Here is a 56357-nt window from a genome sequence, read left to right as displayed (position 1 = left end):
CCGCCGTGCCGAGTTGCACCCCACCGAGGCAATCGCTGAACAAGAGAAGTCCGACATGCAGGACGCGGAGCGGGTTCATGGCTGACACACTGCTGAATATTGAGGGCATACACAAACGTTTTGGCGGCTTGCATGCGCTGAACGATGTAGGTCTGACCATCAACAAGGGCGAAATCTACGGTCTGATCGGCCCCAATGGCGCCGGCAAGACCACGCTGTTCAACGTGCTGACGGGTTTGTACCAACCCGATGAAGGCAAGTTTGTCTTTAACGGCATCAACCTGTTCCGGCAAAAACCGTATGTGGTGGTGGAAAGCGGTATTGCCCGCACCTTCCAGAACATTCGCCTGTTTGCCAATATGACCGCGCTGGAAAACGTCATGGTCGGCCAGCATGTGCGCACCCGCGCCGGGGTGCTGGGTGCGGTGTTCCGTGGCCCGAAAACCCGGGCAGAAGAAGCGGCCATTCGTGCACGGGCGCTGGAATTGCTGGCCTATGTGGGCATTGAAAAACATGCAGAGGAAGCCGCGCGCAATCTCTCTTATGGGGATCAGCGCCGGCTGGAAATTGCCCGCGCCCTGGGCACCAACCCCACCCTGCTGGCGCTGGATGAACCCGCCGCCGGCATGAACCCCAAAGAAACAGTGGCGCTTAAGGCCCTGCTGGAAAAAATCCGCGGCGATGGCGTGACCGTGTTGCTGATCGAACATGATGTCAAACTGATGATGGGGCTGTGCGATCGCATTGCCGTGCTCGATTACGGCAAGAAAATTGCCGAAGGCGTGCCGGCACAGATCAAGAACGACCCGCGCGTCATTGAAGCTTATCTTGGAGTTGCCCCGGAATGAGTACACCGCTGTTGCAAGTGAAAGACCTGAAAGTGGCTTATGGCGGCATCCAGGCGGTGAAAGGGATTGATCTGCAAATCAACCAGGGCGAACTGGTGGCGCTGATTGGTGCCAACGGCGCAGGCAAAACCACCACCCTCAAGACCCTGGTGGGCATGATCAAACCCGTCGGGGGGGAAATCCTGTATGACGGCCAACCCACGGCCAGGCTGCCCTCTTATGCCTACGTGAAACACGGTCTGGCGATGGTGCCGGAAGGCCGCGGCATATTCTCTCGCCTGACGGTAGAAGAAAATCTGCAAATGGGCGCGTACACGCGGGATGACAAAGCCGATATCGCCATTGATATGGAACGCGTCTACCAGTTGTTTCCACGCCTGAAAGAGCGCCAGAAGCAACTGGCGGGGACGCTGTCTGGCGGCGAGCAACAGATGGTGGCCATGGGTCGTGCCATCATGAGCCGCCCGCGCTTGTTGTTGCTGGATGAGCCCTCCATGGGTCTGGCGCCCATCATCGTGCAGAAGATTTTTGAAATCATCCGCATGATTGCGGCCGAGGGCGTCACCATGTTGCTGGTGGAACAAAACGCCCGGCTGGCTCTGCAAACAGCCAACCGCGGTTATGTGATGGAGTCTGGCAAGATTACGCTGGCCGATACGGCAACCAATTTGCTGGCCAATGAGAGCATCCAGCATGCGTATCTGGGTGAGTGAGATATGCAGTGGGTAAGCCCAGACCTGTACGGCACAAGCACTATTTCACGCCCACCACCACTTCGTCATTCCGGCCTTGAGCCGGAATCCAGCCCGCCCGCCGCAGGCGGGCTTTCACTGGCAAACCACAGTCAGTGCCTGCAGCAACTATATTTACATCTGGATTCCCGCCGAATGACGAGTCTGGAGTCTCCCCTCCTCACTCCTCACATCACCAAACACCCCCCACACAAAAGCAGGCACAATCCGGCACACCTTTCCCTGAACGTCGACTTGCATGATCGCCCCTTCATTTCTGGTCAAAAACAGCCTTGCTGCGCTGATGCTGCCGCCAGGTTTCAATCTATTGCTCGGCTTGCTGGTGCTGGTTTTGTGGTCTCGCCGGCCGCGTTTTGCGCGCGGTTTGCTGGCGGCCAACCTGGCGACGCTCTGGGTTTTCTCCACCCCAGTGGTCAGCACAGCGTTGATTGGCTCGCTGGAGCCACCGCCCGTCTCCGCTGCGGCGCTGGCACAAGTGGATGCCATCGTGTGCCTGGGCGGCGGCACCTTGTTTGGCGCGCTGCAAAACCCGGATGAACGGGACGTCAACGGCACCACGGCTGAACGTGTGCGTTATGCTGCACGCCTGACGCGCAGTACCGGCAAACCGCTGGCCGTGACCGGGGGTGCTGCTTATCAAGAGGCCACCAGTGAAGGCGAGCTGATGGCACGCGTGCTGCAGCAAGACTACGGCATCCGCCCCGCCTGGGTAGAAAGCAAAGCCATAGACACCCGTGATAACGCCACATTCCTGGCCCGCAGCATGCTGCCGCAATATCGGCGCATTGCGCTCGTCTCTAGCGCCTGGCATTTGCCACGTGCCGCACTGGTGTTCCGCAAGGCCGGGTTTGTGGTGACGCTGGCGCCTACGTCTTATCAATCCCGCCCGCCGTTTAGTCTGCTGCAGTTGCTGCCCGATGCCCAATCACTCAGCACCAGCTATTGGGCTTTGCATGAGTGGCTTGGCGCGTTGTGGTATCAGCGCTGAACGGCCTGGTCGCCCCAGTTTTTGCCTTGAAAGCACGCCCTGGCAATTGCCTGGCCGCGCACTAAAATAAAGCGCAACAACTTCGGCAGCATCATGCTGGCTTGCGCCCGGACCACCCGGCGTCAGCGGTTTGCTTGCCAGAAGTCCTCCGTACAGAGGGGATCTTTGATGCGCCAGACTACGCCACCGAAGGGGGATGCCCCGATCAGGCGGTTCATCCTCATGACCGGGCTGCTGAGCCCGCTCGGTCACGCCCAGATCACCCTGCCCTCCAGCACGGGCGTCACGGTGACTTTAAATAGCGCGTATCCGGGCGAAGCCAGCTTCACCCTGCCTGCGGGTAGCCAGATCAGTAATGCCGGCACGGCAGTCACTGGCGACAATACGCAGGATTGGCAATTTACCAATTACGGCACGGTGCAAAACAGCGCCACCGTCGCGGCCTCTGCACTCAAACTGGGTAGCCTTGACGTGGTTACCACCGGGATTGCCAGCCGGGTCGATAACTACGGCACGATTGTGTCGAATGCCAGCACCAGCGGCGGTCCTTCCGGGGTGCAATTCACCCATGGTGGCATCGTTTACAACTATGCCGGTGCGCTGATTTCCGGCCCGGACGGGGTCCACACCGATACCGCATCAGTTGCGGTTTATAACGATGGGGAAATCCACTCGACGGTCTCCTCGGCCATTTATACCGGGCGGGGCGCGTTGATCGAAAACCATGCCACCGGTGTCATTAGTGGCTACCGGGGTATTGTTTCCAATGGCGCTTACCCCGTCGACATCAAAAACGAGGGGACCATCTCCACCAGTAACAATGCCCTCTGGTTCTTTGGCGGTGGCGTGTATTCACTGCTCAATACGGCAAGCGGAGTCATTCGCGGCGGCAATCCCACCAATGCCACGGCGCTGTTTACCTCCGGGGCGCAAAGCCAGATCATCAACTACGGGTTAATCCAGAACCCGAGCAGCGGTTCTGCCATTGATTCCAGCGCGGATCAGAATATTTTCATCAACGCCGGGCGGGTTCTCGCCGGCGGCACCGCCATGGTGTTGTCGGGGGATGGCAATACCGTTTACAACCTGGGCCTGTTGTCCGGCAGTACCGCCATACAACTCACCGGCAATAACAACACCATCGTGCTGGGTTCTCATGTGGCTTTGCCTACGCTGGGGGTAGATGTGTACGGGCCGGGATCGAACCTGGTGGGTGACCTGACCAGCACAGGCGCCGATAGCTCAGTGCGGCTGACGGATAGCGGCAGTGAAGATGTGGCCATCACCGGCTTTGAACACTTGATCATGGCAGGTACAGACTGGACGCTCTCTGGCCGGATCGTCATGAGTGACACCGCCCCGGATGCGTTACATATCCAAAGCGGCACGCTGCTGCTCACCGGCACCTGGCAAGGCTCTGGCACGCAGATCGACCCGGGCGGCACGTTGCTGGTGGGCAATGCGACCACACCGGGCGCCACGCTGAACAGCCCGTTGGGCATCCGTAATGCGGGCACTCTGGGTGGCTATGGCCAGCTGATGGGTGACATCACCAACCAGGGGCAGATCAAGGTGGCGGACGCGGCAGCGACCCTGGGCACGCAGGGTAATGGCACGTTAACCGTGATCGGTGCGCTTACCAATGACGGCACGATTGATCTGCGCGGCCAGACACCAGGGAACCAGTTGCGTCTTGCGGGCAATTTGAACGGCCATGGCAATGTGTTGCTCAATACGGCCTTGGGCAATGACCGTTCGCTCACTGACCAACTGGTCATGGATGCCAGTCACGGTGCGGCCACCGCCAGCGGGCAGACGGCGCTGCAGATCACCAATAGAGGTGGTGCCGGGGACGTCACCGAGCGCGGCATTCTGGTGGTGGCACTGCAAAATGGCGCATCCACGGCGCCGGATTCATTTGTGCTGGCGGGCCGTGCGGTCGCCGGGCTGTACGAATATGCGCTGGTGCGCGATCCGCAGGACCAGCAATGGTATTTGCAATCAACCTATACCCCACCACCAACGCCGCCCGCACCGCCCACGCCGATCCCCCGCTATCGACCGGAAATCGGCGCGTATATTGGCAATGCCTACGCCGCGACCACCCTGTTCAATCATGACCTGCAGGATCGGCAAGCCGGTTGCAACAACACCGTGGTCGATGCCAGCCTTGAACCTTGCGCGGGCTGGGTGCGGCTGGCGGGCTCAGTGCTCGATGGCAGCGCGGTGCAGAACCAGGTCAACTTGCGTAGCCATCTGTGGTTGATCCAGGCGGGGACCGACATTGCCCGCTGGCCCGCCAATGCGGACGGACAGTTCCACCTGGGCATCATGGCCGGCTTTGGCCAGGTCAACACCTGGTCACAGGCCGATCACAATCCCAACCACGCCGCCGGCAGTGTCGATAGCTATACAGCCGGGCTTTATGGCACCTGGTTTGCTGACGATAGCCAACGCCTGGGGGCTTATCGATAGCTGGCTGCTCTATGGCTGGCAACGCAATCAAGTCAGCTCAGATGATCTGGCTACCCAGAACTATCATTCCAACACCTTTGCCGCCGCTGTCGAGACCGGTTACACCATCAGCGCCTCGCCCGTGAGTCTGACGCCGTTCGCCCAGTTCATCTGGAATCGCTACCTGGACAGCGTGACCTATGAGCAAGACACGCAGACCGCCGTCGAAACCGCCAATCCCCAAGGTTACGCCAGCCGTCTTGGCCTGCGCCTGAGTGCGAACAACCCGACCGGGCTTGCCCCGTTTGTGTCGATCGATTGGCAGCACGACTGGGGCGAAACAACCCTGACCATGAACAGCCGGACTGTCACGCTGGACCGCGCGGCAAACCGGCTGGGTCTGAAGGCGGGCGCGCAATACACACCAAGTGCGGATTGGCGCTTGCACCTTCAGCTAAGTACCCTGAGCGACAAGCAATTTTCTGCCGAGCTGGGTCTGCGCCACCGTTTCTGATTTTGGAGTTACCACGTCACTCAAGCGGCAGCCCGCGCCGCCGCCAGTGTCTGCCGGATGCCCTCGGCATAAGTGGTTTTATGAACGCTGCCCAGCAAACGCTGCAACGCGCTGTCATCCATGATGACGGGGTCCGTTTGCAGGTAATGCATCTCCACCAGTTCACGCAGCATGGGGTTGAACAGCCCCAGCAACCGCAAACCCGCTTTGCCCAGTACGCGCGTGCGCATACGGCTGCCGGCCTCGGCAAAAATCTGTTCAGCCATGGTTTTCTGGCTGATCACCCCTGCCCCGGCCAGATGCCACACCCGCCCCCATGCGCCAGGGTTTGCAGCCAGGCGCAACACCACCGCGCCGACATCCGGCACGTAGACAAACTCATGCGGCGTGTCGATCGGGCCGATCATGTCGGCTGCTTTGCCCGCCAGCGCCGCTTTGAACACGCCATCCAGCAAGCTTTTCTCCACGCCCGGGCCGTAAAAGTCCGGCAGGCGCAGCACCGTGCCCTGAATACGCCCGGCGGCATGCGCGGCCAGCAACAAGTTTTCTTGCTCCAGTCGACGCTGCCCCTTGAAGGTATGCGGCTGCCGCGGATGGTCTTCGGTGACGCGCTCTTGCTGTGGGCGGCCGTAGGAGTACACCGTGCCGATCAGGACAAACCGTTTTACGCCTGCGGCAATGGCCGCTTCCAGCGTGCGTTTCATCAACACCGGGTGCAGTTCAAACTGCCAGTACGGTACACCGACCGTGTAAATCAGCGTATCCACGCCTTGCAGGGCAGTTGCAATGGAAGCCGCGTCTTCGGGGTTCCATGTCACGCATTCGACCAGCGGGTCTGCCCCAAATTGCGTTTGCAATGCGCTGTGCGAACGCGCGATGGCCCGCCACGGCTGGCCGGCCTGGGCCAGTACCGCGCCGATGCTGTTACCAATGGCGCCAGTAGCGCCTACCAATGCAATTTTTGCCATGCCCGACTCTCCTGTGAACACATTAATATTTACTGAACAGTGTTAACTAAACAGTGTTCATAATATATTGACGCTTCATTTCGTCAAGCTCTAAACTGAAGTCATGGCTATTTCAGACCGAAAAGAACGACAGAAGGCGCAATTGCGCGAACTCATCCTGGAGGCTGCCCGCGAGATCGTGGTGCGGGAGGGTTTTGCTGCGCTATCGATGCGCAAGATTGCGGAAGCTATTGAATATTCGCCTGCCACCCTCTATCTGCATTTTGAGAATCGTGACGCCATCGCCCGCGCCATTTGCGCTGCCGGCTACGCTGACTTTGCGCGAGAACTGGTGCCAGCCATGGAAAGCGAGCCGGATCCGGTGACGCGGCTAGAGATCATGGCGCAGTCTTATGTCGCATTCGGGCTGACTCATCCGGAAACCTACCGGCTGATTTTTATGGTCAGCCCGGAATACGCCAGTGCCTTGTCAGAAGGAAATGACGAAGAGCGCGCGGGTGAAAAAGCTTTTTTTGAATTGGTCGGCGCATTCACGCAATTGCGTGCGACCGGGCGTCTGCACGGTGACCAGACCGATCTGCAACTGGCAGAAATGCTCTGGGCCAGCCTGCATGGCATCGTCAGCCTGAAACTCACCTGCCCGCTGTTTATCAGCCAGAGCGCAGAAGAGATGGCGCAACAGCTGCTGCACACGCAGCTATATGGCTTGTTGCAGACGCCTGAATGAAACCGCAATACCCGCCGCGCCCGCCGCGCGGCCCCATGAGGAGTTAGTCGTGCACTTTGAACACCTGGTCCAGATCAATGACCCGCTGAACCCGCTACTGCAAGCCTTGACCGTAGAACAGGTCTGGCATGCCCTGCTCTGGCGCGCAGAAAAACCGCAGGACTTCCAGGAAGACATCACTGACGTGGTCATTCACGAACGCGGCGAGGACTTTCTGGTGCGCTCGTTCCGCCTGGGCAAGCTACATGTGCGCGACCATATTGAGTGGGAACACGGCCGCAGCATTGAATTTCGCACCCAGCCCAACGATGAGCACTCCGGCGGCAACCTGACCATCACCATCGAAACCCCGGATGAAACCCAGTTGTTTGTGCGCTTTACCTACAACACCCCGCTGCCGGAAACCGTCGCCCCGGGCAGCGATGATGCCAGCGATGCCTATTTTGCCTCGTACGTAAAATCGGCTTATCACGCAGCAGATGTGGATACCGTCCGGCGGATTCGGGAACTGGCCGCCACTGGCCTGTTGAGTCATTGAGTTAACGCAATATCCTTGCTATCAGGGCCGGGCGTAATACCCGGCCCTTTTTCTATCGAGTTCACCACCACCATGCGTCAAGGCGCCATTCAAGCCGCGCTGGCCTACCTGATCTGGGGGCTATTGCCGATTTACCTGAAATCACTCCATGGCGTCGCGCCGCTGGAAATCTTGCTGTGCCGCATGGTCTGGGCGCTGTTTTTTCTGCTTGGCGTGCTGCTGTTGCGGCGCCACTGGACATGGTTGGGCCGGGCCCTGCGTCAGCCACGGCTGATTGGCATTTTCATGCTGAGTGCCCTGCTGCTATCGAGCAACTGGTTCTTGTATATCTGGGCGGTGACCCATAACCAGGTGATCGATGCGAGTCTGGGTTATTTCATCAACCCGCTGGTCAGCGTGTTGCTGGGCGTACTGTTTTTGCACGAACGCCTGCGCGCGGGTCAGTGGGCAGCCATTGCCGTCGCCGCTGCCGGCGTGGTGTGGCTGACCGTGCAGGCCGGCCATTTGCCGTGGATCGCGCTGGGCCTGGCCGGGTCGTTTGGCGTGTACGGCCTGCTGCGCAAAACTGCCCCGCTGGGCGCGCTGGAAGGATTGACGCTGGAAACCCTGGTGTTGTTTCCGTTTGCGCTGATCTGGCTGGGCGTGCTGGCCAGCCGGGGCGAAAGTGCCCTTATCGGCGGGGAGGCGTCGCTACAGGGTTTGCTGGTACTGGCCGGCCCGATTACCGCCATTCCGCTCCTGTTGTTTGCAGCGGGCGCGCGCAAGATTCCCCTGTCTTTGCTGGGCTTGTTGCAATACATCGGCCCGACCGTCCAGCTGCTGCTGGGTGCCCTGCTCTGGCACGAACCCTTTTCCGGCCCACGCCTGCTGGGGTTCGGGGTGATCTGGCTGGCGTTGCTGCTGTATACGGCAGAAGGGTTTTATGTGGCGCGGAAGGCGTGAGGCGTGTAAGGCCAGACCTGTACGACACAACCACTGTTTCATGCCCACCACCACTTCGTCATTCCGGCGAACGCCGGAATCCAGGTGTAAACCTCTGTGCCGCAGGCACTGAACATGGTTTACCAGGGAAAGCCCACCAGCGGCGAGCGGGCTGGATTCCGGCGCAAGGGGGCGCCGAGGACCGGAATGACGAGTCTGGGGTAGGCCAGTCTACCCTTCCTCACACCTCACCCTTTCAGCCCCGCGTCTTCCCGCGCCAGGCTGGCAATGGCAGACCAGTCTGCCCCGTCCAGCCCTTGTGCCATGCCGCGCACAAAGCGGTCCCGCACCACGCTGGCAAACGGCAGGGGTACGTGGTGTGCTTCTGCTGCCTGCAGCACAAGGCGGTTGTCTTTCGCCCCCAGCGGCAAGGCAAAGCCGGGGTTCTTGTAACCACCGCTGGTAATGAGCTTGCCGTAGATCTGGTAGACCGGCGCGCCGAAGATGGTGCCCGTCAGCACCTCCATCAGTTTTTCAGGGTCAACGCCCGCCTTCTCCGCCAGCGCGGCACCTTCACCCAAGCCCTCGATCACGCAACTGATCAGGAAGTTGCCAATCAGCTTCACCACCGCCGCTTGCTGCGGTTGTTCTCCCACCTCAAACAATTTTTGACCCACCGCTTCCAACGCGGGCCGAACCCTGGCAATGTGTTCGGGCTGACCGGCGGCAACGACAAACAACTTGCCAGCTGCTGCTGCGTCCGGCCGGCCAAACACGGGTGCGGAGATCAGCGCGGAACCGTGACGCGCATGGGCAGCGACAAGTGACTCCACCAGCGCCTGGCTCACCGTGCTCATGCTGATATGGACAGCATTTTGCGCCAGGCCAGCCAGCAGGCCGTCCTCACCCAGTGTCACCGCTTGCAGCGCATGATCGTCCGCCACCATGGTGATCACCGCGTCTTGCCCTTGCGCCAGCGCGCGCGGGGTGGCAGCCCAGGCCGCGCCTTCGGCCAGCAGGCCATCTGCCTTGTCTTTGCTGCGGTTGTACACCGTGAGCGTGTGCCCGGCCACGATCAGGTTATGACCAATGCCGACGCCCATGCTGCCAAGGCCAATCAAACCGATTTTCATGGGTCTATCTCCGTCAATTCACAGCGGTTTACGCGGGGTCGAGCCCTTGGGCGCGGCACGCAGATATTGTTCTGGCCAGGTCGTGGTGGTGTGCAAGGCGGTGGCGGCATGCAACGGCCAGTACGGATCACGCAAGAGTTCACGGGCCAGTAGCACCAGATCAGCCTGGCCGGTACGCACAATGTGATCTGCCTGCGCGGGCTCGACAATCATGCCCACCGCACCAGTCGCAATGGCAGCCTCGCGGCGGATCTGGTCGGCAAAACGGGTTTGATAGCCAGGGCCGACCGGAATCGGCGCCACCGGGACAGACCCCCCGCTGGAGACATCAATCAGGTCTGCGCCAGCCTCTTTGAGCCAGCGCGAGATCACCACACTTTCTTCCGCAGTCCAGCCGCCCTCTACCCAGTCGGTCGCGGAGATACGCACAAACAGAGGCAGATCGTCCGGCAAGGCGGCCCGCACGGTGCGGGTCACTTGCAGTAACAAGCGGGCGCGGTTTTCCAGGCTGCCGCCGTACTGATCGGTGCGCTGGTTGGACAGCGGCGAGAGGAACTGATGCAACAGATAACCGTGGGCCGCATGCACCTCTACCACCTTGAAACCGGCGGCAACAGCACGATGGGTGGCAGCGGCAAAGGCCTCAACCACGCGGTCGATCCCGGCCTGATCCAGCGCAACAGGTTGCGGGTATTCCGGCGAGAACGGCACGGCAGAGGGGGCGACCACTTGCCAGCCACCTTCAGCCGGGCTGACTGCGCCATTGCCACACCATGGCGAGAAGGTGCTGGCCTTGCGGCCGGCGTGCGCCAGCTGGATACCCGGCACACTGCCCTGCTCACTGATAAAGCGGTTGATGCGGGCCAACGGTGCAATCTGTTCGTCGTTCCACAACCCCAGATCTTCCGGGCTGATGCGGCCTTCCGGCAGCACCGCCGTGGCTTCCTGAATGATCAAGCCAGCGCCGCCGACTGCGCGGCCACCCAAATGAACCAGATGCCAGTCATTGGCAAGGCCGTCTTGCGCGGAGTATTCGCACATGGGCGACACCGCAATACGATTGGGCAGGGTGATACCGCGTAGCTGGAACGGGGCAAACAGGTGGCTCATGGCGTTCTCCGGTCAGGGGTGGGAGGTAAAGGCGTTACGGCAGTCTACCAATAGACCAATCGGTCTAGTCAAGTTTTTTCCGCACTGCCGCAAAGGCGGCAAAACCGTCTGTGGCTGTGTACAGGCCAGATGTAGATATTGCACAGGCCCGTATTTATGCCAGTAGCAACTTGCGCCAGCGCAAAGGTCCGCCGTCAGCTGAACAGTACATTTTTGATTCTTTGATAATTCAGGAGTGTGACATGCCGCCAGAAACCACAACCCTGCCCCTTGATGATCCTGATTACGACGGTGTGCCCGAATACCTGATCACAGTTTACGACTGGGCCTACGTCAACCCGCGCCAGGTCAAGCGTCTGGATCACAACTGGGTGGTCAAAACCTTGTTGTTTGGTAACGATCAGCGGCTGATGCGCGCCTACCTTGATGAGATCAAACCGGGCGACAGTGTCTGGCAAGTGGCGCATGTGTATGGCGATCTGGTGCAGCGGGCAGCACAAAAAGTCGGGCCGACCGGGGTGTTCCACTTGTCTGACATCACTCCCGCCCAGGTACGGCATGGCAATGCCAAACTCTCTGGCGTGCCGTGGGCCAGCGTGTTCCGGGCGGACGCGGCCAGTTTTGCCAGCCACATCACGTACAATGTGATCTGCAGCTTTTTTCTGCTGCATGAGGTGCCGGAATCCAAAAAACAGGCCATTGTCGATCACATGCTGTCCCGCGTACCGCCGGGCGGAAAAGCCGTGTTTGTGGACTACCACCGCCCCAAACCCTGGCAACCCATCGGCTGGCTATTACGCCTGGTCAATGCATGGCTGGAGCCCTTTGCCCACGCGCTCTGGCAAAAGAGTATTCCTGAATACGCCCGCCACAGCGGGGACTTTTGCTGGACCCGCCGCACCTTCTTTGGCGGCGTTTATCAATGCACCATCGCCACCCGCCCACGCCAGTAATCTGCTGGTGATTCCCGCGCCGTCGCAAGTTGCCTTGTTAAAGGGCTCGACTCGCGGCGGCGCTTGCGTATAATGTGCTTTCGCGTAGTTTGCTGTCCGGCCTTGCAGCCACAGCCTGTGCCTTCGCACATCCGCCCTGCCGAGTGACACTCGCCTGACCGGCAACCGCTCCAGGAATCCACGGAACTACGCAGAGCGCATCCAGTCTTCGCTGTTCCCACACACGACATTCCTGTATCCGCCTCCGGACTGGAGCAGCTTTTCGCTGCATTGGCCGATACACGCTCTGGAGTTAATTAATGACTTTTTCCGCTTTAGGACTTGCGGACGAACTTGTGCGTGCCGTAGCCGATCTTGGTTATACGGACCCGACCCCGATTCAGACTCAGGCAATCCCCGCTATTCTGGCAGGCCAGGATGTAATGGCTGGTGCCCAGACTGGCACGGGTAAAACGGCGGGCTTTACGCTGCCGATCCTGCAAAAGCTGTTGGCCAGCCCGATCAAGGTCAAGCGCGGTGAACACGCACCGATCCGCGCGCTGGTACTGACTCCGACCCGGGAGCTGGCAGCCCAGGTTGAAGAAAGTGTCCAGGAATACGGCAAATACGCCGGGCAAAAATCGCTGGCCATGTTTGGCGGCGTGAGCATCAACCCGCAGATCAAGGCGCTGAAAGGCCGCGTGGATATCCTGGTGTCGACACCAGGTCGTCTGCTGGATCATGCCTCCCAGGGCACGATTGATCTGTCGAAGATTGAGATTCTGGTACTGGATGAAGCCGACCGCATGCTGGACATGGGTTTTATCCACGACATCAAGAAAGTGCTGGCCCTGTTGCCAGCGCAACGGCAGAACCTGCTGTTCTCTGCCACGTACTCTGACGAGATCAAGCAACTGGCCGACGGCCTGCTGAACAGCCCGGTGCTGATCGAAGTCGCCCGCCGTAATGCCACCGTCGAAGCCATCACCCAGAAGATCGTGCTGGTGGATCGCGAGAACAAACGGCATTTGCTGGCGCACCTGATCAAGGAACACAAGTGGTTCCAGGTGCTGGTGTTCACCCGCACCAAGCACGGCGCCAACCGTCTGGCAGAACAGCTGAGCAAGGAAGAAATTCCGGCCTTGGCCATTCACGGCAACAAGAGCCAGTCGGCCCGCACCCGCGCGCTGACCGAGTTCAAGTCCGGCACCTTGCAAGTGCTGGTGGCGACCGACATTGCCGCCCGTGGCATCGACATTGAAGAACTGCCGCACGTGATCAACTTTGAGCTGCCGATGGTGGCCGAAGATTACGTACACCGCATTGGCCGTACCGGCCGGGCCGGCGCCGAAGGCGAAGCGCTCTCCCTGGTGTGCGTGGACGAAATGCGCTTGTTGTCCGATATCGAAAAACTGATCAAGCGTGCCCTGCCGCGCGAGATCATTGCCGGGTTCGAGCCTGATCCCAATGCCAAGCCAGAGCCGATTGAGTCTGGCCGCCGTGGTCGTCAGCAACAACAGCAAGGCCGTGGTGCCCGCAATCAGCAGCCACGCCGTGACCGTCCGCAACGCGCCCCTGCCGAAGCCAGTGAAGGTGCAAGCGAAGGTCGTGCCGAAGCCGCCGCACCGCGCGAAGGCGGCGACAACCGCCGTCGTCAGAACCCGCGCAACAACCGCAAGCCGCGTCAGGAAGGCCAGAACGGTGGCCAGAATGGCCAGCGCGCTGAACGCACTGAAGGCCAGCGCAGTGAGGGTGCACGCGCCGAGGGGCAACCGCGTCGTCAAGGCCAGGGCCAGGGGCGCAACGGCCAACCGCGTGAGGGCGATCGTGGCAATGGCCAGCAGCAAGGTCGGCGCAATGACCGTCAGCAACAAGGTCAAGGGCGTAGCAATGGCGGTGGTCAGCGCGGTGAAAGCAACCGCAGCACTGGCGGTAACGCGGGCAACCGCAGCACCAGCCAGGCCCAGAAAGGTGACAAGAGCAACCGCGACGCCATTATGCGCGGCGATGCCCAGCCCACCTCTAACGAGAACACCCCTGTGTCCGCCTGGTTTGACCAGCCGCGACGCACGCATGGGCGTCATCGTTAATCGGTAGTAGCAACATGCGGCACCCCAGGGTGCCCGCACAGAAAACCCGGCTCTGGCCGGGTTTTTTTATGCCCGGTGGCCTCGGCGGCACAGGCATTGCCAGACAATCAGGTAATGCGTGGTATGGCGTCGTGCAGCAATTGGCCTTTGCAACGGTGGATTGCTACGCGCATCCACCCTGCGAACTGAACCGGGGCAGTCCATACACACCACATCGTCATTCCGGTCCTCGGCGGCCCCCTTGCGCCGGAATCCAGGTGCAAACATCGGTGCCGCAGGCACTGAACATGGTTTGCCGGTGAAGGCCCGCCTGCGGCGGGCGGACTGGATTCCTGCTTTCGCAGGAATGACGAGTCAGGGGTATGCCAGTCTCCCCCTCCTCACTCCTCACTCCCCGCAACCGTTTTGTCCGCCTCCATCTGGCGGTTTCGTCCATCTCCTTGTTGCACTGCAATCAACCAATACCAGCGTTCGCGGGCATTGGGGCTTGCGCCATCCCGGTGCGCAGGTGTCCTGTTTTGTGCATTGATTCAGCAGAAAATTACATTCGCATAAGGATTGCCCTGGCGCACGATTGCCCAAGCTTTTCCACCGTGAAAGGCTGATCCGGCCACACCAGGCGCGTAACGTCACGCCCCAAAAAAGTGCCGGTAAATAAACCACTGAAAATGAAGGAGTTGATGATGAATAAGTCGGGCACGCGTGTTTTGGCCACCCTGATGGTGGCAGCTGGCGTCATGCTCTGTAGCACGTTCTCGCATGCTGCAGACAAGCTGGTGTTGGGTTTTGCGCAAGTGGGTGCAGAAAGTGAATGGCGTACCGCCAATACCGAGTCGATCAAGAGCAGCGCCAAAGAAGCCGGCGTAGATCTGAAGTTCTCGGACGCACAACAAAAGCAGGAAAACCAGATCAAGGCTATCCGGTCTTATATTGCGCAGAAAGTGGATGTGATTGCGTTCTCGCCCGTGGTGGAGTCGGGCTGGGAGCCAGTGCTGCGCGAAGCCAAAGCGGCTAAAATTCCGGTGATCTTGACCGACCGCGCCATCAAGGTGTCGGATGACTCTCTCTATACCGCCTTCATTGGTTCGGACTTCCTGGAAGAAGGCCGCCGCGGTGGTCGCTGGCTGGAAGACCATTACAAGGGTGCACAAGGCCCGATCAACATTGCTGAACTGCAAGGCACTGTGGGCTCTGCGCCGGCGATTGACCGTCACAACGGTCTGATCGAAGTGATCAAGAGCGATGACCGCTTCAAGATCATTGCCAGCCAGAGTGGCGACTTCACCCGCGCCGGTGGCAAGCAGGTGATGGAAGCCATGCTCAAGTCTTATGGCAAGCAAATCCAGGTGGTGTATTCGCACAATGACGATATGGCCATTGGTGCAATCCAGGCCATTGAAGAAGCGGGTCTGAAGCCGGGCAAGGACATCGTCATTGTGTCGTTTGATGCGACCAAGGGCGGCTTCCAGGCCATGATGGCCGGCAAGATGAACGTGTCCGTGGAATGCAGCCCGCTGCTGGGGCCGCAACTGATGGAAACCGCCAAGCTGGTGGCTGCCGGCAAATCGGTTCCCAAGCGCATCGTGACCAAAGAAACCGTGTTCCCGATGGAAACCGCAGCCGCGGCCTTCCCGTCGCGCAAATATTGATCGCGTAGTTCGCACAACGCTGATTGTCCGGGGACGGTGAAAACCGTCCCCGACATCCGTTTATTCCTTCAGTTTGTGCCACAAGGACTGCACGATGAATGCTGCCGCCTCCGACCTGCCCCACCAGCATACTGGTGAGGCGATCTTGCACATGACGGGAATCGAGAAACGTTTTCCCGGTGTGCATGCACTCAAACACGTTGAGTTTCGCCTGTTTCCCGGCGAAATCCATACCCTGATGGGCCAGAACGGCGCGGGTAAATCCACGCTGATCAAGGTCTTGACCGGCGTACACCCGGCCGATGCCGGCCAGATCATGTTTGCCGGCCAGACTGTCAAACTCGATTCACCCGAGGCCGCCGAAGCCGCCGGTATCCGTACCGTTTACCAGGAGGTCAACCTCTGCCCCAACCTTTCTGTGGCAGAGAACATCTATATCGGCCGTTTCCCCCGCAAGGCCGGTCGCATCGACTGGTCCACGCTGCACGAGAATGCCCGCACCTTGCTGGCCACGCTCTCGCTCGACCTGGACGTCACCCGTGCGCTGGATGCCTACCCGATTGCCATCCAGCAAATGGTGGCGATTGCCCGTGCGCTAAGCGTGGATGCCCAGGTGCTGATTCTGGATGAACCCACCTCCAGCCTGGATGAAGATGAAGTCCAGAAACTGTTCACCCTGCTGCGCCAGTTGAAAGCGCGCGGCATGGCGATCCTGTTTGTGACGCATTTTCTGGAGCAAACCTACGCGGTATCTGACCGCATTACCGTGTTGCGCAACGGCGAACGCGAAGGCGAATACCTGGCGCGTGATCTGCCACGACTGACGTTGATCCACAAAATGGTTGGCCGCGAGATCGACCCGGATCAACTGGCCAAACCGCAATGGGCGGATGCCAAACCAGGCGACACCTTTATCGGCGCACAAGGCATCAGCCGGCGCGGCAGCATGCAGGCGCTGGATCTGGATATCCGCGCGGGCGAAGTCCTCGGTCTCGGCGGCTTGTTGGGCTCCGGCCGGACTGAAACGGCGCGCCTGCTGTTTGGCGTAGATAAATGTGAGTCCGGAGAAATGAAAGTGGCGGGTCAGAACACCCGGTTTACCTCCCCTCGTGACGCCATCAAGGCCGGCATTGGCTATTGCCCGGAAGACCGCAAATCCGAGGGGATCATTGCCGATTTGTCGGTGCGCGAGAACATTATTCTGGCGCTGCAAGCGCGCCAGGGGTTGTTCCGCTATCTGCCGCGCAAACGCCAGGACGCCATCGCCAACGATTACATCCAGCATCTGGGCATCAAAACGCCCCATGCGGAGCAACCGATTGGCCTGTTGTCTGGCGGCAATCAGCAAAAAGCCTTGCTGGCGCGCTGGCTGGCGACCGATCCGAAAATGCTGATCCTGGATGAACCCACGCGCGGTATTGATATGGCCGCCAAGCTGGAGATCATGGATCAGGTCCTGGCGCTGTGCCGCAAAGGCCTGGCGATCTTGTTCATTTCTTCCGAGATGAGCGAAGTGGTGCGCGTCAGCCACCGCATTGCCGTACTGCGCGACCGCCACAAGGTGGGCGAGCTGCCGGCAGGCCAGACCAATGAACACGCGGTCTTTCACATGATTGCCGGAGGCGAACAATGAATACGGCCACCCCTGAGGCCACCGGCTGGACCAAGACGCTGGTACGGCACCCGCTGTTTTTGCCGGTGCTGACGCTGCTTGTGCTGTTGCTGGTTAACCGTGCGTTCAATGCGCACTTTTTTCATATTGAAAACAAAGACGGCCACCTGTTTGGCAGCCTGATCGACATCCTGAACCGCGCTTCGCCGCTGGCCCTGGTGGCCTTGGGTATGACGCCAGTGATTGCCACACGCGGGGTAGATGTCTCGGTCGGCGCAGTGGTGGCCATCAGTGCCGCTACGGCGGCGGTGCTGATTGGCGGGCAGATGCAGATCGTCAATGGCGTAGAGGTTTACGTCAGCAACGTGCCCCTGCCCTTTGCCATTGCCGGCGCCTTGCTGGTCGGTTTGCTGTGCGGGCTGTGGAATGGCGCGCTGGTGGCATATGTCGGTATGCAACCCATCATCGCCACCTTGATCCTGATGGTGGCCGGACGTGGCATTGCCCAGTTGCTGACCGCCGGACAGATCATCACCATTTACTACCAGCCGTATTTCTTTCTGGGTGCCGGTTTCCTGGGCGGTTTGCCCTTTGCCTTGTATATCGTCGCGGCGGTGGGCATTGTGTTGTGGTTCTTTACCCAACGCACAGCGCTGGGCCTGTTTGTGACCGCCATTGGTATCAACCCCACGGCGTCTTACTTTGCCGGGATCAAGGCCCGCGCCATCATGCTGTGCGTGTACGGGTTCTCTGGCTTGATGGCGGGTGCAGCCGGCTTGATCATCAGCTCCAACGTCAAAAGTGCGGATGGCAACAACGCCGGCTTGTTGATGGAGCTGGATGCCATTCTGGCCGTGACCCTGGGCGGCACCTCGCTGGCCGGCGGGCGGTTTAGCCTGGTCGGTTCATTGATTGGCGCGCTGATCATCCAGACGCTGACCTACACCACGTACTCCATCGGCGTACCGCCGGAAGCCAACCTCGTGGTCAAAGCCGTGGTGGTGTTCATTGTCTGTGTGGTGCAGTCCGAGCCCATGCGTAAATTGATCCTGCGCGATCCATCCTTGCAGGGAGTCACCCGATGAACAAACCCTCTTTGACGACGCGCCTGACCGATCCACGCACCCTGCCGCTGTTGATTACGCTGGGGCTGTTTTTGCTGATGTTTGGCTATGGCTCGGTCGCGTATCGCGGTTTTTTCTCTGCCCAGGTGTTCTGTAACCTGTTCATCGACAACGCTTTTTTGTTGATTGTGGCCATCGGCATGACCTTTGTGGTGATCTCTGGCGGCATTGATCTGTCGGTGGGCGGGCTGGTGGCGGTGACGACCATGATCTCCGCCACGCTGGTGCAGTCTCATCACTGGCCCATCTGGGTGGTCACTCCGCTGGTACTGTTACTGGGCGCGCTGTTTGGCGGCTTCCAGGGCGTGCTGATCCAGTATTTCCGGTTACAGCCGTTTATTGTCACGCTGGGAGGTTTGTTCCTCACGCGCGGGCTGTGTTTTCTGATCAACATTGAGTCCATCACCATTGCCGATCCGGCGTACACGGCGGTGTCGGAATTCCGTTTGCATCTGCCGGGGGCGGATATCTCGGCCAACGTGCTGATTGCGGCGGCGGTGTTTATCGGCGCGGTGTGGCTGGCCCAATACAGCGAGTTTGGCCGCGTGGTGTACGCCATTGGCGGCAGTGAACGCTCTGCCGTGTTAATGGGCTTGCCGGTGGCACGGACCAAAGTCATGGTGTACATGCTCTCTGGCTTCTGCGCCGCGCTGGGCGGGGTGACGTTTACCTTCTACATGCTGTCCGGCTACGGCCTGCATGCCCAGGGGATGGAACTGGATGCCATTGCGGCCACGGTCATTGGTGGCACGCTACTTACCGGTGGCGTGGGGTATGTGACCGGCACGCTGTTTGGCGTGCTGATCCTGGGCGTGATCCAGACCCTGATTACCTTTGACGGCACACTCAGCTCCTGGTGGACGCGCATTGTCATCGGTGCATTGCTGTGTGTGTTCTGCGTGCTGCAACGGCTGCTGGATAGCCATGCCAGCAAACGCCGCACCAGCCGGGCGGCGGTGGGCAAAACGGTGGCGCCTGCGGTGGCGGCTGGCGATGCAACACCGGCGGAGATGGTGGCGCAGCAGCATTGAGGTGTGAGGTGTGAGGTGTGAGGTGTGAGGTGTGAGGTGTGAGGTGTGAGGTGTGCCAGATTATGCGTGCCACCTCGCCTCGCACACCACCACATCGTCATTCCGGCCTTGAGCCGGAATCCAGGTGTAAACGTTTGTGCCGAAGGCACTGCAAATGGTTTTGTCATGGTTTGCCAGAGTAAGCCCACCTGCGGCGGGCGTCCCTCCTGGATTCCGGCGCAAGGGGGCCGCCTAGGACCGGAATGATGAGTCTTTGGCACGCCAGTCTCTCACTCCTCACTCCCCCTCAATTCGTCAGCAACTTCAGCGACAACACCGTCTCCGCCGTATACGCCGTGCCATCCATGTAGTTGTCCCCCACAATCCGCTCCAGCGAGATTGAGGGCATGACGGTGGGCCGGGTGCCGTCCTTGTTGGGTGCCAGCGAGTAATCCACCCCAAAGCGCGTCAGGTGGGATGAGCGCCGGTACAAGCCGGCGGTGGTGACCAGATCCCGGCCAGTGAGGTAGGAGGCGTGAAATTTCAAGCGCCATAGATAGCCACCGGGATAGTAATCGCCAGTCATGCCCAGATAGCCGCCGGTTGCAGTACCCGGACTTTGGCCCGCCTCTACCCGCGCCAGGTGGTCCACATACACGCCACCCAAGGGATAGACAAACCAGGATGAGCCTGCGGAGTCATAAGGTTTGCCAACCACCAGCATGCCCGGCAGGATCAGCCGGGTATCAAACGCCAACCCTTGGGAGAGCGTGTCGTTCTGCGCGTCTTCCTTGACGTTGACGTTAACGGAACTGCCCAGCGCAAAGCCATCTTTTTTGGCATCAAACAATGTCCCCGCCGCACCCAGTTGCGCCCCGCGCGAGTTGTAGGGGTTGTCGCTGGCGGTATTCATGTTCATCCAGAGGGCCGAATACCAGCGCCAGCCCCAATCGGTCAGCGTGTCAGGCAAGAAGCGTTTGCCCATGCGCCACGTCAGACCAGCCTGCACCAGCGATGAGGAGTTATCAGAGCCATGCGTAATGGCCAGCACCGCCGGGTTGGTCGCATTGGGGCCAGGGCCGTCGCGCAGGGCGAAGTCGTTCCAGAAATGATGAGGGGGCGCAGCAACCGCAGAGGCGACCTGTGGCGAGGGTTTAGCTGTGGCAACCGCACTGGCGCTTTGCGCGGCCGGTTTGGCTGTGGCCACCTCACTGGCGGTGGCGGGTTGAGTGGCTTGCGCGGCATTGGCCAGATCGCCCGCTTCTTCCGGGGCGGTTTCCGGGCTGCCAAACAACTCGTCATAACAGGCAAGACGGGCCTTGTTGTTGACAATGCTCTGGCAGGGCGAAGCCCATGCCGGCGAACAACTCAACGTGAAAATCGCAAGGGCCGCAACAACAAACAAAGTCCGCATGGGCTGGGCAGCCTGTGCCGGTGCCAGAAAAGCACAAGCAGTCTGGCCGGAGAGTGGACATGGCCCTCAATTCTGGCAAAAAAAACGCCGGCAGTTTGTCAGAAAAGCGCTGACATGCTGTGGGAAAACGGCTCAGGCCGACTCGCGGATCACCAACCGGCCAGCAAAACGTTGCTGGTACAAGCGGCCACCCAGTTCGGCCGGGTCTAGCTGGATAAAGTGCATGGCCGCCTGGCTGATGCGCTCAATATCCTGATGCACCGTGGTCAGTTGCGGGTCCATGTATTCGCAAATATCCAGGTTGTCATGCCCGGCCAGCAGCATGTCTTTGCCGGGGTGACGGCCAAACTTGCGCAGGGCTTTGGCGGCACCGAACGCCATCCGGTCGGTGGTACACATGATGGCACCCGCACCGGATTCCCGCAGACCGCCCTGCCCGCACCAGTTCAATAGTTGCTCATAGGCAAACGCTTCAAACTGCCAGGTGGGGGTGTCCACGGCAACAGGGATAACTTCCGGGGTTTCGCCGGCCGCTTTCATGGCCGCGATATACCCCGCCATGCGTTCCGGGCGGGATGGATTGGCAATGCGCGGCGTACCCAGATAGGCCGGACGCACATTGCGGCTTAACAGGTAGTTCACCATCAGCCCGATACTCTGATGATTATCGTTCATGACGAAATGGCAGTTCTCGTCCATGAAACTATCCAGAAAGACAATGCGCATTTCTTTTTGCAGGCTGGCCAGCAAAGCGCGGTTGTCGTTGGACTCAATGGGCGTGAGGATGATGCCGTGCACCTTCATGGCCCGCAGCGCCATCAAGGCAGCGGCTTCCCGCCGGGTGTCATTGTTGGATGCCTGGATGACGATCTGCAAACCGAGCGCGGCGGCTTCACGCTCCATCAATTGCAGCACCTTGCCAAAGAACGGTTCGGCAATAAACGGCAACACCACCCCGACCAGGTTGGAACGCCCGGTCACCAGACTGACCGCGTGCAGGTCTGGCACATAGTTGAGTGCCCGACAGGCGCGTTCGATTTTCTCGCGGGTGTCGGGCTTGAGTGTTGCGCTGCCGTTGAAAAATTTACTCACCGTCGTGCGGGATAAACCGGCCGCCGCAGCGACGTCGTTCATGGTCACGACCCCCGAAAAACCATCAGGACTGGCAACGATTTCATTCTCTGGCACGGGTAGGCATCCCTGGGCTGTTTATTGTGTAGATTCAATGTGTACGCGTGTAAAACCCAGTGTACACAATTTGCGCAAATGCCGCCGCTACACCCGTCAGAACGACCGTTTGAATTGCCGCAGCGCACCATGATGGTGTAATAAAAACACCTTATGCCACTGGTCGGCGCGTTATTGGTGCGCCCTCGCATTCAAAATTTTACACGTGTACATTTATTGACAGCGGGTTATCCCACAAGACACCGCAACAAGCCGCAGCTTTCTCGCCGGCAATGCTATTTCTATCAATGGATCAGGAGTCCGACCATGCGTTTCGCCCAACAAGTTATTGTTGCCACGTGTGCAGCCGCTTTTGCCCTGCCTGCCTTTGCCGCCAAGCCAATCAAGTACATTGGCGTCACCGTGGGTGATCTGGCTAATCCGTTTTTTGTCGCTATTGGCAAGGGTGCAGAAGACGAAGCCAAAAAGCTCTCTGGCCCCAATGTGAAAGTCACTACCGTATCCAGCAAATACGATCTGAACACCCAGGTGGGCCAGATCGAGAACTTCATCGCCAACAAGGCTGACATGATCATCGTCAACGCCGCCGACCCCAAGGGCGTTGCGCCTGCGCTGCAAAAAGCCAGGGCAGCGGGGATTGTGGTGCTGGCGGTCGATGTGGGTGCAGAAGGTGCCGATATCACGGTGATGTCTGACAACACCATGGCCGGGACCGAGTCCTGCCGTTACCTCGCCAAACAACTGAACGGCAAGGGCAATGTGGTGATCGTCAACGGCCCGCCGGTCACCGCCGTGATTGACCGCGTTGCCGGTTGCAAGAAACTGTTGGCCACCTATCCCGGTATCAAGGTGCTGTCGGACAACCAGGACGCCAAGGGCAGCCGCGATGGCGGCATGCAGGTCATGGCCGACTTGTTGACGGCCCACCCGAAGATTGACGGCGTGTTTGCCATTAATGACCCGTCCGCCATCGGCGCTGAACTGGCCATCAAACAGGCCAGCCGTACCGATGTGAAGCTGATCGCCTCGGTCGATGGCGCGCCGGATGCGCAAGTGGCGCTCAAGGACAAGAACAGCCTGTTTGCCGTTTCCACCGCGCAAAACCCCTACAAGATGGCCGAGACCGCGGTACAGATGGGTTACGACTTGATGAATGGCAAGAAGCCGGCACAAACCACCGTCCTGCTGCCCACCCCGCCCATCACCAAGGCCAACGTTGCCACTTATCAAGGCTGGGTAAAGTGAGGGTGTGTGAGGTGTAAGGGGTGAGAAGTGAGGTGCAAAAACCGGCCACTGCGTCGATTTGCCTCCTCACGCCTCTCTCCTCACACCTCACCCTCCCCGAAGGGGAAACCATGGGTGAAATCGTTCTGGAAATGGAACGGATCAGCAAACGCTTCGGCGCCACGCGCGCGCTGGATAACGTGGCGTTGCAGGTGCGTAGCCATGAAGTACTGGCTTTGATGGGTGAAAACGGCGCGGGCAAGAGCACGCTGATGAAAGTGCTCTCTGGCGTCTATCAGCCCGATGCGGGTGAAATCCGCCTGTTGGGGCAACCCGTCAAACTCAACGCCCCCGCCGATGCGCGCGCGGTGGGCATCAATCTGATTTATCAGGAACTCGCCGTCGCCCCCCACATGACCGTGGCACAAAACGTGTTCATGGGCAGCGAGCCGCGTGGCCGCTTCGGGCGGGTGGATCTGACCACCATGCGCACACGGACCAATGAGGTGCTGCAACAACTGGGCGCACGCTTTGACGCCGATACGCTGGCCGGATCATTGGGCATTGCCGATCAGCAGCAGGTGGAAATCGCCCGTTCACTCATCCACCAAAGCCGCGTGCTGATCATGGATGAACCCACCGCGGCGCTGTCTGACCGTGAAACCGAACGGCTGTTTGGCGTGATTCGCCGCTTGCGGGATGACGGCATCGCCATTGTGTATATCAGCCACCGCATGGCAGAGATGACCGAACTGGCGGATCGGGTGGCGGTGATGCGTGATGGCGGTTACGTCGGCACGCTGCTCAAGGCCGAAGCCGCGCCGGAACGCGTGATCCAGATGATGGTCGGCCGGCCGCTGGATGACTTCTACCAGCGTCGTGAAACCACAGCCAAAGGCCCGGTACGGCTGGCCGTTCGCAACGTCGTCAGCCCCAAGATCAACGATGCATCGTTCCATGTGTGTGCGGGCGAGGTGCTGGGCCTGGCCGGTCTGGTCGGCGCCGGCCGGACGGAACTGGCGCGCATTATCTTTGGTGCAGACCCCAAAGCCAGCGGCGACATTCTGGTGGATGGCAAGGCGGTCAACATCAAGGAACCGCTGGACGCGATGCGGTTGGGCATTGGTTATCTGCCGGAAGATCGCAAGGGTCAGGGGCTGTTTTTGCAATTGTCGGCACTGGCCAACACCACCATGAGCGTGCTGGGCAAGCATTCCCGCATGGGGCTGCTGAACCACAAGGCGCTGCGCAAGCTGACCGAAGATGCCATCAAGCAACTGTCGGTGAAAGTGCCGGGGCCGGACGGGATTGTGGGCGGTTTGTCTGGCGGCAACCAGCAAAAACTCTTGCTGGCGCGCTGGCTGGCGATCAAGCCGCGCGTGCTGATTCTGGATGAACCCACACGCGGCGTGGACGTCGGCGCCAAAAGCGAAATCTACCGCATCATCAACCAGTTGGCCGCCAGCGGCGTAGCCGTGGTGGTGATCAGCAGCGAACTGCCCGAGGTCATCGGCATTTGCGATCGCGTGGTCGTCATGCGTGAAGGCCATATCACCGGCGAAGTAGCGGGTGACGCAATCAATCAGGAAACCATCATGACTTACGCCACCCTCGCCACCGCACCTGCTGCGCTGGCGGCGTAACAGCAGCAATCAAGGACATCATCATGGCCCATCAGACTCACACCGCTGGCGCAGCGCCGCTCTCGCCGACGCCAGCGCACCCTATGACCTTCGGTCAACTGTTCAACCGCGTCGGCATGTTGCCGGTGCTGATCCTGATGTACGTCGCGTTCTATTTTCTGACGCGCTACCTGAGTGATGACGGTACGTCCAATTTCATGACGACCGGCAACACCATGAACATCTTGCGGCAAACCTCCATCAACCTGGTGCTGGCGTGTGGCATGACCTTTGTCATCCTTACCGCCGGCATTGACCTCTCGGTCGGCTCGATCCTGGCGGTCTCTGCCGTCCTGGGTATGCTGACCTCGTTACCGGGTCATCTGGCCGCCCTGGCGTTACCGGTGTTCTTGCTCTCCGGCCTGGGTATGGGCTTGATTAACGGCGTGATGGTTGCCGGCTTCAAGATCAACCCGTTTGTGGTCACCCTGGGCACCATGACCGCCCTGCGCGGTGCGGCCTATCTGTTTGCCGATGGCACGACGGTACTCAACCGGGATATTCCGTCTTTTGAGTGGCTGGGCAACAGTAATTTCATGGGTGTGCCCTGGCTGATCTGGGTAGCCATGGGCGTGGTGCTGGTCAGTTGGTTCATCCTGCGCCAGACCGTGCTGGGCCTGCATATCTACGCTGTGGGCGGCAACCCGCAAGCAGCGCGGCTGACCGGGATCAAGGTGGGCGCCGTACTGCTGTTTGTGTACGCCATCAACGGCCTGTTTAGCGGTATTGCCGGGGCCATGAGTGCGTCACGACTGTATGGTGCCAACGGCAACTGGGGCACCGGTTATGAGCTGGATGCCATTGCCGCTGTGGTACTGGGTGGCACCAGTTTGATGGGCGGCGTGGGCTCGGTCTGGGGTACGGTGATTGGTGCGTTGATCATCGGCGTGATGAACAACGGTCTGACCATTATCGGCCTCTCCAGTTTCTGGCAATACGTAGCGAAAGGCGTGGTGATTGTGTTGGCGGTGATGCTGGATAAATGGCGTCAGCAACAAGCCACGACCAACTAATCATCAGAAACCAGATCGTGTGCAGGGGCAGTTGATGCATCGCGTTGTTTCCCGTTCACCTGCCCCGCCGGAGCCCCCCATGCAACGAGAGGATGCCACCCGTTGCCTGCTGGTCTGGCCCCATGGCACCGCGTGTATCGAAAAACGGGGAGGCATGCTGGGGCCCGTGGATTTCCGGTTGCCGCATGATCGGCATTTACAGCCTTTCTATGTGGCACCGTGGGCCGACGACCCGGCATTGCCCGGCCTGTTGCGCACCATGCGCGGTGAATGGCCGTGTGTTCCCTTCAGCCGCAACACCATACCGCAAGACCTGGCACCCGGCTGGCGCAAGCGCATCCCGGCCGACCCGGCGTACAGCTTGCCCCACGGCCCCGGCGCCAATCAGCCCTGGCAGCTCCTGGCGCGCGATGCGCTGGGCATCACGCTGGGCATTGAATACCCGCACGATTCGGCCATTGCCTTGCTGCGGCGGGAGATCCGGGCTGATCCGGACGCGCCGGCGCTGGACATCAGCCTGACCCTTTACCCGCGGCGCGATACCGTCATGCCGGTGGCGCTGCATCCCACTTTTCGCATGCCCACTGAAACCGGCGGCTTGCTGTTGCAGCCGGGGACATTTGAACAGGCGTTAACCTTCCCGACGGCATTCGAGCCCGCATCCCGACTGGCCCCCAATACCAGCGCGTCCAGTCTGGCCGCGATTCCGGGCAAGGACGGGCAGACCGTGGATTTGCGGCACTTGCCGCTGGCCAGCGCGACCGAAGAACTGTTGCAACTGGTCAATAGTGAGGGCCGCTTTGATCTGTGTTATCGCCAGGAAGAAGCCCGGGTCAGCCTGAGCTGGGACGCCGCAGCCCTGCCCGACGTGGTGTTATGGATCAGCAATGGTGGCCGCCCCGATGCGCCGTGGCTGGGCCGCAACTTTGCGCTGGGCGTGGAACCCGTCAACGGCATATTTGAATTGGGTGGCGTGGCGCAGCCACCGCCAGAGCACCCGCTGTTCGCGCGCGGACTGGCTTTGCAGGCGGGCCAGGCGCGCACTATCCGCTACCGGATTGCGGTCTCTCCCCACCTGCCCGCCGGCGTTTGAAACAGCGCGGGTGTGGGGCCGGTACAACCTCCGGCTACATTAGGGGTAGACGAAGTCCCCCGAAGTAACGCAATCTATCAGCATCAATCGCTTTTGCTGCGTTGCAATGCCCCAGATTCGCGTCAATAAAATCGCCATCGAATACGAAACCTTTGGCCTGCCGGAAAATCCCCCCGTTTTGCTGATCATGGGCCTGGGGATGCAGTTGCTCGGCTGGCCCGAGGATTTCTGCCAGGTCCTGGCCAACCAGGGTTATTTCGTGATCCGCTTCGACAACCGGGATATCGGCTTGTCATCGCACATGGAATGCTGCGGCAAGCCCCACTTGGCGTGGACCATCATGAAGCACAAGCTCGGGTTGCCGATCAAACCGCCGTATTCGCTGGCGGATATGGCCGACGACGCCATTGGCTTGCTGGACGTACTGGGCCTGCAAAGAGCCCACGTGGTCGGGGCCTCCATGGGGGGCATGATTGCGCAGATCGTCGCGTCCAAAGTGCCAGAGCGGGTGCTGAGCCTGACCAGTATCATGAGTAGCTCCAGCGCGCCCGGCCTGCCTGGGCCCAACGCTGCGGCGCAGGCGGCCATCCTTAAACGCGCCCCGCATTCCCTCTATCGTCCGCAGCACCGTGAGGCGCTGATCGATTTTCTGCATCAGAACTGGCAAATCCTGCACAGTCCGGGTTTCCCCACGCCGGAAGTGGTCCAGCGCGAACGTATCCGCCGTAGCCTGGACCGGGCGATTTATCCGCAAGGGGTGCTGCGTCAGTTGATGGCGGTGGTAGCCGGGCCGGATCGCAGCGCGCTGCTGGCCAAGCTCAAGGTGCCGACGCTGGTCCTGCATGGCACGGACGACCCGCTGATTCCGCTGGCTTGCGGGCAAGACACCGCCCGCAAGATTCCTGGCGCACGCTTTGAAGCAATCCCGGGTATGGCACACGACCTGGCGCCGGGCGTATGCTCTTTGCTGCTGGATCGCTTGCCTGCGCATTTTGAAGCCGCTGCCGCCCTGCGGGCAGAGCCGGAAGCCGTCAGCGACTCCGGCATCTAAGCGCCAACAACCTGGTGCCCCATTGCGGGGCATCCCCTACCGTACGTCGGAACATGCCAAGCATCCATGCGGGCCAGCCGTGAGCCCGCCAGATGGCTCATGCCAGGCAAGGCGTTCCCTGGCTATAACTCATACAGAAAGAGAACCGTCAGCCAGATCACCAGTTTGGCGGCGACAACGTGCCAGCACTGGCTCAGAGTGTATGGCACAAGCAACTGGAGTTGATTCTTGCCTGTCACTGGCGCCTTATCGGCGACCGGTCCGACGGGCCTTCGGCATCTGCCGCACCATCCACTTGGCGCTATCCGCGCCAGATCATGGCTTTTGGCAAGATCGGGAGATAAACATGACGCTCACACGCTGGTCCAGAACCTGGAGAAAAGACGAAGGGTACGAACTGCGCGAACGCATCCATGAAGATGAAACCGGAATAGGCCGTTTTGCCGGCTTGTACCTGTTCCAGAATGGCGAGGAAATTGGCGGGCCCTACCCCAGCATGCGCAAGGCGGAAGACGTGCTGTTTCACATGACCGCGCGGGGCGCGGACCTGGCCTTGCAACTGGCGCGCTAACGGCGGCCGGTTGCAGCAGACAGCAAAAAACAAGGCGGACCTGTTGGTCCGCCTTTTGTATGTCTACCGTCAGGCGGTGCGGCCTGCACCCTGACGTGGCGGAGGCAAACGACCTGATTCAATGATGAAACGGGCTACGCGCAATGCTTCGGCATTGGCGGCGGCCTCAGAGAAATACTGGGACGGTCGCGACACCCGTTGCCACGGGAAAACCAGTTGCGGGTCTACCCCTTCAGTCGCAAGGCCAATGGTCAGCGTGGGGTACCACTCCAGCGTTTCCACATCCAGCTCGGCGCTGGTTTCGATCAGATAACCACGGTGTTGTTGCATGATGCGTGTCTCCTTGCACTAACCACATAAGCCCAGCCAGATTGCACTTTTTGCGCACCCGGTTGTCGCAGTGGGCAACGCGCGATTGCCAACAGCTTGACCCTACGCCACTTTATTGCTGCAATGCAACATATCGAGTCCGATCAAGAGTGTCTGTAGGGGTTTGCACGTAAACATTTGTTTGAAATGTGAAATTCAAATCGCAGCAACGGCGCGGCCTGGCGCGGGCTCTGCCACCTGGCAGACCACCTGTCGTCCGGTTTGTGCTGTACTGCAACCCTCAAGGAGATCAACGCATGTCATGGCAAGGTGGCAGTGAGCTTTTTGAAGACTTGATCGTCGCGGCGCAAAAAGCCGTGACCGACAAGGACCAGCGACGCGACTTCTATCTGGAAATGATCGAGTCCTTTGAGCGCGAAGGCTGGGATCAGCCCGAGTACTGCCGGGGTCTTGATAGCGCCTATGATGAAGCGCTGGAAATCCTGCATCCGGAGCTGGAAGAAGAAGATGAACTGGATGACGAGGACCCCGAAGACAGCGACTGGTCCTGACCCGGAGCCTGGCTGCGTCATCCCGCTGGCCCAATGCCCCGGCCCGGCCCCATTTCCCCATCAAGGAGACCTCTCCATGAGTACTGTTCGTCACGTCGCCGTATTGGTTGGCAGCCTGCGCAAGGCATCACTGAACCGCAAAACCGCGCTGGCACTGGCCAAACTGGCCCCCCCCTCGCTCAAGCTGCAGATTGTGGAAATCGGTGATCTGCCCTTGTACAACGAGGATATCGACGTGGCCCCGCCGGCTGCCTACGTGCGTTTCCGTACCGAGATGAAAGCGGCCGATGCCGTGCTGTTTGTGACCCCGGAATACAACCGCTCTGTGCCGGCCGCACTGAAAAACGCCATTGACGTGGGTTCCCGTCCGCGTGGTGAGGCAGTCTGGAGTGGCAAGCCCGGCGCAGTGGTCAGCGTATCCCCCGGTGCCGTGGGTGGTTTTGGTGCCAACCATCACCTGCGTCAGTCGCTGGTGTTTCTGAACGTGCCGTGCATGCAACAACCTGAAGCTTATGTAGGCAATGCCGGCGACATGTTCGATGCCGAAGGCAATCTGACCTCCGACCGTAGCCGGGACTTCCTGCAAAACTTCATCAATGGTTATGCAGCCTGGGTAGAGAAACAACTGGGCTAGCCGACTGCCGCCCGCAGGCGGAACGAAGAAAAAGGCGAGCCTTGCGGCTCGCCTTTTTTGTTGGTCACCGGCACTACATGATGATGACCCGGTACGCGATTAAACGCGCACGTTCACCGACGAGGTGCTGGCCGCAGCCGGTGCCGCAGCGCTCATCGGGGAGCTGCTGGCCGCCGGGGCTGTTTCCGCGTGCTGCTGTTGCTGCGGCTGCACCGCCGGCCGGCTGGTGGCCGCAGGCCGTGCGGTCGGCGGCAGGGACGAACCCACAGTGAGTGACATAGAGACTCTCCAGGTTAAAAAAGCGCCAGGGGCGCAAAATGGCAACCAGCAGCCCAAAGCAAGTCTGGCTGCCGGGCGCCACTCACCAAACCCTGTTGGCAAGGCTCATGACACAACACCCCGTCGCGTGACATGCCGTCAACAGGGTTTGGTGAACGGCGCTAATTGCCGGCCAGCAAGGTATCGACCACCGGGGCCAGCTTGGCCCCCGTGTTCTTCCATTTATCAAAACCGTAATTGCCCGATTCGTAGCTGGCACTGCCCAGCAACTGACCGTTGCGACGCAGGGTTAAAGAAGCGCTGGCCATATAGGAAGAATCTTCGTCCCGGCCAAAGCGACGCTCCCACTTGCGGGTCGCCGTGTAGGTGAGTTCAGCGCAACCAATGGGCGCCGTGCCCGGCGAATAAACCCGGCTCTCTACGCCGTAGCGCTTGAGCAGCAATTGCACCGAGGGCACAAAATCCGGCACGGCAACGACTTCATTCCAGTCAATGCACACTTCCTTGAGTGACAGATAAGGCCGGGTGTATTCAAAGGGCTGGTTGCTGCCGCCACCGCTGGCCGCAGAGGTCACAGTGGCGATCCCGTCTGCGGTGGCGGCCACCAGTTCGCCCACGGGAATGGTCGGCACCACAATGCAGCCCGTCAGCATCAGCAGCAAAGAGAGCACGCTGCACCACTGCGCCAGGGCATAAAACCGCATGCGCGCCATCAGTCGAAGCCCAACACGCTCATGAAGGTGCGCTGGAGCCACCCTACCGTGTTGGCATCTGCCACGACGCCCTGCCCGACTTGTTCCAGTTGTACGTCTGCCACTTTCTGCGACGACACTACATTGCCGGCCTTGATATCACGTTTTTTCACCAGCCCGGAAAAGCGCAACTGGTTCAGATCGCCATTCACCGCAATGCGCTTGCTACCGGCGATTTCCAGCAAGCCGTTGGGCAAGACGTCAATCACCGACACAGACAAGGTGCCGGTCATGGTGTTGGCGTTATCGGTCGAACCGGTGCCCTTGAAGCTATCCGAGCCGGTAGAAGTGACGTTCAGATCAAACAGCTCTTTGATCACCCCGCCCATGGAGGAGGTGGAACCCGGTCCCTTGAAGGCCACATTGCCGTTCTTGCTGGCACTGGTGTTGGATTTGTTGCTGCCGGTCAGACTTTCCTGAATCTGGATGGTCAGCGTGTCGCCCACCCGGCTGGCCACCGCTTCCTCGTACAGCATCTGCGCTGTGGCCGCCTGGAAAATGGAGCCCTGGTTGTCCATGGCCATCAACGTGGGTTGCGGCAAGGCGCGGACCGGGCGGGTCACAATGGAGGTAGGCCCGCTGGCACAGCCAGCCAGGGCAAAGAGGCCGGCCATGCACGCGGCTTGGCACAGCCGGCGTCTGACATCGCTGAAGTCCTGGTTTGCCACGTTTGCCTCACTCCACAATCGGGGCCAAAGGCCCGTTACGCTATGCCCGAAGTGTGCAAAGCAATTGCGCAGCAAATGAGCAAACAATGTGAAAGTCGTGCGCGATCAGCGCGAATGGCAAACGGCCCGGCGCCCGCGCTTCACCACGCGGACAGCCGGGCCGATATCCAAAACACTGAGAAGGTGTCCCTCAGACGAGGCAGGTATTGCCAGCGCTCAACACCGTGCCATTGCGGCGCGGCGTACTTTCAAAGCGGTAACCTGCGCCATAAGCGGACTGGATGAACTCATGCTCCGGCGCAACAACGGCAAGTTTCTGGCGGATTTTGCGGATATGACTATCCACGGTGCGTTCCGTGACCACACGGCCATCGGCGTACATGCCGTCAATCAACTGCGCGCGGGAAAACAAGCGTCCGGGCCGCGCCACCATCAGTCGTAACAGCTGGAACTCCACCACCGTCAGTTGTACGTCCCGCCCGCCGACGTGCGCGCGGCCGCTGTCGTCATCCAGAGTCAGCGTTTCCCGCGTGACCGGCGTGGGCTGACCACGCCGCAACACGGTACGCACCCGCGCCGCGACCTCACGCAGGCTGAACGGCTTGCACACGTAATCGTCCGCGCCCAGTTCCAGCCCCAGCACACGATCCATCTCGGTATTCCGGCCGGTGAGCATGATGATGGGCAGACCGGATGCCTGGCGCACCCGGCGGCAAACTTCCATGCCAGGGATATCCGGCAGCCCCAGATCCAGCAAAACCAGCGCGGCTTCGTTATGGGCAAGCCAGTCCAGCGCAGCATGACCACTGGCTTGCCAGACCGGTTCAAAACCATCGCTGGCAAGGTATTCGAGCAGCAGGCTGGCTACGGGGGCTTCGTCTTCAACCAGCAATACGACTGGCTTCATGGATCACTTCCTCTTGAGCTTCAATACGCAGCACCCAGCACAGTCCACCCAACTGGCTGTGGCGCGCCTGCAAGGTGGCGCTGTGCGCTTCGGCAATGGCGCGGGCAATCGCCAGTCCCAGGCCGCTGGCATGCGGGTGCGGTATGCCGTGACCTGGAACGCGGTAAAAACGCTCTGTCAGACGCGGCAGCGCCTGACCTGGCACCCCCGGCGAGCTATCTTCCCAGGTCACTTGCACCACACCACCCGCTGTGGCTTCGACCCGAATCAAGATCTGCCCTGGCGCATCGGTATAACGCAGGCTGTTCTGCAACAGGTTGGTGAACAACTGCTCCAGTCGCAACGCATCGCCAGACACGCCTGGCGCAGGCTGGCGACTTAGCGTGACAGAGAGCCCCGCTTGTTGCAGGACGAGGCGGTGCCGCTGCAACAATTGTTCGATCACAGTGCCCACATCGATGATCTGCATTGGCACCACCTCTGGTGCGCGGCTGTGGCCCAGCAGACGGTCCAGGTCTTGCAGCAAGCGCGACAAGCGCTGGACTTCGCCCGCCATGGCATCCAGGGTCTGGGCATCTGGCTGGCGCAGGCCAATCTGCATGGCCTCAATCTCACCCGCCAACACGGTAAGCGGCGAGCGCAATTCATGGGCCAGGTCTGCCAGCGGCCCGGCATCCGGCGTCTTGCGCGGCGGCTCCCAAGCACGCCAGGCCAGCAGCACCACCATTTGCAACAGCACGCACAACACGGCCCCGGGCCAACCACCGCAATACCATGCCAGCGGCAGTAACCCGACATTGAGCACGGCCAGCCCCAGCGCCTTGCCCACCCCTGATCTCAAGCCTGTTGTGATGTGTGCGTGCATGTTTTTTGAATTTTTGCCAAAGACAGGTGCCTGGGCGACAAGCCCGGCCGGCGCGCATTATGCAATGTGATTGGAAACTGACAATGTCGTAAATGTAGCGTCGATTGTCCTGCGCTTGTTTGACACGCCACGGTACAAATCTGCCTTGGGCCAGATACAAACACCCGCTTTACGTGTCGCCCTGGTTGCTTTTTACATAGTTGCACATGTCATGTTTTCTTGCACTATCGGCCCAAAACAGGAAAAAACAGGCAAAAACGGCGGCACAAACACGGCAAATCGTGCAAATAAATTTGCACGATGATCAACATTGATGCACGATTAGTGAAATTGAGTATTTCTGGTGATCACTTTTCGGGATGTTAACCATGAGCGTGGACGAGCGCCGTGAACGTTTTAAGTCAGGCACGGCATTGCCGGTCGATCGGCATCAGATTATCCGTGAACGCTTACAGCAAGATGGCCGTGTGCTGGCCGCAGAACTGGCCCAGGAATTTGCGGTTTCCGAAGATTCCATCCGCCGCGATCTGCGGGAAATGGCCGCCAATGGCGAGTGCCAGCGCGTCTATGGCGGCGCCATTGCCATGTCGGCTACAGGCAAACCCATCAAGGAACGCAACGCCGAAAACCTGGCCCGCAAAGAGCGCCTGGCGCGCAGCGCCGTACGGTTGATCCAGGGCGGACAATTTGTGTTTCTGGATGCCGGCAGCACCAATCTGGCCATTGCCCAATTGTTGCCAGAAGACATTGGCCTGACCGTCGCCACCAACGCACCCGCCATTGCTGCCGCACTGGTCGGCCGGGAAGATCTGCGCGTGATCATGATCGGCGGCACGCTGGATCATCAAACTGGCGGCACCCTGGGCGCCAGCGCCTTGCTGGACGTCCAGCAGATGCGGCCGGATTTGTGCTTTCTGGGCATTTGCGCCATCAGCGCGGAATCCGGCCTGGGCGGCGGTCACATTGAAGACGTGGCATTCAAGCGGCAACTGGTCGCCAGCAGTGGCGCCATTGTGGCTGTCGCCACCAATGAAAAGCTGGGCACCGGTGCGCCGTTTCTGATTGCCCCGCTGACCGAAGTGACACATCTGGTGATCGAACACGATGCCGATGCACAGATTCTGGTCCGCCTGGCTGAATCAGGAACAAGTTTGGCTGATGCAGGAATCAACGTGCTGCGTGCCGAATAAAAATATGCCAAACGCAAGCAAATCCGTCCCTTGCACCACAAGAGCGGCCTGACCCCCGCTTGAAACTCTCCGCACTGGAAACCGCATGAAACCGAAAGACACCGCCAGCACCCTGGGCTGGCAACCTTCTTGCACCGCCACACGTTTGCTGTTTTTGCTGACTGGCATTGCCAACGCCACCTGGGCGGCCATGGTGCCGTTTGCCAAACTGCGCCTGAACCTGAACGACGCCGCCCTGGGTAGCGTATTGCTGGCCCTGGGCTGCGGCGCCATGCTGGCCATGCCCGCCACCGGCTGGCTGATGAAACGCTATGGCAGCGGCAAAGTGTTGCTGGTCTCCGGCGCGGCCATGGTGATCTCCGTACCGTTGCTGGCCATTGCGCCAGACCCCGTTATGCTGGCTGCGGCCCTCTTCCTGTTTGGCGCGCTGCTGGGCATGGTCGACGTGGCCATGAACAATCAGGCCGTTTTTGTGGAGTTGCAAGCCGGCAAACCGCTGATGTCCTCCTTCCATGGCCTGTTCTCGCTTGGCGGCTTGCTGGGCGGCGTCGGCGTTGCCGCGCTGTTGAAGGTCGGCTTGTCGATGACCCTGATCGCCACCCTGGTCGGCATTGCCTTCACCGCAGCCACGCTGCACCAGTCCCGCCACTTTTTGCCGCACGCACAAACTGAACCAGAGCACGCAGAACAGCAACGGTTCCGCATGCCGCACGGCATTGTCTGGCTGTTGGGCATGCTGTGTTTCTTCGGTTTCCTGACCGAGGGCGCCATGCTGGACTGGGGCGCGGTGTTCCTGCGCTTTGAGCGTGGCATGGACGAAGCGGGTGCCGGTCTGGGCTACGCCGCGTTCTCGCTGGCCATGACCGGCGGGCGCCTGACCGGGGACTGGATCAACCACCATCTGGGCCCGCAAAAGATTGTGTTCATTGGCGGTTTGCTGGCCGCCATCGGCCTGGGTGTGATCGTCACCGCACCTTGGGTATGGCTGAGCCTGTGCGGTTTTGTGCTGGTGGGCATGGGTGCCTCCAACGTGGTGCCGGTGCTGTTCAGCGCCTCCGCCCGTATCCCGGGTGTGCCGGCCAGCACGGCCATGCCGCTGGTCACCATGTGCGGCTATACCGGCATACTGGCCGGCCCGGCAGCGATCGGTTTTCTGTCACGCGCCACCTCGCTGCCCATTGCCTTGGGTTGTACTGGTTTGCTGATGGCCGTGGTGGCGTTCAATGCGTGGATTGTGAAGCCAACACCGGTTAAGGTGGCGTGATCTGGCGGATCGTTGACACGCTGCATGCACAATAAAAAGGCGGACCACTTGGCCCGCTTTTTTGTTTTGCATCTCGCCACTCCGGATAGTCCACTGGATTCCCAAATCCGACCCGGTAAATCAGGTCACCAAGCATTATCCACGTTCGGCAAGCCGCCCATTCACTAATTCCAGTACCCGGTCCGCGGAAGCAATGGTCTCCGGGCGATGGGCAATAAAAAGCACGGGTATACCCAGTTTGCGGATAGTCTGGCTGATCCTGCCTTCATTGGCAGTATCAAGATGACTGGTGGCCTCATCCAGAAGTAATAACTTTGGACTTTTGTACAGAGCGCGGGCCAATAACAAACGTTGCTTCTGCCCCCCCGACAAACTTCCCCCCATTTCGCCAATAAGCGTCTGATAGCCCATTGGCAGGCTTTCTATGTCGCTGTGCAACTCGGCCAATTGAGCACAGTACTCAGCACGCACATAATCTATGTCGTATGCGAAGAGCGTAATATTATCGAGAATCGAACCTGTGAATAACTCGTCTTCCTGCAAAACAGTCCCAACGTGCTCTCGCACTTGGGTGAAATCCAACTTGTCACTATCGTGCCCAAGTACTTTGACTTTACCTTCGGTAGGTTGGTATAGACCCAAAATCAATTTGAAAAGCGTGGTTTTACCCCCACCAGACCGCCCAACCAATGCAACGATCTCACCCGAACGCAACACCAGATTTGTTTCGGACAAAATCACTCGTTCCCCGGGCCCGTAGCTAAAACTCACATCCTGTACTTCCAGGACCGGCGTACCGGGCGGTAGTTCAACTGAACCATTCCCGGTTCCTACCCACTGCCTATCAGGTCGGAGATATGGTTCAGTCGAATCTGAAAGGCCGCAATCAACCCCTTCCTTTTCATTCAACACGATGTCTGCCAGGCGCTCATTGTAAACATCAAGCATCCGGTATTCGAATATCTTGTCTGTCAATGAAGAAATACTTGCGGTGAAACGCCCCTGAAATGACATATAAGCAACCAGCATTCCAACCGAAAAGGCCCTGTCCAGTACCGCTTGCGCACCAAACCAGATTACTGTTGCGCCAACCAGACCACCAATTGCGGTATTCAGAACGTGATATGCCATTCCCAACTTGCTTTGCTGCAATTGCGCATTCCGTCGCTCTACGTTGAGATTGCGCCAGATAATCTCCCGGCGGGTAAGCGCATCATTGACCCACAAACTAAGGATGCCACGTAAGGTTTCCAGGAAGTGGCTGGATTCTTTGGTACTCGCAACCCATGTATTCTCTGCTGCTTTGCGAAAAACATCGAACCAGATCCAGCGTATAAGTCCATAAATCAATGCCGCACCTATCGCAATGAGTGAGAGCTTTGTGCTATAGAGCAACATCATGGCCAGAGTGCCAAGCGCCAATAGCAAGTCCAACCCCGCTTGCAAAATGCTGGTGGTCAGCGAGGACTGAATCGAATCAACCGCACTGAATTTAGCGCTAATATCACCAAGATGCCTTTTCTCAAACCAGTCAATGGGCAGCCGAACCAGATGGTGAAAGACATTGGCGGTCCACTGCATATTGAAATTGACCGCCATCGAAATCGTCGCCCACTCTCGCGCGATACCAATGAGGGTTTGTGTACCTGTAAGCATCAATGAACCAATGATTATCAGAGTCAACAAGCTTTCGTCATGTGCCACCAGGACTTCATCAATCACAATTTGATTAATGAAAGGTGTCAATAAGGCCAAGGCTTCGAGAACTATCGCAAAACAAAAAATTCGTATCAGCGCAACATTGATACCTTCAGTTTTACCCACCAGTTCAGTCAGGCGTATCTTTTTCCGCTCATTCCGTTTGACAAATTCGTGCGTGGGCGTTAACTCCAGCGCAATACCGGTGAAGTGCTTGTTAATCTCAGAAAAAGACAGCCTCAATACGCCTCGCGCCGGATCGTGGACCACAACTTCCTTTCCACGCACGCGCTCAAGTACCACAAAATGATTCAGATTCCAGTGCAAAATACATGGCGTCGCCAATTGGGATAGCTCATGGAGTTCCAATTTCAATGGCCTGCCACTGAGATGCATCGCACCGGCACATTGGATCAATCTCCCTAGCGTTGCCCCATGCTGCGAAACACCGAAACGCCTACGAAGCGAGGGTAAATCAATTTTATAGCCGTACCACCCCGCCACCATTGCCAGACAGGCCACTCCACATTCGGCGCTTTCAGTTTGTCGAATCAGCGGTAAATGTCTTGACCAACTCCAGTTCAGTCCGCTATTGGCATGCATATTCATATCCTGCCACGCAAGCTCCACAGCGGTTCGAGAGCCCATTCATAGATATGTCGGGAGTCAAGATCCACATCCCCCGATACGGCCATGCCTACCTTGAGTGGTTCTTCTTTACCGTATGCCGTGACTGTCGCTTTATCCAATGTCACCACGACCCGATAGTGGGCTTCATTTTCTTTCCAGGAAAAAGGTGTTCGCAATACAATATCCGTGGGTGCCAATGCTACCTTTGAAACCTCTTTGATCCTGCCATATTGCACGCCGAATTTCTCAAAAGGATAGGCAGCAAAACGCAGCCCCACACGTTCGCCGGCTTTAATAAACCCTACCGCTTTACTTGGTGCGTACAATTCAACCTGCATATGCGCTGAACCTGGCACGATAATCAGCATTGGATCACTTCCTGTAGCAATCTGGCCCGGGCGTGCCATAATTGCAGCAACAATGCCTGTAACCGGAGCAGTGATGGTTGTTTTGGCTCGCGTAGCAAGCTCTATTTTTTGCTGCTTTAATACCTGAAATTGGCGGTCTGATTCGCTTTTCTGAATTTGACCTTCATGTTGGATACGAGCAATTTCCGTGCGATTTGTGGTTAACGCTTGCTCTAATTGTTGGCGCCGCAGGAGCGCCTCTTGTACGCGAGACTCAGCCGTTGTCAGGTCAATCCGCTTCTGTTGCCAATCCATGGCAGACACATATCCCTGCTTCGCCAGCTGCTCATAGGGAGCCAGGGTTTCCTGGATCAGGGTCATCTGCTTCATAGCGAGTGCATGGGAAGCACGCGCGCTTTCTAATTGCGCTTTCAACTCCGCATCTCTTCTGGACAAGCCATCTGACTGCGAACGATTCAGGTATTGCTGCTGTTGCTGCTGGGTAGTCAGTAACATTTGCTGGCGTTCAACCGACTGTGCCAACTCTTCTGCAGAGCCTATAACATTGCCATCATATTTTTCGTCGTCCAGTCGGTACAACGGGGCACCGATCCCCACAGACTGTCCCTCTTGAACAAACAATTGTTCAATCCGGCCCTCATTTCGAGCCATTACCCTGACCACTCCGGTAGAGGGCATGACCAAACCATCGAGGTGTGCTTTACGGGTATAGGAACCCCATGTCAAAAAAGCGACCAAGGCAAGCAGTAGCATAACGCTACCCATTGCAAAGATGGTTAAAGGCATGCCAATCGGAATAAGAATTACACCGCTTTGGTTCAGCTTTTGTGCATCAACAAAATCTTGCCGATAAAGATGATTTTTTGAAGAAGTCAATAATAATACTCACAAAAACAACCACAGATTACTTTTGACAATCTGCGTAAAACGGGGAATTTATTTTTTGAAAAACCTCGATTCGGCATAAATACAGAAAATGATGATCAAAGAAAAAATGAAGCAAAGAAAAAAACGATCTGCCAACGGGTTGTTTTTAAAAAACAAGGGGACACCAAACAACCCCACAAAACTCAAACCATGAATTATCTTTATAATAGCTTCCACAAAGAATCTCAATTCTAATAAATTAGACAATAATATAAAAAAATATTTTTTAATTTCTTTCACAATTTATCTTAATCAACAGAGATCCAATGACAAACCCTTGACAAAACACGACAAACCCGGGCACTCCGATCAAATTAATCTGAATAAAAGCGCTAACAATGCTACTTAAAATAACCAGATAATATGCAAATTTTATATAATTCACAGATCACCACACATTAACAAGTAAAAATTCTTGTTTTTAACAAAATCAACGTAAATACTAATTAATCTCCCGAACAACATAACCATCCTTCTCAAGCATCAGCAAGATATTATCATAGCCACATACGTGAGCGACTCCAACGAGAAACAATGTATTTGGATTATGTTTGTTTATTTTCAAAATCTCTTCCTTCATGAATTTATTTCTATGTGAAATAAAATACTCTCTAGCCAAACGACCTTCGTAATTAGCATCAATTTTATTTTCAAAATCATTAACCAAATCACAATCTCCTATTGTAAACGCTTTTTCCAAATCTTCAAAATTTTTTTCGTTTACGTTTGAATTTAAAATATTGAAAATCAAGGCGGAGACAAAATACGAAGGAAGAGAATTAAAAATTTTAATATAATTAACTCCTTCAATACTAATTATTTTCTTTTTCGGAAAAAGATTTTTTAATGAAAGCTCAGTACCGTTATAGTAATGTGTATTATCTTTCGCATTTATAATTCTAACCATACTTGCAAGCAAATAAGCCTGATACACCGGCACACTATCAAGATCCACATCATCTTTAACTAGTTTGCGGTATTTCTCGACAAAATCCGTATACCCGGGACTGGGATCCAGACTTTTCAAGGGGGGGCCAGTGTCAGCCATTTTTTTGGCGCTTATAAAAAAATCTTCATTCGGATTTACTTCAAAAGCTAAATTGTCAAATTTTTTTGCCATTTCATAAATTTTTAAATCAGAGAATTCGTTCTTTGTGATGTGCATTGTCCCTACAATGTTAATTGTTTCGGAACCCTTTATTGCAACAAATAAAATGGAGCCCCATGCAACATTGCATATAAATTGAAATAAAAATAAAACACTGATTTTTTTCATAAAAACCGGAAAAGTAGAGACACAACGAGTATGCCTATCCTTTAATTTACCTTTACTCAAAAGCCATGAAAAAAATGCATATCAATGTCGATACAGCTAATGGCTCTGCAATTAACAATCTTATTTCTACGAGCTCATCTGCGCAGAAATTATTTATTGAGCAAATTCCAACAAAGCCTAAAAATTCTGATATATGAAGCGCCACAATCAGCATACTGTTTTGCGCCATAAAAAATAAATTATTTACTTTTACAAAACTTCCATTCGATATACATGCACAAAATTACTATTACAGAAAAGATAAAACAAATAGACAAACGATCGACTAATGGATTAATTTTAATAACAAAAGAAGCATCAAGAATACCAATAAAGCATAAGCCCTGAATTAATTTTATTAAAATTCTCATAACAGCCGCCTATAAATTCTCACAAAACAATCACAACCAAATTTCATTTTAAATAGAATTAAGAAATCCATGCGACGCCAAACATCGGAATCGCACGAATACGGTGGCTCTATTTGCTTTTAACTAGTGCGGCTCCCGTCAAGCCAACTCCGATACTGAGCGCATTAGCTACTGTTGATGCCCCACCCGTCAGCGCGAAGCCACCAGCGGATATTACAAGTCCAACAATTCCTGCTAATTCAGAAGGGGTTGCCTTGCCATTAAGGTTAATACCGGATGCTGGATACCCATACCCGGTTTGTAGGCTACTTTGTTGATACCCGGGGGTTGCGCCGGTACCACCACCACTCCCCCCCACTGCTTGTGTGCCTTGCCCATTCCCATACATGCCTCCTCCGCCAAAGCCCCCAGTGGTGCCGACACCACCATAACCATACCCGCCGTCGGTGCCATAGCCGTCGCCACCAGAGACCAATTGAACTTCAAATTCATTCAGGCTTTGCATGATGATATTTCCATAAGAGTTATGAAAAAACTGTCATGAATGGCCATTAGGTCAAGCTCATTTTCATGACACAACCAACGTATCACGCAGGAAAAAAAATAATTTAATTTATGTCAACTTTTTATATTCTCTTAAATTTTATAAATTTTTTTTTGAAATAACATCATCTCAATTTCTATACAATTTTTTGTAAATACAACTTTCAATTCCGATAAATTAGTAACAAGTACCATACTAAAAACGACAAGCAATACGGTACCATTTTTGTTTTACTCTTTTTCTGTGAAAAAAATCCAGCTTGCTCCCCGCCCCTTTTCCTGGAGTCCAGTTCGAAAATCAGCCTTGGCTCTAGGGATACTCTGGCCACTGACGGCTACCAGCGGGGTTTCCAGTTACCCTGATCCTTTGCCTACGGATCGGGATCTTTCCCCTGTTCCGGCATTGGCCGATGTTATTTCCTCTGACATGGCCTGCACGTTAGCGCCTCCAGGCTCGGCGTTAACTCTCTATCAAGCAGTGGAACGTGCGCTCTGCCAAAGCCCTAAAACCCGAGAGGCGTGGGCCGCCATCAAGAGTCAGACCGCACAAGTGGGGATCAGCAAAAGTGCTTTAATGCCCCATGTGAACGCATCCGTTCAGTGGGCAAAGGAACACACCTACACCGAGGTGCCCAATTCACCAGACCTGAGCTCAGGCGGTGGCACTCACTTCCGGAGTGACGTCCTTGCTCTTGAATGGGTGCTATTCGACTTCGGCGCGCGGTACGAGGAAATGAAAAGTGCCCAACAACTGCTTGTCGCTGCGCAGCAAACCCACGCAGCAACTTTGCAGCAGGTGTTTCTACAAACAGCCGCAGATTATTACGAGGCGATTGCAGCGCAGGCTGCCGCGCTTTCCACGCGTGAGATGGAACATGCGGCAAAACAAAGCCTTGATACAGCGTCTGCACGGGTGCGGGGTGGCGTGGCTGCCGTGTCGGATCAATTACAAGCGCAAACGGCCTATGCGCAGGCCAATTATGCGCGCGTGAAAGCAGAGGGAATGGCAAGTACGAGCTTGGGAACCCTGGCCCTGGACATGGGATTGTCACCCGACGGACATTTTGAACTCGCAGAAACGCAAGACGGGCCATTGAATGACATTAGCTTCATCAAGTCGTTGAGTACCTTACTGACTGATGCCAGACAGCAGCACCCGGTCATCCTCGCAAGCCAGGCAGCAGTTGAGGCGGCGCTGGCGAGAATAAAAAGCGTGCGGGCCAACGCGCTACCCATGCTGACTCTGAACGGGAACATTTCCCGTAACACCCAGCCAGTCAACCCTGGCCCGGGAATGGATGGCCTGAGCGCCAGATCAAAGGGTCGCTATGTTGGGATCGTGCTGAGTGTTCCGCTATTTGATGGATTTGCCAGCGCGTACAAAATCAGGGCGGCGGATGCTGATCTGGAAATACAAAAGGATAAATTGCAGGAAGCAGAACAACAGATAGCGCAGGAGGTCTGGCGCAGCTATCAGACCTTCATCGTGAGTACTGAAAATCTGCACAACACAGAAACCGTATTGCAAAGTGCGCGTCAACAGTATGCTGCAGCTAGCGAGCGCTATCGTTTAGGTATCGCCAATGTTCTTGAGCTGATAAGCGCGCAGACCTCATTATCCACGGCCCTCCAGCAGCGTGTTCAGGCGATGGCAGAGTGGCGTGTATCGCGGCTTGAACTTGCCGCCAGCGTCGGCATCCTGGGGGCTTGGGCAATTCGCTAATCAGATATGTCGAGGTATATTGCCGGGAATCTGAGGCTGCTTTGCAAACAGCCTAGAACGGCCCGTTGGACACACGCAATTGATCCGGCAAACCATCATGCTCGCCCTGCAATTGGGTCGGCGCATCCGCCCAGTGATCCTTCCCGATCTGCGCGTTGTAGGCCGTATGCATTGGATAATGCACCTGGTTATCTGGTCGTTTGTGTTCACCCACCACCAACAAGCGTACCGGTTCATCTGTATTGTTCAGGAACACGTGTGCAATCCCGGTGCCCGGCTTGAAGCCGACCGCATCACCCGCCTTCAGGCGATGCAACACGCCATCAATCCAGGCATCCGGCGTGCCTTCAATCACGTAGACAAACTCTTCTTCGGTTTTCTCGGCATGCGGCCAACAGGTGCGGCGGCCAGGCGGCAGGACTTCATGGTGAATGCCAATCCGCTCCAGGCCAAATACCGGGCTGAATGAGGAAGAGAGCGTAAAAATCTCTGCACTACCAGGGTAGGACGCGCCCTCAGCGGGCTGCTGGATGTCTTGCCAGTGCTTGATGAAATCAGGTCGGGTCATCAGGGGTATCCCACTCAATCCACAATAAACAATCGTGCACCCACATCCGTATACGAGCGATGTGGTTCGGCATTATCCGCCACCTGGTAACTCACACCAGGCTTGAGCGTAAACACGCGGCCATCGGCCAGTTCGGTGTGTAGTTCGCCTTCCAGACACAAGAGAATATGGCCTTTCACGCACCAGTGATCCGCCAGATAACCGGGCGTGTACTCCACCATGCGCACGCGAATGTCGCCAAACTGCTGCGTGCGCCAGATGGCCTTGCCCTGCTCGCCTGCGTGTTCGGTGGGTGCAATGGCAGACCAGTCGGTGGTGCCAAACGGGATGTCGTTCAGATGCATAGTCCGTCCGCCGGGGTGTACAACAACATGTCTTCATCGATGGCGGCCAGCCGCACATTGGCGGTGTGGCGCAGGCCCAGTTTTTCCAGCAAGCGCATGGAGGCCGCGTTGTCGTCTGAGGTGATGGCCACAATACGGGGCAAGCCCAGCGTCTGGTAGCCGTATTCCAGCACGGCGAGCGAGGACTCCAGCGCGTAGCCCTGGGCCCAGAATTGCGGCATGAAGCCGTAGCCGATATCCACGTCGTCCAGCCCGTCGCGCTTGATCAGGCCACACAGACCCAGCGGTGCGCCGTCTTCTTTGCGCTCCACCAGGTAGAGCCCATGGCCGCAGCGCTCATACATGGCCACTGGGCCCGTTTCGATGTAATTGCGCGCATCTTCGACAGATTTGAACCCTTTATCGCCGATGTATTGCAACCAGGAAGGGTTGGTGAGCAGATCGAAGATGAAAGGCGCATCTGCCAAGACAAGCCAGCGCAGCGTGAGGCGTTCGGTGGTGATCAGGGGAGATGCAGGCAAGATGGCCAGTTCCACAGGGAGGACATGGGGATTCTAGCGCGTTCAGCAAGAAGATGAGATGGCAGACATCCTGATACATCATTCGTAGCCCGGATGGAGCCGAAGACGGGAATCCGGGATGACGCCAGTCGCAATATCGATGCCCCGCCATCTGACGCATGACAACCACACCGGCGCATTGTTCTTGCCGGCATACCCACCCCGGATTCTCGCTGCGCTTCATCCGGGCTACGGTGCTGATACATCATTCGTAGCCCGGATGGAGCCGAAGGCGGGAATCCGGGATGACGCCATTCGCAATATCGATGCCCCGCCATCCCGCGCATGGCACCCACACCGGAGCATTGTCCTTACCGGCATACCCACCCCGGATTCTCGCTCTGCTTCATCCGGGCTACGGTGCAGAACGATCTGTAGCCCGGATGGAGCCGAAGGCGGGAATCCGGGATGACGCCATTCGCAATATCAATGCCCCGCCATCCGGCGCATGACAACCACGGCAGAGCCTTGTTTTTGCCGGCATAGCCACCCCGGATTCTCGCTCTGCTTCATCCGGGCTACGAAGACGGGCTACAAGTCCTTCTCTTTCTTTGCCAGGCGCGCTTGCAAGATCACCACAATCAGCAAGAACACGCCGCGGATCACCGATTGCCAGTACGCCGACAGGCTGATCACGCCCTTGCCGTTTTCAAAGTTGAGGATATTGAAGATCAAACCCAGCAACAGTACGCCAGAGAGCGTGGCACCGATTGAGCCTTCGCCCCCGGTCAGGCGCGTGCCGCCCACTACCACGGCGGCGATGGCAAACAACTCCCAGCCATTGCCTTCGTTAGGTTGGCCTGCGCCAAATTGCGAGGCCAGGATCACCCCCGCCACTCCGGCCAGCGCGCCGCTCAACAGGTAGACAAAGAATTTCACGCGCTCTACCGGCAAGCCCATCAACCGCGCGGCTTCTTCGTTGCCGCCGATGGCCAGCACGGTACGGCCAAAGCCGCTGAAGTTGAGCGCGATTGAACCAGCAATAAACGCCAACCCGCCGATCCACGCCGGGATGGGGAAACCCAGGAAATCGCCCTGTCCAAAGGTGGTAAAACCGCTGTCCCACGACACCGAGACGGACTGATTGCCGGCAAACAGCAAAGCAAGGCCGTGCGCGGCAAGGAAAGTGCACAGGGTGACAATGAACGGCAGGATTTTCAGCCGGGTAATGGCCAGACCGTTCACCAGCCCGATCACCAGCCCTGCCCCCACGCCGCCCGCCAGCCCCAGCCAGATACCATGCGGGCTGAGCATGGCAGAGATCACGCTGGAGAGCGCGGCCGTGGTCCCCACAGAAAGATCAATCCCGCCGGTCATGATGACAAACGCCATCCCGACCGCAATCAGCCCGAACATGGTGTTGTAGCGCAGCAGCGTGAGTACGTTGTACGCCCCCAGGAAGTTGTCGTAGCGACAAGCACCAAAGATCAACAACAGGATCAGCGCGACCAGCACCCCTTGCGTGCGCAAGAAATGCAGCCTTCTGCGCTGTGCGGATTGCGGCGGACCAGACAGCGCCTCCAGCGCTTCGCCGGCCGCCACTTGCAAAGATTTCGACATCACTTGGTTACTCCCGCTTTTGCAGGTAAACGGCGGCCAGGATAATGGCAGCCTTGACGACCAGTGCCGCGGCATCGGGCACTCCGTGAGCCAGCAAGGTGTAGCGCACCAGCTGGATAATCAGCGCGCCGATCAGCGTTCCCAGAATGCGGGCACGGCCACCAGTCAGAAGCGTGCCGCCTACGGCAACGGCGGCAATGGCATCCAGCTCGATCCCCATACCGATCAGATTGGCATCGGCCGACGAGTTAATGGCAATCACCAGCAAACCCGCCAGGCCCGACAACGCACCGCAAATGACATACGCGGCCATCTTCACCCGCGCTACCGGTACGCCTGCCAGCCGCGCTGCACGCTCGTTGCCGCCCGTAGCCAGGATATAGCGGCCAAACAAGGTGGCCCGCATGACCCACGCCGCAATCGCCACAATGATCAGCATGATGATCACCTGTGCCGGAATCCCCAGCACCTTGCCCAAGCCCAGCCAGTGAAAGGTGTCATTGCTGAAGGTTTGCAGATTGCCGTTGGTAAACACCTGGGCAATGCCACGACCAGCAATGAACAGAATCAGCGTAGCCACAATGGGCTGGATTCTGAATCGGGTGACCAGTACGCCATTGAGCACGCCACCGGCAGACGCAGCCAGCACCGGCAACACCAGGGCGCATGCCATGCCCAGCACCGGCACGGCAAACAATCCGCTGTGCGCGCCAAAAATCAGCGGCGCCAGCGCCCCGGAGATCGCCATCAATGAACCCACTGACAGATCAATGCCACCCGTGGCAATCACCATGGTCATGCCTACCGCCACGATCACAATGGTGGAGACCTGGGTGAGGTTGATGTTGAAGGTTTGCAGCGACAAAAAGTTTTGCGTGAACGCCAGGTTAAAGACCAGCAACAACGCCAGGCCCAGCAACGCACCAGACGGGATCAATCGGCGGCTTTGGCCAAGCCGCAAGGCAAGCGCGGTCATGGGGCTCTCTCCGCAACGGGGTTGTCTTTGGCGGTGGCATTGGCCATGGCCGCCATCATGTTGTCTTCACTGATCTGGCTACCGGACAACTCGCGGACGGTGTAGCCATCGCGCAGCACCACCACGCGTTGGGCATAGGCGGTCAACTCTTCGAGTTCCGAGGCAATCATCAGCACACCCAGACCGTCATCCGCCAGTTCACGGATCAGCGTGAGGATTTCTGCCTTGGCGCCCACATCGATCCCGCGCGTCGGTTCATCCAGCATCAGAAAGTCGATCTTTGCGCACAGCCAGCGCGCCAGCAGCACCTTTTGCTGGTTACCACCAGACAGCTCACGAATCTTCTGCTTCGGACCCGCCGTCTTGATCTGCAGGCGTTCAATGAACCGCTGAACAATCACCTGTTGCTGTTTGCGATCAACGACACCCAGCTTCACCAGGCGCGGCAACAGCACCAGCGTCAGGTTCTCCTCCACCGACATATCGGGGATGATGCCTTCAATTTTGCGGTCTTCAGACAAGTACGCCACGCCCTGGGCAATGGCGTCAGAGGGTGATTGCCACGCCCGCTTTTGGCCTTTGAGCAAAATGTCCCCCTGGTCAACCCGGTCAGCGCCAAACAAACAGCGCGCCAGCTCCGTGCGGCCTGAGCCCAGCAAACCGGCCAGACCGACGATCTCGCCAGGGTATACCGCCATGCTGGCGTCGTTGACGCGCACACCGCTTTTCAGCGCTTTGATTTCAACGACCGGGGTGCGGGTTTCATCCGGCTTGATTTCTTCACCTGCCGCCTGCGCCACCGTGCTGGCCAGTTCGCGCCCCAGCATGGTGGTCACCAGTTGCAGCTTGTCCATATCCTGCATGGATTTTTCCGCAACGGTCTGACCGTCCCGCATCACCGTCACGCGGTCGCACACGGCGTAGAGTTCGTCCAGCCGGTGGCTGACAAAAATCACCGAGACGCCATCCGCCTTCAATTGCCGAATCACCCGGAACAAGGTTTCAACCTCTTGTTCATCCAGCGAGGAAGTCGGCTCATCCATGATCACCAGCCGGGCGTGCAAGGACACCGCGCGGGCAATCGCCACCATTTGCTGCGTGGCCGTGTTGCACTGGTTCAGCGGCATGCGCACGTCCGCCACAATACCCAGCTTGTCCAGCAAGGCGGCAGCGTCCGCGTGGATGCGGAACCAGTCGATCAAACCGTATTTGCGTGGTTCGCGCCCCAGGAAGATGTTCTCTGCCACACTGCGCAGCGGGATCAGGTTAAGTTCCTGGTAGATGGTACTGATACCGCCCTTCTGCGCTTGCAGGGGCGTCGTAAAGTGAACCGGCTCGCCGGCAAACAGGATCTCGCCGCTGTCGCGCTTGTACGCACCGGTCAGTATCTTGATCAGGGTCGATTTGCCTGCCCCGTTCTGTCCGATCAGCGCATGCACCTCTCCGGGTGCAATGGACAGCCGCGCCTGCCTGAGTGCCGGCACACCGGAAAATGCCTTGCTGATGCCGTGCATCTGCAGCAATGGTGCCGTGATGGTCTGCGTCATGAATCCTCCAGCCTTGCGTAGGGGCCGGTCGAGGTGTGTTGTCTGATTATGGTCTGGCTGGACAGCTTTGCTATCCACCATGGACTTTCCGGCCGGTTGTGGCCCGCCAGGCCTGGTCGCCAGGCAAAAAAAGGGCCGGCAAGCCGGCCTGAGAGAGGAAGACAGAACCAGCCTGTGCGCATGGAGGAGACCCGACCAGAGCCAGATGCGCGCCAGTTCGTCTTGCCAGGCCAGGTTTTGCCACGTCACCTCTGGCAGAGCGGTGAACGCCACCAAACCCGGCCTGGCCGACTTTCAACAATCAGAAGGCGTTGGCCAGATTTTCCTTGGCGTTGCTCTTGTCAAAGAACTTGTCTTCAACCTTCACCCACGCCGGAATCTTCTTGCCCGCAGCGTAATCCTGCGCGGTCTTGCAAGAGATCGGACCAAAGAACGGGCTGGACTGGACGGTGGCGCCCAGCTTGCCATCGATAATGGCTTGCAGTGCGTCCTTGGTGCCGTCAATCGACACCACGATCACGTCCTTACCCGGCTTCTTGCCAGCGGCTTCCAGCGCGGCAATGGCACCCATCGCCATTTCGTCGTTGTGAGCGTACACGGCGGTCACATCCGGGTGCGCTTGCAGCAGCGATTCCATCACCTGGCGGCCCTTGTCACGGGCAAAGTCACCATCCTGGCTGGCAATGATCTGCATGCCGGCTTGCTTCTTGACGGTGTCGTCAAAGCCCTTCTTGCGGTTATTGGCCGGGGAGGAACCGGTGGTGCCTTCCAGCTCAATAATCTTGCCCTTGCCGCCGGTGGCCTTGATCAGCCATTCCGCTGCACGGTGACCTTGATCCACAAAGTCAGAACCAATGAAAGTCACGTAGTCGCGACCCGGCTTGGCGACGCTCTGGTCCAGATCACGGTCAATGGCAATCACTGGAATACCGGCTTTCTTGGCCGCCATGACGGCAGGAACCAGCGGCTTTTCTTCACGCGGGGCCAGCACAATCAGGTCTACCTTTTGCGCAATCATGGATTGCACATCGGCCACCTGCTTGGAAGCGGAACTGGCGGCGTCGGTATACACCAGCGTCCAGCCACACTTGCCGGCAATGTCTTTCAGGCTTTGGGTTTCGGCAATACGCCAGGGATTGTTGCTCTCGGTTTGGGCAAAACCGACTTTGTAGCTGGCTTTCTGGGGCAGCTTGGGCACACCGTCAGCCATGGCGCTGGCCGTGGCCAATGCAAAACTGGCAACCAGAACGGCCAGACCAGCAGATCGTACTCGCATCATGAACCTCCTCGGGGAACGTCATTCGCAAAATGTACTTCTTGTTTTTGGACTACGAGGTGATTCTTGGTTCATTAATAATATTTGTCAAATATTATTGATCAAGCATGATCAGATTGCGGGCACGCGACCGATTCCCGTACCACAAGCGGGCATTCCATCTTGATATGACGCTTGCGCTGCGCCCCCTGCGTGGCCGCATCTTCCGGCGATGCAGCCTCGGCAATCAGCGTATCGACGGCCCAGCGGCCCATTTCATAGTTGGGCAACAATACGGTGGTCAGCGGCGGGTGGGTGTGTCGGGCAATTTCCTGGTCGTCATAACCCATGATGGCGACATCATCCGGGGCCTTCAGCCCCAGTTGTTTCAAGGCTTCCAGCGCGCCCAGCGCCATCAGGTCGTTGGCGCAGAAAATCGCGGTGGGCGGGCGTGGTTCGGCCATCAGCGAGAGGGTTTGTTCAAAGCCGGTGCCGCTCATCCAGTCGCCATCGCGCACCAGGCGCGGGTCAAACGGCAAGTCAGCGGTGGCCAGGGCCTGGCGGTAGCCTTTGAAACGGTCTTTGGCGGCATCCATCCACGGTTCACCATTAATAAAACCAATGCGTGTATGACCGGCGTTGATCAGGTATTCCGTGGCGTTATGGCCGCCGCCCACCTCGCCCGGCTCCACATGACTGAAGTTGCGTTCATCGGTGTAGCAATTGAGCAACACGGTCGGCACGCGCTTGAGCGCCTCCGGCACTTCGACCTTGCGGGTAAAGATGGTGGAGTACACCACGCCGACCAGCGTGGGGTTAGCCAGCAGCGCATTGATGGTGGCTTCTTCCACTTCCGGATCGCCGCGTGTGGCAAAGACCGACAGCACGCAATCGTGCTCCCACGCGGCATCGCGCGCGCCATCCACACTCACCACCGGGTGCGGGCTGGTGGAGATGGAATCCACGATATACCCAATCATGTTGCGCCCGCGCTGCGGGGCCGCAGTGGTGCGATGTGTCAGCCGGTAGCCCAGTTCCGCCGCTATTTTCAGCACTTTGGCGCGGGTTTTGTCCGAGAGTTTGGCGCTGCCCACATTGTTGTTGAGCACCAGCGATACCGTGGATTGCGACACCCCCGCCGATTTGGCGATATCGGTCATCGTGGGCCGGCGTTGCGGCAGTTTTTCTGTTTTTCGGGTTGGACTAGCCATTGAGCGATCCTGGTAAAGAGACGACAGACAGAACCCGCAACAGTCATGACGGCATCACCACCCCGTCATGGCCAGCGCCATTGAGCCGGTCGCTCAGAGCCGGCGACATAAGCGCCAGCGCCTGTTTTCACACGCCATGATATGCGATTACCCCGGTTTTTTCCGCTCTATCGCTGATATGCGCACCACATACAACCAATATTATTAGTAATAATTTTTCAAAACATTGATAGAATCCACTTCAATAGCGCCGCGATACGGTGCAAAACCCCCTGTGGACTCTGCCATGCCGCTGACTGCATCACTTGACGACACCGCCCTCGCCCCGGCCCTGATCCGGCTGTCTTGTGCCGAGCAAACGCTGTTGCTGGCCCCGGCGGTGGGCGGCAGCATTTACCGCTATTTTTCAACGTATCAGGGCACGGAAATCCATTGGCTGCGACCAGGCACCGTACAAAGCCTGGATGAAGCCAACCCGCTGTTGATGGGGAGTTTTCCGCTGCTGCCGTTCTGCAACCGTATCCGCAACGGCCAGGCCAGCGTCGGTGAGCGGCCACTGCATATGGCCGCCAATATGAGCGACTCTCCGCACACGCTGCATGGCCATGGCTGGCGACTACCGTGGCAAGTCACCACCATGACGGTCAACACGGCCACCCTGACGCTGGAGTACCCACGTGGCGACTGGCCCTGGTCATTTCATGCCAGCCAGCGCTTTGAAGTAACGCGGCAGGGCCTGACGGTGCGCATGACCCTGACCAATACCGACACCGCCGCCATGCCGGCCGGGCTGGGACATCACCCGTATTTTTTGCGCGCCGCCGATACGCTGGTGCAAACGGATGTCGAGGCCATGTGGGCCGCCGATGCCGAAGTCATGCCCACGCGGCTGGAACAACCCGATCTGCTGGACGCCCTGCGGCAGGGCCAGTTCATTGATGAGGTCGTGCTGGACAATAACTTTACCGGCTGGAGTCGCAGCGCCAGCGTGAGTTGGCCGCAACAGCGCGCGCGGCTGGTCATGCAGGCCGACGCACCACTGGATTTCTTTGTGCTGTATGTGCCGCCCGGACTGGATCACTTTTGCATGGAGCCCGTCAGCAATTGCACTGACTGGCTTAATCTGACCGGGCAACATCCGGGCAAGGTGGGCGGGGCGTGGCTGCAACCGGGAGAGACGCTCTCTGTGCGGTTTGTGCTGGCGCCAGAGCGCGTGGGAGAGTGACAACACAGGGGCTTGAGCGCCCCCAGCGGACGTGACTTGCTTATTGCGGTTCGATCCTGGCCTTGCGATTTTTCCAGTTGTAATAGCGCTCCAGCAACATCGTGGCCACGCCGGCCACCAACAATTCGGACACGCTACCAAGATAATGATCCTGGCTCACCGCACCGGACGGCTGTTGTGCAATCTGGTTGGGGTTGATTGTCGGCGTTTCGTTATGCACATGCTGCGAACTGGACATCGGTCACCTCGGCAAAGAGACGGAAATCAATTTCCGGCCTGAACTGCATATTAGCAGCGCGCCCAAAATTTGCTGCCGGGCCCGTAGAATAACAAGACTCATGACACCGGCCCCGCAATGCTCTGGACCATCCGCCCCGCGACCCCTGCCGACACCGATGCGCTAGCCCGTATTTATCTCGGTAGCCGGCAACAGACGTTCATCTGGCAAGACCCCGCAGACTTTCAACTGAGCGATTTTGCTACCCATACGGCTGGCGAGCGCATCTGGCTGGCGCAAGACGCCCAGGGCCACATCGGCGGATTTGTATCGATCTGGGAGCCAGACCATTTCATTCATATGCTGTATGTGCAATCTGCCTTTCATGGGCAAGGTATCGGCACGGCGCTGTTAACCCGCTTGCCGCAGTGGGCGCGGCGCAGCTGGCAGCTCAAATGTCTGGTCCGCAATGAACGTGCCCGGCGCTTTTACGCCGCACACGGCTTTGTCGTCACCGGGCAGGGTCAGTCTGCAGAGGGGGAGTTTGTGCTGATGACCCGACACGCCCCCACCGACAGTGGGCGCTGAGCGCCCCAGCTCGCCCAAAAGCACATACCCGGGCATCGACGCTATACTTGGCACTCCCTGCGGACACCGCTCCGCGCAACTGCCAGCCATGCCCGGCCCTGAGCACTGCCTCAGCCCGAACAGCGTGCTGCCGCAAGGAGCGTCACATGACATCCGCTGTTTCTCCCGCAGTCACTTTTGGCCGTCTTGCCCCTACCCTGCCAGTCACTGATATAGACCGGGCAGTCGCCTTCTATACCGGCATCCTTGGATTTACCAAAGTCTTTCAAAATGGCGACCCCGTCGGGTTTGTCATTCTGAAACGGGATGCGGCAGAACTGCACCTGGCGCTGGACAAACAACACAAAGCGACGGTCTGCAATCTTGCGCATCTGCTGGTGGGCGACGCCGCCACGCTGTACCAGCATTTGCTGCAGCACAAGGTACGCATCATCAAGTCCATGCGTGATGCCGACTTTGGCATGCGCTGTTTTGTGTTCGCAGATGCGGATGGCAACCGCATTGATGTGGGGGAAAACCGCTAACCCAGCGAATGCGGGATTACTTGCGATCTGTCTCGTAATCCCGCGCAGCCCAGAGGCGGTCCAGTTCGGTTTCCAGTGCCCGTTTCAGCGCCACGGCGCGGCGCAAGCCATCCAGTGTCTGTTCGTCCAGAATCAGGCCCGTGCTATTGAGCATGGCTTGTTCGCTAGAGTCGTGACGACGCAGCGCATCAAGGCGCAAGCGAATCCGGCTGATCGCGCGTTTTTTGAACTCCTCCAGCATCTCTTCGTCCTGGATGGTTTCAATCAACGCATCAAAGCTGATGTGCATCAGTTCCATCTGCACCCGTAGCTTGTCGATCTGCCGTTGCAAGCGATCTGCCGCGCGGCGTTCAGCGTCATCCTGCATGGTGGGCCTCGTTATCACGCATATTCTGATAATGGGCCAGCCCACACACAACACCAAGCCCGACAGCAAAAAGCCCCGCTTGTGCGGGGCTTTATCATTGCTTTTCATGTCAATTGGGCATCAACACCGTATCAATCACCTGGATCACCCCGTTGGATTGGGTCACATCGTAAGTGGAGATATTGGCCACATGGCCGCCCTCATCCTTGACCACGATATTGCGCGGGCCATTCCACATGAAACTGAGCTTGCCACCTTCCAGCGTGGGCAGTTCTGCATGCCCGCCACCGGCTTTGATGGCCGCCGAGAGCGCCGCGTAATCATATTTGCCGGCCACGACGTGATAGGTGAGTACCTTGGTCAGCGTGGCCTTGTTTTCTGGTTTGACCAGGTTATCTACCGTGCCCGCCGGTAACTTGCCAAACGCTTCATTGGTCGGGGCAAATACGGTCAGCGGGCCTTTACCCTTGAGCGCATCGACCAGCCCCGCCGCTTTCACCGCCGCTACCAGCGTGGTGTGATCGGCCGAATTCACCGCGTTATCAACAATATCTTTGGAGGGGAACATGGATTGCCCGCCCACCATGACCGTGCTGTCCGCCCATGCCAGGGGCAACGCCAGGGCCAGACCGAGTGCTGCAATCAAAGCTGGTTTACGCATTTTGGTTTCTCCGGTTTTGTAGATGTTGCTGGCAGCTTTTTGCTACCTGCAGCTACTTACGCGGCCGGAGAAACACTGGATGCGGGGGGATGGAAATTAATTTGTGCGGGAGATGAGGCTCACACCAGTCTCTTGCTACTGCCGTAGCCCGGATGAAGGCCCTGCGGGCCGGGAATCCGGGGTCGCGCCGCCGGAAAAGAACACTGCCCTGACCGATATTGCCACCCCGGTTTGCACTTCGCTTCATCCGGGCTACGTCTACTAAGCGCCAACAACAGCCCGTAGCCCGGATGGAGGCCCTATGGGCCGGGAATCCGGGGTCGCGCCGCCGGAAAAGAATGCGGCCCTGACCAACATTGCCACCCCGGATTGCACTTCGCTTCATCCGGGCTACGTCTACTCTGCACCAACAGCAGCTCGTAGCCCGGATGGAGGCCCTATGGGCCGGGAATCCGGGGTCGCGCCGCCGGAAAAGAACACTGCCCTGACCAACATTGCCACCCCGGATTGCACTTCGCTTCATCCGGGCTATGTCTACTACGCGCCAACAACAGCCCGTAGCCCGGATGCAGGCCCTATGGGCCGGGAATCCGGGGTCGCACCGCCGGAAAAGAACACTGCCAGACCAACATTGCCACCCCGGATTGCACTTCGCTTCATCCGGGCTACGTCTACTGCCAACAGTTCAGATCAGCGGCATATCCGCATGACGCCTTCCAGAGTCACGTCAAACCGGTTTTCGCTTCCGGTGACGATCAACTCCAGTGTGAATGCAGACTCCTGATCACTTGCAAGGCATTCGACCGCGGCGACCAGCCCCGTGCCATTGGGCGCAAAAAACTTCACGGTGATGACGTCATCCGGATTTGTCATATTGTTCAGCCAGCCGACCTGCACCGGCGCGCGCGCAAGATCTTCCTCAATGGCATACGCTTGCTCACGGTGAAAAGCGACCGCATATCCGAACCGTTGCGCCAGCCCCGCAAAGTCCCGCTCTCGTAGACTGCGCAACACCTCTTCACCCAGCTGAGTCAATATCCGGGTATCCAACGACTGGGCCGGGATTTGCATGCCACGTCCTATCTGAAATTCCCGCTACACGCCTTATAACTGCCATCGCACAACCGGCTGGC

General features: G+C 58.0%; 55 protein-coding genes and 1 pseudogene (2 of these 56 running past the window's edge). 28 read left to right on the top strand and 28 right to left on the bottom strand.

What is annotated here, in order from left to right; genetic code table 11:
- The 5 genes and pseudogenes from HNQ50_RS01100 to HNQ50_RS01080 all read left to right on the top strand — a co-directional run.
- On the top strand, positions 1 to 85 hold the 3' portion of the coding sequence (locus HNQ50_RS01100) for a branched-chain amino acid ABC transporter permease (RefSeq protein ID WP_184096693.1). Its footprint begins 1067 nt before the window's first position; only the last 85 of its 1152 coding nucleotides appear in the window; its start codon lies beyond the left edge, outside the window; its stop codon occupies positions 83 to 85.
- Entirely contained in the window at positions 78 to 848 is a 771-nt protein-coding gene (locus HNQ50_RS01095) for an ABC transporter ATP-binding protein (RefSeq protein WP_184096691.1), read from the top strand. The genes HNQ50_RS01100 and HNQ50_RS01095 overlap by 8 nt, the downstream gene beginning before the upstream one ends.
- Positions 845 to 1561: an ABC transporter ATP-binding protein gene (locus tag HNQ50_RS01090; RefSeq protein ID WP_184096689.1), complete on the top strand. Its 717-nt coding sequence runs from the start codon at positions 845 to 847 to the stop codon at positions 1559 to 1561. Before HNQ50_RS01095 ends, HNQ50_RS01090 begins: the two co-directional genes overlap by 4 nt.
- A 277-nt stretch (positions 1562 to 1838) precedes the next feature.
- Positions 1839 to 2588, top strand: coding sequence for a YdcF family protein (locus tag HNQ50_RS01085; protein ID WP_184096688.1), 750 nt, complete (start codon positions 1839 to 1841; stop codon positions 2586 to 2588).
- A gap of 93 nt (positions 2589 to 2681) precedes the next feature.
- Positions 2682 to 5556, top strand: a pseudogene (locus HNQ50_RS01080) (autotransporter family protein).
- 20 nt (positions 5557 to 5576) lie between these two features.
- On the opposite strand, the gene HNQ50_RS01070 reads toward HNQ50_RS01080, so the two are convergent.
- A complete protein-coding gene (locus HNQ50_RS01070) occupies positions 5577 to 6524 on the bottom strand; it encodes an NAD-dependent epimerase/dehydratase family protein (RefSeq protein ID WP_184096682.1) in 948 nt (315 codons plus the stop codon).
- 142 nt (positions 6525 to 6666) lie between these two features.
- On the opposite strand from HNQ50_RS01070, the gene HNQ50_RS01065 reads away from it, so the two are divergent.
- From HNQ50_RS01065 to rarD, 3 genes are all read left to right on the top strand, one after another.
- Entirely contained in the window at positions 6667 to 7251 is a 585-nt protein-coding gene (locus HNQ50_RS01065) for a TetR/AcrR family transcriptional regulator (protein ID WP_221302937.1), read from the top strand.
- Between the two features lie 49 nt (positions 7252 to 7300).
- Entirely contained in the window at positions 7301 to 7789 is a 489-nt protein-coding gene (locus tag HNQ50_RS01060; RefSeq protein WP_184096678.1) for an AtaL-like protein, read from the top strand.
- A gap of 72 nt (positions 7790 to 7861) precedes the next feature.
- Positions 7862 to 8731: an EamA family transporter RarD gene (gene rarD / locus HNQ50_RS01055; protein ID WP_184096676.1), complete on the top strand. Its 870-nt coding sequence runs from the start codon at positions 7862 to 7864 to the stop codon at positions 8729 to 8731.
- A 227-nt stretch (positions 8732 to 8958) separates the two neighbouring features.
- Here the strand turns inward: rarD and HNQ50_RS01050 are convergent, their stop codons facing one another.
- Both HNQ50_RS01050 and HNQ50_RS01045 read right to left on the bottom strand, forming a co-directional pair.
- Entirely contained in the window at positions 8959 to 9843 is an 885-nt protein-coding gene (locus HNQ50_RS01050; protein ID WP_184096674.1) for an NAD(P)-dependent oxidoreductase, read from the bottom strand.
- An 18-nt stretch (positions 9844 to 9861) separates the two neighbouring features.
- Positions 9862 to 10953 (bottom strand): NADH:flavin oxidoreductase/NADH oxidase, encoded by a 1092-nt coding sequence (locus tag HNQ50_RS01045; RefSeq protein WP_184096672.1) that lies wholly within the window; start codon positions 10951 to 10953, stop codon positions 9862 to 9864.
- 242 nt (positions 10954 to 11195) lie between these two features.
- On the opposite strand from HNQ50_RS01045, the gene rquA reads away from it, so the two are divergent.
- The 6 genes from rquA to yjfF all read left to right on the top strand — a co-directional run bounded on the left by rquA (position 11196) and on the right by yjfF (position 19391).
- A complete protein-coding gene (gene rquA, locus HNQ50_RS01040; RefSeq protein ID WP_184096671.1) occupies positions 11196 to 11906 on the top strand; it encodes a rhodoquinone biosynthesis methyltransferase RquA in 711 nt (236 codons plus the stop codon).
- A 299-nt stretch (positions 11907 to 12205) separates the two neighbouring features.
- A complete protein-coding gene (locus HNQ50_RS01035) occupies positions 12206 to 13975 on the top strand; it encodes a DEAD/DEAH box helicase (RefSeq protein ID WP_184096669.1) in 1770 nt (589 codons plus the stop codon).
- A gap of 680 nt (positions 13976 to 14655) precedes the next feature.
- Positions 14656 to 15624: an ABC transporter substrate-binding protein gene (locus HNQ50_RS01030; RefSeq protein ID WP_221302936.1), complete on the top strand. Its 969-nt coding sequence runs from the start codon at positions 14656 to 14658 to the stop codon at positions 15622 to 15624.
- A gap of 94 nt (positions 15625 to 15718) precedes the next feature.
- Positions 15719 to 17257, top strand: coding sequence for a sugar ABC transporter ATP-binding protein (locus tag HNQ50_RS01025; protein ID WP_184096667.1), 1539 nt, complete (start codon positions 15719 to 15721; stop codon positions 17255 to 17257).
- Positions 17254 to 18321: an ABC transporter permease gene (locus HNQ50_RS01020; protein WP_184096665.1), complete on the top strand. Its 1068-nt coding sequence runs from the start codon at positions 17254 to 17256 to the stop codon at positions 18319 to 18321. Before HNQ50_RS01025 ends, HNQ50_RS01020 begins: the two co-directional genes overlap by 4 nt.
- Entirely contained in the window at positions 18318 to 19391 is a 1074-nt protein-coding gene (gene yjfF, locus HNQ50_RS01015; protein WP_184096663.1) for a galactofuranose ABC transporter, permease protein YjfF, read from the top strand. Before HNQ50_RS01020 ends, yjfF begins: the two co-directional genes overlap by 4 nt.
- Positions 19392 to 19677: 286 nt before the next feature.
- Here yjfF and HNQ50_RS01010 read toward each other — a convergent pair whose 3' ends face one another.
- A complete protein-coding gene (locus tag HNQ50_RS01010; protein ID WP_184096661.1) occupies positions 19678 to 20784 on the bottom strand; it encodes a hypothetical protein in 1107 nt (368 codons plus the stop codon).
- Positions 20785 to 20916: 132 nt separating this feature from the next.
- Positions 20917 to 21918, bottom strand: coding sequence for a LacI family DNA-binding transcriptional regulator (locus HNQ50_RS01005; protein ID WP_184096659.1), 1002 nt, complete (start codon positions 21916 to 21918; stop codon positions 20917 to 20919).
- Between the two features lie 360 nt (positions 21919 to 22278).
- On the opposite strand from HNQ50_RS01005, the gene HNQ50_RS01000 reads away from it, so the two are divergent.
- The 6 genes from HNQ50_RS01000 to HNQ50_RS00975 all read left to right on the top strand — a co-directional run bounded on the left by HNQ50_RS01000 (position 22279) and on the right by HNQ50_RS00975 (position 28606).
- Entirely contained in the window at positions 22279 to 23217 is a 939-nt protein-coding gene (locus HNQ50_RS01000) for an ABC transporter substrate-binding protein (RefSeq protein WP_184096657.1), read from the top strand.
- A gap of 110 nt (positions 23218 to 23327) precedes the next feature.
- A complete protein-coding gene (locus tag HNQ50_RS00995; protein WP_184096655.1) occupies positions 23328 to 24839 on the top strand; it encodes a sugar ABC transporter ATP-binding protein in 1512 nt (503 codons plus the stop codon).
- A gap of 23 nt (positions 24840 to 24862) precedes the next feature.
- Positions 24863 to 25891, top strand: a complete 1029-nt coding sequence (locus HNQ50_RS00990) for an ABC transporter permease subunit (RefSeq protein ID WP_184096653.1) — start codon at positions 24863 to 24865, stop codon at positions 25889 to 25891.
- Positions 25892 to 25970: 79 nt separating this feature from the next.
- Entirely contained in the window at positions 25971 to 26984 is a 1014-nt protein-coding gene (locus HNQ50_RS00985; RefSeq protein ID WP_184096651.1) for an aldose epimerase family protein, read from the top strand.
- 106 nt (positions 26985 to 27090) lie between these two features.
- Complete coding sequence (locus tag HNQ50_RS00980; RefSeq protein WP_184096649.1) at positions 27091 to 28035, top strand: alpha/beta fold hydrolase; 945 nt, start codon at positions 27091 to 27093, stop codon at positions 28033 to 28035.
- A 346-nt stretch (positions 28036 to 28381) separates the two neighbouring features.
- Entirely contained in the window at positions 28382 to 28606 is a 225-nt protein-coding gene (locus HNQ50_RS00975) for a hypothetical protein (protein WP_184096641.1), read from the top strand.
- Positions 28607 to 28675: 69 nt separating this feature from the next.
- On the opposite strand, the gene HNQ50_RS00970 is transcribed toward HNQ50_RS00975, so the two are convergent.
- Entirely contained in the window at positions 28676 to 28936 is a 261-nt protein-coding gene (locus tag HNQ50_RS00970) for a hypothetical protein (RefSeq protein WP_184096639.1), read from the bottom strand.
- Between the two features lie 296 nt (positions 28937 to 29232).
- On the opposite strand from HNQ50_RS00970, the gene HNQ50_RS00965 reads away from it, so the two are divergent.
- Together HNQ50_RS00965 and HNQ50_RS00960 are read left to right on the top strand one after the other, a co-directional pair.
- Entirely contained in the window at positions 29233 to 29487 is a 255-nt protein-coding gene (locus HNQ50_RS00965) for a hypothetical protein (RefSeq protein WP_184096637.1), read from the top strand.
- 76 nt (positions 29488 to 29563) lie between these two features.
- Positions 29564 to 30121 carry an NADPH-dependent FMN reductase gene (locus tag HNQ50_RS00960; protein WP_184096635.1) on the top strand — a complete coding sequence of 186 codons (558 nt, stop codon included), beginning with the start codon at positions 29564 to 29566 and terminating at the stop codon, positions 30119 to 30121.
- A gap of 99 nt (positions 30122 to 30220) precedes the next feature.
- Here the strand turns inward: HNQ50_RS00960 and HNQ50_RS00955 are convergent, their stop codons facing one another.
- The 5 genes from HNQ50_RS00955 to HNQ50_RS00935 form a co-directional block, all read right to left on the bottom strand.
- The gene (locus HNQ50_RS00955; RefSeq protein ID WP_184096633.1) at positions 30221 to 30400 is read right to left on the bottom strand and encodes a hypothetical protein; all 180 of its coding nucleotides are present in this window, start codon (positions 30398 to 30400) and stop codon (positions 30221 to 30223) included.
- Positions 30401 to 30561: 161 nt separating this feature from the next.
- A complete protein-coding gene (locus HNQ50_RS00950) occupies positions 30562 to 31104 on the bottom strand; it encodes a cell division protein FtsI (RefSeq protein WP_184096631.1) in 543 nt (180 codons plus the stop codon).
- A gap of 8 nt (positions 31105 to 31112) precedes the next feature.
- Positions 31113 to 31766, bottom strand: coding sequence for a flagellar basal body L-ring protein FlgH (locus HNQ50_RS00945; protein WP_184096629.1), 654 nt, complete (start codon positions 31764 to 31766; stop codon positions 31113 to 31115).
- Positions 31767 to 32010: 244 nt separating this feature from the next.
- Positions 32011 to 32727: a response regulator gene (locus tag HNQ50_RS00940; RefSeq protein WP_184096627.1), complete on the bottom strand. Its 717-nt coding sequence runs from the start codon at positions 32725 to 32727 to the stop codon at positions 32011 to 32013.
- Positions 32702 to 33592 carry an ATP-binding protein gene (locus HNQ50_RS00935; protein WP_184096619.1) on the bottom strand — a complete coding sequence of 297 codons (891 nt, stop codon included), beginning with the start codon at positions 33590 to 33592 and terminating at the stop codon, positions 32702 to 32704. The genes HNQ50_RS00940 and HNQ50_RS00935 overlap by 26 nt, the downstream gene beginning before the upstream one ends.
- Positions 33593 to 33960: 368 nt before the next feature.
- Between HNQ50_RS00935 and HNQ50_RS00930 the strand changes: the two genes are divergently transcribed.
- Entirely contained in the window at positions 33961 to 34782 is an 822-nt protein-coding gene (locus tag HNQ50_RS00930) for a DeoR/GlpR family DNA-binding transcription regulator (protein ID WP_184096617.1), read from the top strand.
- An 85-nt stretch (positions 34783 to 34867) separates the two neighbouring features.
- Positions 34868 to 36046: an MFS transporter gene (locus HNQ50_RS00925; protein WP_184096615.1), complete on the top strand. Its 1179-nt coding sequence runs from the start codon at positions 34868 to 34870 to the stop codon at positions 36044 to 36046.
- Between the two features lie 135 nt (positions 36047 to 36181).
- Here HNQ50_RS00925 and HNQ50_RS00920 read toward each other — a convergent pair whose 3' ends face one another.
- The 4 genes from HNQ50_RS00920 to HNQ50_RS00905 all read right to left on the bottom strand — a co-directional run bounded on the left by HNQ50_RS00920 (position 36182) and on the right by HNQ50_RS00905 (position 41860).
- Positions 36182 to 38347 carry a peptidase domain-containing ABC transporter gene (locus HNQ50_RS00920; protein ID WP_184096613.1) on the bottom strand — a complete coding sequence of 722 codons (2166 nt, stop codon included), beginning with the start codon at positions 38345 to 38347 and terminating at the stop codon, positions 36182 to 36184.
- Positions 38348 to 38349: 2 nt separating this feature from the next.
- Entirely contained in the window at positions 38350 to 39618 is a 1269-nt protein-coding gene (locus HNQ50_RS00915; protein ID WP_184096610.1) for an HlyD family secretion protein, read from the bottom strand.
- 493 nt (positions 39619 to 40111) lie between these two features.
- Complete coding sequence (locus HNQ50_RS00910) at positions 40112 to 40945, bottom strand: TraB/GumN family protein (RefSeq protein ID WP_184096608.1); 834 nt, start codon at positions 40943 to 40945, stop codon at positions 40112 to 40114.
- Between the two features lie 519 nt (positions 40946 to 41464).
- The gene (locus tag HNQ50_RS00905; protein ID WP_184096606.1) at positions 41465 to 41860 is read right to left on the bottom strand and encodes a hypothetical protein; all 396 of its coding nucleotides are present in this window, start codon (positions 41858 to 41860) and stop codon (positions 41465 to 41467) included.
- 264 nt (positions 41861 to 42124) lie between these two features.
- Here HNQ50_RS00905 and HNQ50_RS00900 point away from each other — a divergent pair, with 264 nt between their 5' ends.
- The gene (locus tag HNQ50_RS00900; protein WP_184096604.1) at positions 42125 to 43621 is read left to right on the top strand and encodes a TolC family protein; all 1497 of its coding nucleotides are present in this window, start codon (positions 42125 to 42127) and stop codon (positions 43619 to 43621) included.
- A 52-nt stretch (positions 43622 to 43673) separates the two neighbouring features.
- Here HNQ50_RS00900 and HNQ50_RS00895 read toward each other — a convergent pair whose 3' ends face one another.
- From HNQ50_RS00895 to HNQ50_RS00860, 8 genes are all read right to left on the bottom strand, one after another.
- The gene (locus HNQ50_RS00895; protein WP_184096602.1) at positions 43674 to 44189 is read right to left on the bottom strand and encodes a cupin domain-containing protein; all 516 of its coding nucleotides are present in this window, start codon (positions 44187 to 44189) and stop codon (positions 43674 to 43676) included.
- 14 nt (positions 44190 to 44203) lie between these two features.
- Positions 44204 to 44533: a DHCW motif cupin fold protein gene (locus tag HNQ50_RS00890; protein WP_184096600.1), complete on the bottom strand. Its 330-nt coding sequence runs from the start codon at positions 44531 to 44533 to the stop codon at positions 44204 to 44206.
- Positions 44524 to 45054, bottom strand: coding sequence for a GNAT family N-acetyltransferase (locus tag HNQ50_RS00885; RefSeq protein ID WP_221302935.1), 531 nt, complete (start codon positions 45052 to 45054; stop codon positions 44524 to 44526). Before HNQ50_RS00885 ends, HNQ50_RS00890 begins: the two co-directional genes overlap by 10 nt.
- Before the next feature lie 570 nt (positions 45055 to 45624).
- Complete coding sequence (locus tag HNQ50_RS00880; RefSeq protein WP_184096598.1) at positions 45625 to 46653, bottom strand: ABC transporter permease; 1029 nt, start codon at positions 46651 to 46653, stop codon at positions 45625 to 45627.
- 7 nt (positions 46654 to 46660) lie between these two features.
- Entirely contained in the window at positions 46661 to 47629 is a 969-nt protein-coding gene (locus tag HNQ50_RS00875) for an ABC transporter permease (protein WP_184096596.1), read from the bottom strand.
- On the bottom strand, positions 47626 to 49176 hold the full coding sequence (locus HNQ50_RS00870; RefSeq protein ID WP_184096594.1) for a sugar ABC transporter ATP-binding protein: 1551 nt from the start codon (positions 49174 to 49176) through the stop codon (positions 47626 to 47628). Before HNQ50_RS00870 ends, HNQ50_RS00875 begins: the two co-directional genes overlap by 4 nt.
- 301 nt (positions 49177 to 49477) lie before the next feature.
- Positions 49478 to 50455 carry an ABC transporter substrate-binding protein gene (locus HNQ50_RS00865; protein ID WP_184096592.1) on the bottom strand — a complete coding sequence of 326 codons (978 nt, stop codon included), beginning with the start codon at positions 50453 to 50455 and terminating at the stop codon, positions 49478 to 49480.
- 98 nt (positions 50456 to 50553) lie between these two features.
- On the bottom strand, positions 50554 to 51642 hold the full coding sequence (locus HNQ50_RS00860) for a LacI family DNA-binding transcriptional regulator (protein ID WP_221302934.1): 1089 nt from the start codon (positions 51640 to 51642) through the stop codon (positions 50554 to 50556).
- A gap of 286 nt (positions 51643 to 51928) precedes the next feature.
- Between HNQ50_RS00860 and HNQ50_RS00855 the strand changes: the two genes are divergently transcribed.
- Positions 51929 to 52867, top strand: coding sequence for an aldose 1-epimerase (locus tag HNQ50_RS00855; protein WP_184096590.1), 939 nt, complete (start codon positions 51929 to 51931; stop codon positions 52865 to 52867).
- Between the two features lie 40 nt (positions 52868 to 52907).
- On the opposite strand, the gene HNQ50_RS00850 is transcribed toward HNQ50_RS00855, so the two are convergent.
- Positions 52908 to 53105 carry a hypothetical protein gene (locus tag HNQ50_RS00850; protein ID WP_184096588.1) on the bottom strand — a complete coding sequence of 66 codons (198 nt, stop codon included), beginning with the start codon at positions 53103 to 53105 and terminating at the stop codon, positions 52908 to 52910.
- 117 nt (positions 53106 to 53222) lie between these two features.
- Here HNQ50_RS00850 and HNQ50_RS00845 point away from each other — a divergent pair, with 117 nt between their 5' ends.
- Positions 53223 to 53672 carry a GNAT family N-acetyltransferase gene (locus tag HNQ50_RS00845; RefSeq protein WP_184096586.1) on the top strand — a complete coding sequence of 150 codons (450 nt, stop codon included), beginning with the start codon at positions 53223 to 53225 and terminating at the stop codon, positions 53670 to 53672.
- Between the two features lie 146 nt (positions 53673 to 53818).
- The gene (locus HNQ50_RS00840; RefSeq protein WP_184096584.1) at positions 53819 to 54196 is read left to right on the top strand and encodes a VOC family protein; all 378 of its coding nucleotides are present in this window, start codon (positions 53819 to 53821) and stop codon (positions 54194 to 54196) included.
- 16 nt (positions 54197 to 54212) lie between these two features.
- On the opposite strand, the gene HNQ50_RS00835 is transcribed toward HNQ50_RS00840, so the two are convergent.
- The 4 genes from HNQ50_RS00835 to HNQ50_RS00820 all read right to left on the bottom strand — a co-directional run.
- The gene (locus HNQ50_RS00835) at positions 54213 to 54563 is read right to left on the bottom strand and encodes a hypothetical protein (protein ID WP_184096582.1); all 351 of its coding nucleotides are present in this window, start codon (positions 54561 to 54563) and stop codon (positions 54213 to 54215) included.
- Positions 54564 to 54672: 109 nt separating this feature from the next.
- Entirely contained in the window at positions 54673 to 55224 is a 552-nt protein-coding gene (locus HNQ50_RS00830; protein ID WP_184096580.1) for a fasciclin domain-containing protein, read from the bottom strand.
- Positions 55225 to 55914: 690 nt separating this feature from the next.
- Positions 55915 to 56295, bottom strand: a complete 381-nt coding sequence (locus tag HNQ50_RS00825) for a hypothetical protein (RefSeq protein WP_184096578.1) — start codon at positions 56293 to 56295, stop codon at positions 55915 to 55917.
- Between the two features lie 8 nt (positions 56296 to 56303).
- Positions 56304 to 56357: the 3' end of a hypothetical protein gene (locus HNQ50_RS00820; RefSeq protein WP_184096576.1), read on the bottom strand. 612 nt of this gene lie beyond the right edge of the window; 54 of the gene's 666 nt are visible here — the last part of the coding sequence; the start codon falls outside the window, past its right edge; its stop codon occupies positions 56304 to 56306.

Origin of the sequence: Silvimonas terrae (assembly GCF_014202765.1) — a bacterium.
GTDB lineage: Bacteria > Pseudomonadota > Gammaproteobacteria > Burkholderiales > Chitinibacteraceae > Silvimonas > Silvimonas terrae.
Note: the sequence above shows the minus strand (reverse complement) of the source record. Positions and strands in the feature narration are given on the sequence as shown.

Excerpts from the sequence above, each read along its gene's own strand:
- HNQ50_RS00965 (WP_184096637.1), top strand. The coding sequence starts at position 29,233 with ATGTCATGGCAAGGTGGCAGTGAGCTTTTTGAAGACTTGATCGTCGCG.
- HNQ50_RS00850 (WP_184096588.1), bottom strand. The coding sequence starts at position 53,105 with ATGTCCAGTTCGCAGCATGTGCATAACGAAACGCCGACAATCAACCCC.
- HNQ50_RS01050 (WP_184096674.1), bottom strand. The coding sequence starts at position 9,843 with ATGAAAATCGGTTTGATTGGCCTTGGCAGCATGGGCGTCGGCATTGGT.
- rarD (WP_184096676.1), top strand. The coding sequence starts at position 7,862 with ATGCGTCAAGGCGCCATTCAAGCCGCGCTGGCCTACCTGATCTGGGGG.
- HNQ50_RS00980 (WP_184096649.1), top strand. The coding sequence starts at position 27,091 with ATGCCCCAGATTCGCGTCAATAAAATCGCCATCGAATACGAAACCTTT.
- HNQ50_RS01035 (WP_184096669.1), top strand. The coding sequence starts at position 12,206 with ATGACTTTTTCCGCTTTAGGACTTGCGGACGAACTTGTGCGTGCCGTA.
- HNQ50_RS00830 (WP_184096580.1), bottom strand. The coding sequence starts at position 55,224 with ATGCGTAAACCAGCTTTGATTGCAGCACTCGGTCTGGCCCTGGCGTTG.
- HNQ50_RS00940 (WP_184096627.1), bottom strand. The coding sequence starts at position 32,727 with ATGAAGCCAGTCGTATTGCTGGTTGAAGACGAAGCCCCCGTAGCCAGC.
- HNQ50_RS00840 (WP_184096584.1), top strand. The coding sequence starts at position 53,819 with ATGACATCCGCTGTTTCTCCCGCAGTCACTTTTGGCCGTCTTGCCCCT.
- HNQ50_RS00880 (WP_184096598.1), bottom strand. The coding sequence starts at position 46,653 with ATGTCGAAATCTTTGCAAGTGGCGGCCGGCGAAGCGCTGGAGGCGCTG.
- HNQ50_RS00905 (WP_184096606.1), bottom strand. The coding sequence starts at position 41,860 with ATGCAAAGCCTGAATGAATTTGAAGTTCAATTGGTCTCTGGTGGCGAC.
- HNQ50_RS00870 (WP_184096594.1), bottom strand. The coding sequence starts at position 49,176 with ATGACGCAGACCATCACGGCACCATTGCTGCAGATGCACGGCATCAGC.
- HNQ50_RS00935 (WP_184096619.1), bottom strand. The coding sequence starts at position 33,592 with ATGCACGCACACATCACAACAGGCTTGAGATCAGGGGTGGGCAAGGCG.
- HNQ50_RS01030 (WP_221302936.1), top strand. The coding sequence starts at position 14,656 with ATGATGAATAAGTCGGGCACGCGTGTTTTGGCCACCCTGATGGTGGCA.
- HNQ50_RS01005 (WP_184096659.1), bottom strand. The coding sequence starts at position 21,918 with ATGAACGACGTCGCTGCGGCGGCCGGTTTATCCCGCACGACGGTGAGT.
- HNQ50_RS00995 (WP_184096655.1), top strand. The coding sequence starts at position 23,328 with ATGGGTGAAATCGTTCTGGAAATGGAACGGATCAGCAAACGCTTCGGC.
- HNQ50_RS00860 (WP_221302934.1), bottom strand. The coding sequence starts at position 51,642 with ATGGCTAGTCCAACCCGAAAAACAGAAAAACTGCCGCAACGCCGGCCC.
- HNQ50_RS00985 (WP_184096651.1), top strand. The coding sequence starts at position 25,971 with ATGCAACGAGAGGATGCCACCCGTTGCCTGCTGGTCTGGCCCCATGGC.
- HNQ50_RS00955 (WP_184096633.1), bottom strand. The coding sequence starts at position 30,400 with ATGTCACTCACTGTGGGTTCGTCCCTGCCGCCGACCGCACGGCCTGCG.
- HNQ50_RS00855 (WP_184096590.1), top strand. The coding sequence starts at position 51,929 with ATGCCGCTGACTGCATCACTTGACGACACCGCCCTCGCCCCGGCCCTG.
- HNQ50_RS00925 (WP_184096615.1), top strand. The coding sequence starts at position 34,868 with ATGAAACCGAAAGACACCGCCAGCACCCTGGGCTGGCAACCTTCTTGC.
- HNQ50_RS01090 (WP_184096689.1), top strand. The coding sequence starts at position 845 with ATGAGTACACCGCTGTTGCAAGTGAAAGACCTGAAAGTGGCTTATGGC.
- HNQ50_RS00920 (WP_184096613.1), bottom strand. The coding sequence starts at position 38,347 with ATGCATGCCAATAGCGGACTGAACTGGAGTTGGTCAAGACATTTACCG.
- HNQ50_RS00865 (WP_184096592.1), bottom strand. The coding sequence starts at position 50,455 with ATGATGCGAGTACGATCTGCTGGTCTGGCCGTTCTGGTTGCCAGTTTT.
- HNQ50_RS00845 (WP_184096586.1), top strand. The coding sequence starts at position 53,223 with ATGCTCTGGACCATCCGCCCCGCGACCCCTGCCGACACCGATGCGCTA.
- HNQ50_RS01085 (WP_184096688.1), top strand. The coding sequence starts at position 1,839 with ATGATCGCCCCTTCATTTCTGGTCAAAAACAGCCTTGCTGCGCTGATG.
- HNQ50_RS01000 (WP_184096657.1), top strand. The coding sequence starts at position 22,279 with ATGCGTTTCGCCCAACAAGTTATTGTTGCCACGTGTGCAGCCGCTTTT.
- HNQ50_RS00970 (WP_184096639.1), bottom strand. The coding sequence starts at position 28,936 with ATGCAACAACACCGTGGTTATCTGATCGAAACCAGCGCCGAGCTGGAT.
- HNQ50_RS00960 (WP_184096635.1), top strand. The coding sequence starts at position 29,564 with ATGAGTACTGTTCGTCACGTCGCCGTATTGGTTGGCAGCCTGCGCAAG.
- HNQ50_RS00910 (WP_184096608.1), bottom strand. The coding sequence starts at position 40,945 with ATGAAAAAAATCAGTGTTTTATTTTTATTTCAATTTATATGCAATGTT.
- HNQ50_RS00945 (WP_184096629.1), bottom strand. The coding sequence starts at position 31,766 with ATGGCCGGCCTCTTTGCCCTGGCTGGCTGTGCCAGCGGGCCTACCTCC.
- HNQ50_RS00890 (WP_184096600.1), bottom strand. The coding sequence starts at position 44,533 with ATGCATCTGAACGACATCCCGTTTGGCACCACCGACTGGTCTGCCATT.
- rquA (WP_184096671.1), top strand. The coding sequence starts at position 11,196 with ATGCCGCCAGAAACCACAACCCTGCCCCTTGATGATCCTGATTACGAC.
- HNQ50_RS01045 (WP_184096672.1), bottom strand. The coding sequence starts at position 10,953 with ATGAGCCACCTGTTTGCCCCGTTCCAGCTACGCGGTATCACCCTGCCC.
- HNQ50_RS00895 (WP_184096602.1), bottom strand. The coding sequence starts at position 44,189 with ATGACCCGACCTGATTTCATCAAGCACTGGCAAGACATCCAGCAGCCC.
- HNQ50_RS00835 (WP_184096582.1), bottom strand. The coding sequence starts at position 54,563 with ATGCAGGATGACGCTGAACGCCGCGCGGCAGATCGCTTGCAACGGCAG.
- HNQ50_RS00825 (WP_184096578.1), bottom strand. The coding sequence starts at position 56,295 with ATGCAAATCCCGGCCCAGTCGTTGGATACCCGGATATTGACTCAGCTG.
- HNQ50_RS00975 (WP_184096641.1), top strand. The coding sequence starts at position 28,382 with ATGACGCTCACACGCTGGTCCAGAACCTGGAGAAAAGACGAAGGGTAC.
- HNQ50_RS00875 (WP_184096596.1), bottom strand. The coding sequence starts at position 47,629 with ATGACCGCGCTTGCCTTGCGGCTTGGCCAAAGCCGCCGATTGATCCCG.
- yjfF (WP_184096663.1), top strand. The coding sequence starts at position 18,318 with ATGAACAAACCCTCTTTGACGACGCGCCTGACCGATCCACGCACCCTG.
- HNQ50_RS01010 (WP_184096661.1), bottom strand. The coding sequence starts at position 20,784 with ATGCGGACTTTGTTTGTTGTTGCGGCCCTTGCGATTTTCACGTTGAGT.
- HNQ50_RS00930 (WP_184096617.1), top strand. The coding sequence starts at position 33,961 with ATGAGCGTGGACGAGCGCCGTGAACGTTTTAAGTCAGGCACGGCATTG.
- HNQ50_RS01070 (WP_184096682.1), bottom strand. The coding sequence starts at position 6,524 with ATGGCAAAAATTGCATTGGTAGGCGCTACTGGCGCCATTGGTAACAGC.
- HNQ50_RS01025 (WP_184096667.1), top strand. The coding sequence starts at position 15,719 with ATGAATGCTGCCGCCTCCGACCTGCCCCACCAGCATACTGGTGAGGCG.
- HNQ50_RS01095 (WP_184096691.1), top strand. The coding sequence starts at position 78 with ATGGCTGACACACTGCTGAATATTGAGGGCATACACAAACGTTTTGGC.
- HNQ50_RS01020 (WP_184096665.1), top strand. The coding sequence starts at position 17,254 with ATGAATACGGCCACCCCTGAGGCCACCGGCTGGACCAAGACGCTGGTA.
- HNQ50_RS00950 (WP_184096631.1), bottom strand. The coding sequence starts at position 31,104 with ATGCGGTTTTATGCCCTGGCGCAGTGGTGCAGCGTGCTCTCTTTGCTG.
- HNQ50_RS00990 (WP_184096653.1), top strand. The coding sequence starts at position 24,863 with ATGGCCCATCAGACTCACACCGCTGGCGCAGCGCCGCTCTCGCCGACG.